This window comes from Noviherbaspirillum pedocola (assembly GCF_016632335.1).
GTDB classification, from domain to species: Bacteria; Pseudomonadota; Gammaproteobacteria; order Burkholderiales; family Burkholderiaceae_D; genus Noviherbaspirillum_A; species Noviherbaspirillum_A pedocola.
In genome coordinates this window covers 1,086,449-1,132,685 of sequence record NZ_JAEPBG010000001.1, presented here as the reverse complement: position 1 = coordinate 1,132,685, position 46,237 = coordinate 1,086,449, and the positions used below count along the sequence as shown (strand labels likewise).

The window sequence follows — 46,237 nt, the reverse complement described above, 5'->3', positions numbered from 1 at the left end:
CGATTTCATCGCGGCTGCTGGAGCGGATGTCGGCGGACAGATCGCCGGCGGCCACGCGCTCGGCGGCCGCGACGGCATCGGTGAGCGGGCGGGTGATGCTGCGGGCGATCAGCAGCGAGCACAGCGCCCCAAGCGCCAGCACGAGCACGGCGAACACACCCTGCAGCATCAGGCCGCGTTGCGCCGCTTCCGCAATCTGCTTCGACAGCGCATCGATCGCGCTGCGTTGAAACGTCAGCAAATCCTTCATGCTGTCTTCATAACGTTTCGCCTGCGGCGTGAACTCCTGCTCCAGAACGCGCAGGGCTGCTTCCTGATTACCGGCGGCCTTTTCCTTGACTGCCACCTCGCGCAAGGCGATGTATTTCTTCCGGTTCGCGCTCAGCTTGTCATACAGGGCCTTTTCCGCATCGCTCTCCAGCAACGGTTCAATCTGCTTCTGGATGTCCGAAATGGCTTTCGTGGTGTAGACGATATCGTCGGCGAAGAAATTGGTAAGCGACGCATCCGAGCTGCGCGCAATCGCCATCGTGCGGCGGATCGTCGAACTGGTCAGGCGCGCCCAATCGGAAGCAAGCCTTTCCTTCGCCAGCGGCCTTTCCATCATCAGCCGGGCATCCTCGGCCATGGCATGCAACTGCCACATGCCGAAACCGGCGGAAACGACGGAAAGCAGAAGAATCAGTGCAAAGCTGGCCGCGAGTCGGTTGCCAATACGCAGCTTGGTCAGGGCATTCATGGTACGGGATGTCTCCTTGGAAGAATTGTTATGAACCCGGGAATGGCAGGATGGAATTGTCTTATGGAAATTATGTGCTTACGCTAACACAATTATATTGATTTCGAGCAATTCAACCGTTTTTCGCGCATGTTTTAAATGTCCGGGCATGGCAAGCTGCCATGCCCGGAATGCATTCAGGCCAGGCGGAAGCTGGAAACGAGGCGGGCCAGCGCGGCGGCTTGTTCCTGCAGGCTGCCGGCGGCAGCGGCAGCTTGTTCGACCAGCGCGGCATTCTGCTGCGTGACCGCGTCCATCTGCGTGACCGCGCCATTGACCTGCTCGATGCCTGCGCTCTGCTCGCTGCTGGCCGCGGTGATCTCGGCCATGATGTCCGTCACCCGGCGCACGCTCTGCACCACTTCCTCAATCGTCGCGCCCGCCTGGTTCACCAGCTGGCTGCCGGTATCGACCTTGGCCACCGAGTCACTGATCAATGCCTTGATCTCATGCGCGGCCGACGCCGAGCGTTGCGCCAGGCTGCGCACTTCGGACGCCACCACCGCAAAGCCGCGACCCTGCTCGCCGGCGCGGGCGGCTTCGACCGCGGCGTTCAGCGCCAGGATATTGGTCTGGAAGGCGATGCCATCGATGGTGCCGATGATGTCGGCGATGCGGCGCGAGGCGGCATCGATATCGTTCATCGTGGCCACTACCTGCGACACCACCGCACCGCCGCGTTCGGCGACTTCCGAGGCGGCCAGGGCCAGACCATTGGCCTGGCGGGCATTGTCGGCGTTCTGCCTGACGGTGGAGGTCAGTTCTTCCATCGAGGAAGCGGTTTCTTCCAGCGACGAGGCTTGCTGCTCGGTGCGGGCGGACAGGTCCATGTTGCCGGTAGCGATCTCGGTGGAGCCGGCGGCAATGGCTTCGGCGCCGTCGCGCACCTGGGCGACGGTGCTGCGCAGGTTGGCGCTCATGGCGCCGAGGGCGGTGAGCAGGGCGCCGATTTCATCGCGGCTGCTGGAGCGGATGTCGGCGGACAGATCGCCGGCGGCCACGCGCTCGGCGGCCGCGACGGCATCGGTGAGCGGGCGGGTGATGCTGCGGGCGATCAGCAGCGAGCACAGCGCGCCCAGCGCCAGCACGAGCACGGCGAACACGCCCTGCAGCATCAGGCCGCGTTGCGCCGCTTCCGCAATCTGCTTAGACAGTGCATCGATCGCACCGCGCTCATAGCCAACCAATTCCTTCATGCCGTCCTCGTACTGTTTCGACAAGGGCAGATATTCCTGTTCCAGGATGCGCAGCGATTCGGCTGCATGACCTTCCTTTTTCGCCTTCACTGTCGCATCACGTGCCACGGTGTATTTCTTGCGTGCCTCGCTGACCCGGGTGAACAGCGCTTTTTCGGCGTCGCTTTCCAGCAGCGCTTCGAAGGCTTTCTGGATTTCGGTCGAGCTTTTCGCCGTGTAGGCAATGTCTTCCGCGAAGAAAGCCGGCAGCGAATCGTCAGTGCTTTTCGCGATCGCCGAAGTGCGGCGGATTGCCGAACTGGTATTGCGCGCCCAATCGGCCGCCATGCGCTCCTTGGCCAAGGGCTTCTCCATCATCAGGCGGGTTTTTTCCGACATCGCGCGCAATTGCCACATGCCGAAACCGGCGGAAACGAGGGAAAGCAGCAGCACGATGGCAAAGCCGGCGGCAAGCCGATTGCCGATGCGCAGGGAGGTGAGAAAGTTCATGAGGCTTCTTTTAGGTAGTGAAAACTGTCAACAATGTGTCATCGGTAACGGAGCTTTCAGGAAAACCTTTAGCGCGTATTCGCGCTGACCAGCCCCACGATGCCGGCCGCCTTGCCACCGGCGCGGCGTTTCACCGGCAGACACGGTATGCTCCGCGCCCATGATTCCTTCCCGAAGCGCGACGCGCACGCTATGCGCAAGCTGTGGCCTGCCGCCACGCAGTTGCATCTGCCCATGGGCAGTGCCTATCCGGAATCGGGTCGAGGTGCTGGTGCTGCAGCATCCGCTGGAGGTGGAAAACGCGAAGAACAGCGTGCGCCTGATGCGCTTGTGTCTGGCGAAAAGCCGCCTGGCCGTTGGTGAAGGTTTCGCACCGGAGGAACTCGAGGCGCTGTTGCGCCAGCCGGCACCGGGCACCGAATCTGGCGAGGCGCCGCAAGCGCTGTTGTTGTATCCGGAAACGCCGGGTCTGGCGCCGTCGCCGGAGCGCATCGCGCTGCCGTCGGACCCTGAGCGGCTGCGCTTGGTGGTGCTGGACGGCACCTGGCGCAAGAGCCGACGCCTGTTCGACGCCAACCCGGCGCTGGCCGCGCTGCCGCGCCTGGCGCTGGCGGATCCGCCGCCTTCGCGTTACCGCATCCGCCGGGCCAGGCGCGCCGACCAGCTTTCCACGCTGGAGGCGGTATGCCATGCGCTGGCGCTGCTGGAGGGGGACAGGGAGCGTTATGCGCCGCTGCTGGCAGCGTTCGATGCGTTCATCGCGCAGCGGCTGGCGTTTGTGCCAGGAGGGCAAGAGCGATAAAACGTGTTTGCGTGGCGGTGCGCCGGTCTTCGTAGGGTGGGCGCCAGCCCACGCGGTTATTCGATCAACGAGCCGCGTGGGCTGGCGCCCACCCTACATGGAAAATGCAGCCAGGCGTCTCAGTCGAGATTGCGTCGTGCCGGCGGCGTCCACTGATACAGCCAGGTTTCCGACAGCGCCTGGCCATCGTTTTCCAGGAACAGTCGCAGATTGATCGGTCCCTTGACCTCGTCCGGCACCTTGAGATCGAACATCGCGCGATAACCGCGGATGCTTTCCAGCGGGCGCGCCGATGTAATCTCGACGCTGCCGGCGCTGGTCGAGATCACCGGCTTCACCTTCGCATTCTTGCCCAGCAGGCCAAGGTCGCCGCCGGCGAAATCCACCGAAAAGCGCCAGGAAAAATACTTGCGCTTTTGCCCGACCACGCCGCCGATGCCGTTGCGACTGGCGACCACCGTGGCCGCGTTCGGCGTATGCGGCATCTTCGTTCCCCAGTACAGCCGGTATGCGAACAGCAATTCCTGTCCCGGCATAGGCCGCGCTTCCGGGTTCCAGAAGGCGACGATGTTGTCGAAGGTTTCATCCGCGGTCGGTATTTCCACCAGCTGCACCGAGCCCTTGCCCCAGCCGGATTTCGGCTCGACCCACAGGCTGGGACGGCGATCGTAGAACACGCCGTCATCCTGGTAATGGTCGAAATCGCGGTCGCGCTGCAGCAGGCCGAAACCGCGCGGATTCGCGTCGCCATAGGCATTGAAACGCAATTGCTCCGGGTTGGTCAGCGGCCGCCAGATCCATTCGCCGGCGCCGGACCACATCGCCAGGCCGTCGCTGTCATGGATTTCCGGCCGCCAGTCGTTGGCCATGCGCCGGTCGTTTTCGCCGGTCTGGTACATGCTGGTCGCCGGCGCGATGCCGAGGCGCTCGATTTCGGCGCGCGGATACAGCGCGCAATCGATGTCCATCACCGTGGCCGCGCCCGGTTCGATCACGAAGCGATAGGCGCCGGCAACGCTGGGCGAATCCAGCAGCGCATACACGGTGAGCCGGTTCGATTTCGCGTCCGGCCGCTCGAGCCAGAATTCACGGAACACCGGGAATTCCTCGGGCCGGCCCATGCCGGTATCGATTGCCAGGCCGCGCGCCGACAGGCCGTATTGCCAGTCGCCGCCGACGGCGCGGAAATAGCTCGCGCCGAGAAAGGCGGTGATGTCGCGCGTCAGGTCGGTGTGGAAGTTCACCCGGAAGCCGGCAAAGCCGAGATCCTTCGGCAGGTCGCTGCCCTTCAGGCCGCTCTTGCCATAGTTGAACATCTGCGGATCGTAGGCAATCTCGCGCGCCTGCCCGGCGACGATTTCATGCATGCGCACCGGCTGCTTGAAGAACAGTCCCAGGTGGAAGAACTTCACCTGGAAACGCAGCTTGTCGTCGGCCCACAGCGCATGCTCGTCGCGGTACTGGATTGCCTGGTACTGGTCCCAATCGAGCCCGGCCACCTTCGCCGGCAGTTTGAAATCCGGGTTTTGATAGGCTTGCGCGGCCATGGCGTGCGCACGGCCCTTGAGCCAGGCAAAGTCGAATGCTTGCGGACCGCCTAGGGTTTTCAGCGTGGCAGCAGCAGCTTCGCCTGCCGCGTATGCCGATGGGGAGAGTTTCGTCAGCGCCAGGGCGGCGGATGCTTTCAGCAGGTCGCGTCGGTGCATGTTGCTCCTTGTAAATAATGGTGTGCTGGAAACTGTCATGGACTCTTTTCAAGGGGCATAACAGCCTCCCAGGCTGCCGCCACTATACAAGAGCTGGCATAGCGACAAGGTCAGCGAAACCTCCCGTTTCGAATTTCCTAAAGGTAACTACAAAATGTAGACTTTATGTTCGGTTATCGGTTTATGATTGGTAAAAATTTCAAATTGGAAGTACGGGAAGCAAGGCCACCTCATCGCCTTGCGGAAGCCGGCAAGAACCAGGAATGAATCACGATAGACAGGACGAGGCGGGCAGGCTTGAAGCATTGCGGTCTTTCGATGTACTGAACACCGAGCCGGAACAAGCCTTCGACGACATCACGCGCTTTGCGGCCAGCGTGTGCGATGCGCCCATGGCGGTCATCACGCTGGTGGATGAAACCCGGCAGTGGTTCAAATCCGCCGTCGGCCTCAATGTGCGGCAGACGGCGCGCTCGATTGCCTTTTGCAATCGCACGATCCAGCAGGAAATGCCGATGATCGTCGCCGACGCGGCCGCCGATCCGAAATTCCACGACAACCCGCTGGTGACCGGCGATCCGCATCTGCGTTTCTATGCCGGTTTTCCGCTGCGCTCCCGCGAAGGCTACGGCCTGGGCGCGCTCGCGGTGCTGGACCGGGTGCCGCGCACGCTGGATGCGCGCCAGATGCAGACCATGCAGATACTCGCCGGCCAGGTCATGGCGCTGCTCGAACTGCGCCGCCAGCGCCGCGACCTGGGCCAGCTGCTCGAAGAGCGCGACCGGATGAACGACGTGCTGCGCAATCAGGCGCACAGTCTGCAGGATGCGCAGCGCATCGCCGGCATGGGCGGCTGGGAACTCGATGCCGGCTCGCGCAAGCTGCGCTGTTCGGAAGAGCTGTACAGCCTGCTCGATTTGCCGCCGCGCGCCGCCGAGGATTTGCCGAGCCTGTTACGCCTGGTGCCGCCCAGCGACCGCCGCCGCGTCGCCGCCGCGATCGATTGCGCGCTGCAGGGAGCCGCGCTCGACATCGAACATCGCATCCGCCTGCCCGACGGCTCGCAGCGCAGCGTGCGCCAGCGCGCGGAAATGCGCGTGCGCGACGGCGGCCACCGGGTGCTGGTCGGCACGATGCAGGACATCACCGAACAGCACGCCTCCCAAGGCACACTGCGCCTGCTGCACGACTGCATCTCGCGCATCAAGGACGCGATCATGATTACCGAGGCGAGCGAATTGGCCGAGCCCGGTCCGCGCATCCTGTTCGTCAACGAAGCCTTCGAGCGCATCACCGGCTATGCCGCCGCCGAAGTCATCGGCCGCTCGCCGCGCATGCTGCAGGGCCCGAAAACCGACAGGCAGCAGTTGCGGCGCATCGGCGAAGCGCTGGACCACTGCGAGCCGGTCACGGCCGAGCTGCTCAACTATGCCCGCGACGGTTCGACCTTCTGGGTGGAGTGCACGATTTCACCGGTGACCGACCAAAGCGGCGCGATCAGCTATTTCGTCGCGGTGCAGCGCGACATCACCGAGCGCAAGCGCGCCGAGGCCGAGATCGAGCGCCTGGCGTTCTATGACTCGCTGACAGCTCTGCCGAACCGACGTCTGCTGATGGACCGGCTGCAGCAATCGCTGGAAGCGGCGCGCCGCAGCGGCATGGTCGGCGCGCTGATCTTCCTCGATGTCGACAATTTCAAGACCCTGAACGACACCCTTGGGCACGACAAGGGCGATCTGCTGCTGCAGCAGATCGCGCGGCGCATCGAATCCTGCGTGCGCCGCTGCAATACCGTGGCGCGGCTGGGCGGCGACGAATTCGTGATCCTGCTCGAAGACCTCGGCCGCGATGCCGAGACCGGGGCCGCGCATGCCGAGGTGGTGATTGAAAAAATCCTGGAAGCCTTCCGCGCCGATTTCGTCCTGGGCGCCGATCGTTACCACTGCACGCCGAGCATGGGCGTGGCCCTGTTCGACCGCGAACATGGCGATGTCGACGACCTGTTCAAGCGCGCCGACCTGGCGATGTACCAGGCCAAGGCCGCCGGCCGCAACACCGCCTGCTTCTTCGATCCGGCGATGCAATCGGCCATCAATGCGCGCGTGGCGCTGGAGCGCGAGATCCGCGAAGCGCTCGCCCGCGGCGAATTCCTGCTGTACTACCAGCCGCAGACCGATAGCGCCGGCAATACCATCGGCATGGAAGCGCTGGTGCGCTGGCGCCATCCGCAGCGCGGCCTGGTCAGTCCGGATTACTTCATCCGGCTGGCCGAGGAAACCGGCCTGATTTTGCCGCTCGGATTGTGGGTGCTGGAATCGGCCTGCCGCCAGCTCAGGGAATGGGGAGGACAGCGCGGTGGCGGCAACTGGCCGGTGTCGGTCAATGTCAGCGCCAGCCAGTTCCGTCACCCGCAATTCGTCGAACTGGTGCTGAAGGTGGTGCGCGACAGCGGCATCGATCCGCGGCGCCTGAAGCTGGAGCTGACCGAGAGCGTGCTGGTGGAAAACCCCGAGGAAACCATCGCCAAGATGGCGCGGCTGCGCGAAGCCGGCGTCGGCTTTTCGCTGGACGACTTCGGCACCGGCTACTCTTCGCTGTCGTATCTGAAGCGCCTGCCGCTGGACCAGATCAAGATCGACCGCAGCTTCGTGCGCGACGTGCTGACCGATCCGAACGACGCCGCGATCGCCCGCACCATCCTCGCGCTGGGCCAGATTCTTGGCCTGCAGGTGGTGGCCGAGGGCGTGGAAAGCGGCGCGCAGCGCGATTTCCTGGAATCACTCGGCTGCCACGCCTACCAGGGTTATTTCTTCAGCCATCCGATGCCGCCGGAGCGGATGTAGTGCGGGCGCTTTGCCCCATGTTGCGCGGCGTTGCCTGGCTGGCGGCGGTTTGCCTGGCGGGCTGCGCCGGCGGCGTGGCGCGCACGGACGAGGTCGCGCCGGCCAAGCCGAACGCAGCCGAGGCGACGCGGCTGGTGCTGCTGGTGGGCACCGGCCTGGATGCCAAGACGCTGGCTGCGGCGCGCGCCGCAGCCGGGCGGGAAGGGCGGACGCTGGCCATCGACAGCATGCCGGCGCGGACCGCCATCGCGCCCGAGGCTGACCGCGCCGCGATGTTCCTCCCGCTGATGAGCGCAGTGCCGCATGCCGGCGCGGTCGCCGCTATGGAATGCGGCGCAGGAGCGTCCGTGCCGCCAAACTTCGTCGCGCGCGCGCGCTCGCGCGGCCTGGCCGCTGGCATCATCACCACCGCGCGCCTTACCGGAGCGGTCCTGGCATCGACCTATGCGCCTGCCTGTGCGACGGACGACGAAAATGCACTCGCCGCGATGCTCGTGCCCGGCGGCCCCGGCTACAACCCGGCGCTGGGCCCCGAAGGACTGGACCTGGCGCTCGGCGGCGGCCGGTTGTTCTTCCTGCCGTCGGCGCTGGGCGGCAAGCGCGAGGACGGCCGCAGGCTGCTCGACGAGTTGGCAACGCGCGACTTCCGCATCATTGAAAACATCGCCGGATTCCGCGCGCTGGATGCGGCTTTGCCGCGGCGGGTATTCGGACTCTTCGCCTGGGACAGCGTAAGCGACGAAGCTGACCGCGACGCCTCCGCCGAGCCCAGCCTGGCGCAGATGACCGTGAAGGCAATGGCGCTGCTGGCGCGCAATGCGCGCGGCTTCTTCCTGCTGGTCGAGAGCGGGCAAATCGGCGCGCTGCGGCGCGAAGGGGATGGATTTCGCGCAGCGGTGGAGGCCATCGCGCTGGACGACGCGCTGCGCGGCGCTCGCGCAGCCGCCGAGAGCGACGATCCCGGACTGACGCATACCCTGATCCTGCTGGTCGGCGACGACTTTGCCGCCGCGCTCGGTGCAGGCGCTGACGCGCTTGCCAACGCGCGCGGCTGGGACGCTGTGCATCGTGTCATCGACGGGGAGATGGGACGGTCGGATGCGCCGGCTGCAAAGAACGCGCGCTGATGCGGTTTGTCATTGCGTAGGTTGGGCTGGCAAGCCCAACATCGAGCGCCTGCGGTCCGCTGGCATGTTGGACTTGTCAGTCCAGCCTGCGAGCGAGCCAACATCCGGCGTCCGCAAACCACGAGCATATTGGGCTTCCTTCGTCAGCCCAACCTACGCCTTACTCCCATCCAACTCAAATCTTTCCCTGATTTTTCAACCTGCTCAGCGTTTCTGGCGACAAATTCAGATACGACGCCAATTCCTTCTTCGGCAGCCGCTCGAACAGATCCGTGTGCTTGCGCACAAAGCGGTGCACCCGACCGGGCGCGTTCAGCAGGTGCAGCGTGATCGTGTGCGCCATGATCTCGCTCATCAATTGCATCACCTCGAATTCGAAGGCCTGCTTTACCTGCGAATGGCTTTCGATGTACTTCACCCACTGCGGCAGCTGCAGCTTGGCCACGCGCGACTTCGTCACCGACACGATGCTGTAGGGCGTGGGCGTTTTCAGGCGCCAGGCGGCGTAACTCGTTTCGATATCGCGCTCGGCGGCAAAGCGCAGAATCATTTCCTTGGCCGTCGGGCTGGTCACCACGCGCTTCAAAATGCCGTCCAGCACGAAATACTGCTCCATTTCGTGGATGCCCTGGTGCAGCAGCACGTCGCCCTTGTTGCAGTCAACGATGGTCAGGTAAGGTTCCAGCGCCGCAAGCTCGCTGTCCCGCAGCACTTTCAATACGGTGTTTTGCTTCAGCTGGACCCGGATGATGTTCTTCTCGGGATGTCCCGCAACAGATGTCATGTCTTTTGTATCGTTATAAGTTTGAAACCGAGCATGCTGCGAAAATTGACCCCGGTCAATGAGCAAAACCTGTGCCGGTCGCTATGATGATTTCAAGCCAAGGCAGGTGGTCAGGCAGGTGTAGGGCGCAAGATGGCAGGCACGACGGCGTGAATGATACGACTTTACTGTCAGATCAACATAGTGGTTCAGCGCGTTGGTGCGGAATGCGAACTGCCTCAAGCATCGTTCCGAAAGTCATTACGGATATACAATTCCCGCAAGGCGACAGGTTGCGCCAGGCCGCATCGTCGGCGGAATGCGCCGGAATCGAGCACAGGGCACGCAGGGGCCAATAGCAAAGATAACCATAATCTGCAGGAGACATTGATGACGAAAGCCCTCGAAGGGGTCCGGATCCTGGACTTCACCCATGTGCAGTCCGGCCCGACCTGCACCCAGCTGCTGGCCTGGTTCGGCGCGGACGTGATCAAGGTGGAAAAGACCGGCGAAGGCGATGCCACGCGCGGCCAGCTGCGCGACATCCAGGACGCCGACAGCCTGTACTTCACCATGCTCAACCACAACAAGCGCTCGATCACGCTCGACACCAAGAAGCCGTCCGGCAAGCAGGTGCTCGAGACCCTGATCAAGGAGTGCGACGTGATGGTCGAGAACTTCGCGCCCGGCGCGCTCGACCGCATGGGCTTTACCTGGGAGCGCATCCAGGAACTGAATCCGAAGATGATCGTTGCCTCGGTCAAGGGTTTCGGCCCGGGCCCGTACGAGGATTGCAAGGTGTACGAGAACGTCGCGCAGTGCACCGGCGGCGCAGCCTCGACCACCGGCTTCGATGACGGCCCGCCGATGGTCACCGGCGCGCAGATCGGCGACAGCGGCACCGGCCTGCACCTGGCATTGGGCATCGTCACCGCGCTGTACCAGCGCGAAAAGACCGGCCGCGGCCAGAAGGTATTGGCGGCGATGCAGGATGCGGTGCTGAACCTGTGCCGCGTGAAGTTGCGCGACCAGCAGCGCCTGGAACGCACCGGCGTGATGGAAGAGTATCCGCAGTTCTCGGACGGCAAAGCCTTCGGCGAAGCGGTGCCGCGCGCGGGTAATGCCTCGGGCGGCGGCCAGCCGGGCTGGGTGCTCAGGTGCAAGGGCTGGGAAACCGACCCGAACGCGTACATCTACTTCATCGCCCAGGCGCCGGTATGGGGCGCGATCTGCAAGGTGATCGGCCGCGAAGAGTGGATCACCGACCCGGATTACGCCACGCCGCGCGCGCGACTGCCGCGCCTGAAGTCCATCTTCGCGACGATCGAGGAATGGACCATGACCAAGACCAAGTTCGAGGCGATGGACATCCTGAACGAGTTCGACATTCCGTGCGGCCCGATCCTGTCGATGAAGGAAATCGCCGAAGAGCCGTCGCTGCGCGAGACCGGCACCATCGTCGAGGTCGATCATCCGGTGCGCGGCAAGTACCTGACGGTGGGCAATCCGATCAAGCTGTCCGACAGCCCGACGGATGTGACCCGCTCGCCGCTGTTGGGCGAGCACACCGATGAAGTGCTGGCGCAGCTCGGCTATTCGGCTGAGGCCATCGCCGCGCTGCGCGAAGAGCGCGTGATCTGAATCCGGCCCGGGCCGCCGGCATGTGCCAGCGGTCCGGCCAACTCGCTGGCATGCTGGCGGCCCTGATGGCCGTGGCCGCTGCAGCGAATCAACCCCAGAGCTTTTCCAGGAAATACGATGAACCAGATGATTATTCCGATCGCAGTGCAAGGCGCCACCAAGCAGCGCAAGCGCGAGGCGCCGAAGGGTCGCCAGGTCGATCCCGCGGCGCAGGAAGAAGTGCGCGCACTGCTTGGCGACATGCCGCGCCGGCGCGATCTGCTGATCGAATGCCTGCACCTGATCCAGGATCAATATCACTGCCTGTCCACCCGCCACCTGGTGGCGCTCGCGCACGAGCTGCGCATGGCGCAGGCCGAGGTCTACGAAGTGGCGAGCTTCTACCATCACTTCGACGTGGTGCGCGAAGGCCAGGAAGCGCCGCCGGCATTGACCGTGCGCGTCTGCGAAAGCCTGTCCTGCGAAATGGCCGGCGCGCACGACCTGCTGCACAAGCTGCCCGAAATCCTCGGCACCGACGTGCGCGTGATTCCCGCGCCCTGCGTCGGCCGCTGCGAGCAGGCGCCGGTGGTGGTGGTCGGCCAGAAGCCGATTCCGCATGCGCAATGCGAAACCGTGCAGCAGGCCGTGGAAAAAGGCGAGATTCGCGACGTCCCTCAAGGCTGGCTCGACCATGCCGGCTATCTCGACAATGGCGGCTATGGCCTGCTGCAGCGCTGCGTGTCCGGCGAAGTCGATGTCGAATCGGTGCTGAAGACGATGGAAAACTCGGGCCTGCGCGGCCTGGGCGGCGCGGGTTTCCCGGCCGGCCGCAAGTGGCGCATCGTGAGGAACGAGAAGGGCCCGCGCCTCATGGCGATCAACATCGACGAAGGCGAGCCGGGCACCTTCAAGGACCGCACCTATCTCGAGACCGATCCGCACCGCTTCCTCGAAGGCATGCTGATCGCCGCCTGGGCCGTCGGCATCGAAGACATCTACATCTACCTGCGCGATGAATACCACGGCTGCCGCGAGATCCTGACCCGCGAACTGGCCGCGCTGCAGGCGAATGCGCCGATCGCCAACATGCCGAAGATCGAGCTGCGCCGCGGCGCGGGCGCGTATATCTGCGGCGAAGAGTCGGCGATGATCGAGTCCATCGAAGGCAAGCGCGGCATGCCGCGCCTGCGTCCGCCGTACGTGGCGCAGGTGGGCCTGTTCAACCGCCCGACGCTGGAGCACAACTTCGAAACCCTGTACTGGGTGCGCGACATCCTGGAGAAGGGCGCCGACTGGTTCACCTCGCATGGCCGCAACGGCCGCAAGGGTCTGCGCTCCTATTCGGTGTCCGGCCGCGTGAAGAACCCCGGCGTGAAGCTGGCCCCGGCCGGCGTGACCATCCAGGAACTGATCGATGAATTCTGCGGCGGCATGCAGGATGGCCACAGCTTCTATGCCTACCTGCCCGGCGGCGCCTCAGGCGGCATCCTGCCGGCGACGATGAACAACATCCCGCTGGACTTCGATACGCTGCAACCCCACGGCTGCTTCATCGGCTCGGCCGCGGTGATGGTGCTGTCCGACCAGGACACGGCCGTGGACGCCGCGCGCAACACGATGCGCTTCTTCGCCGATGAATCCTGCGGCCAGTGCACGCCGTGCCGCGTCGGCACCGCGAAAGCGCTGACCCTGATCGAAAAACCCGAATGGGATCTGCCGCTGCTGGCCGACCTGTCGCAAGTGATGCGCGACGCATCGATCTGCGGCCTGGGCCAGGCCGCGCCGAACCCGGTGGACTGCGTGGTCCGCTACTTCCCCCATGAATTGACCGGTACGACCAAATGAATGCCATTACCCGTAATGAAATCGCGCAGCTCGACGCGCCGACGGTCGAGTTCACGCTGAACGGCCATCCCGTCGTTGCCCGCGCCACCGAAACCATCATCGAAGTGGCCGACCGCGAAGGCGTCTCGATTCCGCGCCTGTGCTACAAGGAAGGCCTGGACTGCGCCGGCAACTGCCGCGCCTGCGTCGTCGAAATCAATGGCGAGCGCACGCTGTCGCCGTCCTGCTGCCGCTTCCCGACCCCGGGCATGACCGTCACCACCGACAGCGAGCGCGCACAGCATGCGCAGCGCATGGTGCTGGAACTGCTGCAGTCCGACATGCCGGAAGCCGAGTACACCCGCCACAATGAAGTCGACCAGTGGGCCGAGGAACTCGCAGTGGGCAAGCCGCGCTTCGAGCCGCGCGCACGCGTCGCTCCCGACCTGTCGCATCCGGCGATTGCCGTCAATCTCGACGCCTGCATCCAGTGCACCCGCTGCGTGCGCGCCTGCCGCGACGAGCAGATGAATGACGTCATCGGCCTGGCCCTGCGCGGCAATGCCGAGAAGATCGTCTTCGACATGGACGACCCGATGGGCAATTCCACCTGCGTGTCCTGCGGCGAATGCGTGCAGGCCTGCCCGACCGGCGCGCTGATGCCGGCGCGCGAGGTCGCGCTGACCGTGCCGGACAAGCAGGTCGACTCGGTCTGCCCGTACTGCGGCGTCGGCTGCCAGATGACTTACAACGTCAAGGACAACAAGATCCTGTTCGTCGAAGGTCGCGACGGCCCGGCCAACCATGGCCGCCTGTGCGTCAAGGGCCGCTACGGCTTCGACTATGCGCACCATCCGCATCGCCTCACCGTGCCGCTGATCCGCCGCGCCGACGCGCCCAAGTCCGGCGACTTCACGATGGACCCGACCCGCGTCATGGACGTCTTCCGCGAAGCGACCTGGGAAGAAGCGCTGGAATACGCCGGCGGCAAGCTGGCCGAGATCCGCGACAACTTCGGCAAGAAAGCGCTGGCCGGCTTCGGCTCGGCCAAGGGCAGCAACGAGGAAGCCTATCTGTTCCAGAAGCTGGTGCGCGTGGGCTTCGGCAGCAACAACGTCGACCATTGCACGCGCCTGTGCCATGCATCCTCCGTGGTGGCGCTGCTGGAAGGCATCGGCTCCGGCGCGGTATCGAACCCGGTGATGGACGTGACCAAGGCCGAAGTCGTGATCGTGATCGGCGCGAACCCGACCGTGAACCACCCGGTTGCCGCGACCTGGATCAAGAACGCCGTGGCCAACGGCACCAAGCTGATCGTGATGGATCCGCGTCGTTCCGACCTGGCGCGCCATGCGCACCGCTTCATGCAGTTCAAGCCCGACACCGACGTGGCCATGCTGAACGCGATGATGCACGTCATCGTCGAAGAAGGCCTGGTCGACAAGGACTTCATCGAGAGCCGCACCATCGGCTTTGATGAGCTGCGCGCCAACGTCGCCGAATACACGCCGGAAAAGATGGCGCCGATCTGCGGCATCGACGCGGAAACGCTGCGCTATGTCGCTCGCCTGTACGCGACCTCGAAGGGCTCGATGATCCTGTGGGGCATGGGCGTATCGCAGCACGTGCACGGCACCGACAATGCGCGCTGCCTGATCGCGCTGTCGCTGATGACGGGCCAGATCGGCCGTCCCGGCACCGGCCTGCATCCGCTGCGCGGCCAGAACAATGTGCAGGGCGCGTCCGACGCCGGCCTGATCCCGATGATGTATCCGGACTATCAGCACGTGTCGGACGAGAAGGCGCGCGCCGGCTTCGAGAAGCACTGGAAGCTCGCGCCCGGCACGCTGGATGCCAACCCGGGCCTGACCGTGGTCGAGATCATGGACGCCATCGATGCTGGCACCGTCCGCGGCATGTACATCATGGGCGAGAACCCGGCGATGTCCGATCCGGACGCCAACCACGCCCGCGCCGCGCTGGCCTCGCTCGACCACCTGGTGGTGCAGGACATCTTCCTGACCGAGACGGCGTACCTGGCCGACGTGATCCTGCCGGCCACCGCCTTCGCGGAAAAGACCGGCACCTTCACCAACACCGACCGTCTGGTGCAGATGGGCCGCCAGGCCATCGATCCGCCGGGCCAGGCCAAGCCGGACCTGTGGATCATCCAGGAAATCGCGCGCCGCATGGGCCTGGACTGGCAGTACAAGCATGTGTCGGAAGTGTTCGACGAGATGCGCCATGCGATGCCGAGCATTGCCGGCATCACCTGGGACCGTCTTGAGCGCGACAACGCGGTGATGTACCCGTGCCGCAAGGAAGGCGATCCAGGCGAAGCCGTGGTGTTCGTCGAAGACTTCCCGCGTGAATCCGGCCGCGCCCGCTTCGTGCCGGCCGACGTGATCCCGGCGGCCGAGCGTCCCGACACCGAGTATCCGATGGTGCTGATCACGGGCCGTCAGCTCGAGCACTGGCACACCGGCAGCATGACCCGGCGCGCCTCGATGCTGGACGCGCTCGAGCCGGATCCGGTGGCGCTGGTGCATCCGCTGGACCTGGACGAACTCGGCGGCAAGCCGGGCGACGTGATCACGATCGAGTCGCGTCGCGGCCGTATCACGCTGTATGCACGCGCCGATGCCGGCTCGCCGCGCGGCGCGATCTTCGTGCCCTTCTGCTACTACGAAGCGGCGATCAACCGGCTGACCAATGCGGCGCTGGACCCGTTCGCGAAGATCCCGGAGTTCAAGTATTGCGCCATCAAGGTCAGCGTCGGCGGCGAAGCGCCGGTGCAGACCAGCTACGGCGGCGGCCAGATCCTGGGCGCGGTCGCGGGCGAGCAGGGCGTGGCATTGAAGGAAGCCGCGCTGGCGAAGTAAGACCGTAGGGTGGGCGCAGCCCACGCGGACCGTGCTCCGTTGACGCACACCGCGTGGGTTGCACCCACCCTACAAACCCCGGCGTCGCGCACCCGCGTGGCGCCGTGCCCATCCAAGAGAAAAAGGAGACGATGCCCGCATCCTTCTCGGGCATCCCCATCATGACCACGATCGTCTACACCCATGCAGCCTGCATGGATCACCGCCCGGGCGCTGGCCATCCCGAAGCTCCGGCCCGTCTCACCGCAGTGCTGGACGCGCTGCAAACCCCCGAATTCTCCGCATTGCAATGGCGCGACGCGCCGCGCGGCACGCGCGAGCAGGTCGCCCTGGTGCATCGCCCCGACTTCGTCGACCTGATCATCGACAACGCGCCTACCCAGGGCTATGTCGTGCTCGACGGCGGCGACACCGTGATGTCGCCCGGCTCGCTGGAAGCGGTGATGCGCTGCGTCGGCGCAGCCTGCGCCGGCGTCGACGACGTGATGTCCGGCGCGGCCGACAATGTGTTCTGCGCCACGCGTCCCTGCGGCCATCATGCCGAGCCGAGCCGCGCGATGGGCTTTTGCGTGTTCAACCAGGCGGCGATTGCCGCGGTCCATGCGCAGGAAAAGCATGGCCTGTCGCGCGTGGCGGTGGTGGACTTCGACGTCCATCACGGCAACGGCACCCAAGCCGCTTTCTTTGACAAGCCCGGTCTGTTCTACGCATCGAGCCATCAGTCGCCGTTTTATCCCGGCACCGGCAGCCGCTCGGAGACCGGCGTGGCGCACAACATCGTCAATGTGCCGCTGGCGCGCGGCGCGGATTCCTCCGACTTCCGCGCCGGCAACGAGTCCGACATCCTGCCGGCATTGAAGGCCTTCAACCCCGAGCTGCTGATCATCTCGGCCGGCTTCGATGCGCATCATCTCGATCCGCTGGCCGGACTGAATCTCACCGACGACGACTTCGCCTGGATTACCGAAGAGCTGATGAAGATTGCCGATGCCTGCTGCGGCGGCAAGGTGGTATCCATCCTCGAAGGCGGTTACAGCCTCGAAGGCCTGGCCTCGGGCACGGCCGCGCATTTGCGCGTGATGATGGGCGCGAAATAAGAACACCGGGGCGACCCGGCTCGACAATATTCCAAGGAGACGAACATGGCAGCTTGTCCGAAATGCGGCGGCACCGGCGTGTTGCAGTGCCATCGCTGCAAGGGCACCGGCAAGGTGGAAGAGAGCAATAACGAAGCGCTGATCAATCCCGGCCTCGGCGTGGAGCAGCACCCGGTGCGCTGTCCGTCGTGTCATGGCGTGGGTACCGAAGCCTGCTCGCGCTGCGATGGGTCGGGGGAGGTGCATGTATGAGCGGCACTCCCACCCCTGTCAACATGGTGTGAGCTCTTCACCGGGACTTGGCGGCGCGGCGGCGCTTGATGGCCGACAGCGCGCCATGTGCATCCTTGACCTGCCCCGCAACGACATCCGCGAGGCCGCGGCAGGCGTCTTCCAGTAGAAGCAGGTGACTAGCCTCGTGCTCCTCGTCATCGAGATTGCGTAAGCGCGCTTGTTCCGTTCGCCACCGCCCGATCGATCGGGCAAGTTGCGCCGCGTTTGCAGGAGATTGGAGCAGGTACATCGTTTCGATCAGGCTGTTGTAATGATCGAGTGACATGATCACCGCGTCCGCAGCGTCAGGGCGGGAGATGACGGTGACATCGCCATCCCTGGACACGCGGTCAATGACATCATTCAGCTTGTTGCAGGCTTCGGAGAGATTGACGACATGCATGGCGAGCTCCACGTCGAGAAAATAGCGCGAAAGGGACTTGTCACAATAAGCTGCGCAAGTCTAGTTTCGTCATCCCCCAGGGGCAAGCCCAGGCCTATGACTTCAGCCCGGCTTCCAACTCATTGACCCGCCGCTTCAACTCACGCTCCTCGGCCCAGCGCTGCGTCTCATCGCGCACGACGGCCACGATTGCCGACACCTTCCCATCAGCTGCATGCAGCATCGCGACAGTAAAGGCAATCGACAGCGTGCGCCCGTCCTTGTGCAAGGCCGGCACCCGCAGCAGATCATTGCCATAGCGCGTCTGACCGGTTTCCATGGTCTTGTGATAGCCATCCCAGTGCCGCTGGCGTTGCCGCTCGGGGATGATGATGTCGAGCGACTTGCCCATTGCATCCGCTTCGGTAAAGCCAAAGATGCGAGTCGCGGCGGCATTCCAGTAGATGATGTCGCCGGCGGCGCTGGCCACCACCACGCCTTCGCCTATGCCGTCGACGAGTTGCTTGAAATCGAGATTGCTTTCCATGACTGCGTGCCTCAAGGGATAGCGTGAAAAGAAAAAGCGCCCGGACCTTTGCAGGTGCCGGGCGCCGTTGTAGCGGGCGGCGAATTCAGCTCATGCCGCCCTGATCCATCCAACCGTCTTAGACGGCCTTGCCTTCGTGCATTGCCTGGATTTGCTGCGCGGTGTAGCCCAGCTCTTCCAGCACTTCGTCGGTGTGCTGACCCAGCAGCGGCGACGCGGTGACTTCCGGCTTCAGTTCCGAGAACTTGATCGGGCTGCCGATCGTGTAGTAGGAACCGCGGACCGGATGCTGCACTTCCACGATCGAACCGGACTTGCGCAGGGACTCGTCGCGCAGCAGTTCCGCCATCGACAGCACCGGAGCGCAAGGAATGTCGAACTTGCGGAAGATGTTGACGGCTTCGTACTTGGTCTTGTCCTTGATGAAGTCTTCGATGGTGGCGAAGATTTCATTGATGTGCGGCTGGCGAGCTTGCGGTGTGGTGTAGGCCGGATCGGTTTTCCACTCGGGTTTGCCCAGCGCGTCGCAGATCGGTGCCCAGGCATGACCCTGGACGGTGAAGTAGATGTACGCGTTCGGATCGGTTTCCCAGCCCTTGCACTTCAGGATCCAGCCCGGCTGGCCGCCGCCGCCGGCGTTGCCGCCGCGCGGAACAACCTTGTCCTTGAAGGCATCCATTTCGTGCGGATACTGCGGATACTCTTCCAGGTAGCCAACGCGCTCGAGACGCTGCTGGTCGCGCATCTTCACACGGCACAGGTTCAGCACGGCGTCCTGCATCGAAACCGCAACCTTCTGGCCACGGCCGGTCTGCATGCGACCGATATAGGCGGTCAGGATGCCGATAGCCAGGTGCATACCGGTGTTGGAGTCGCCCAGCGCAGCTGCCGAGATGGTCGGCTCGCTGTTCTCGCCTTTCCACCAGCCGGTGGTCGAGGCAGCGCCGCCGGCGCACTGTGCCACGTTCTCGTAGACCTTCAGGTCTTCGTAGTGGTGGCCTTCCGAGAAGCCCTTGACGGACGCCAGGATCATCTTCGGGTTCAGTTCCTGGATGCGCTCCCAGGTGAAGCCCATGCGGTCCAGCGCGCCCGGGCCAAAGTTCTCGACCATCACGTCGGAAGCCTTGATCAGCTTCTCCAGCACTTCCTTGCCTTCCTGGGTCTTGGTGTCCAGGGTCAGCGAGCGCTTGTTGGAGTTCAGCATCGTGAAGTACAGCGCGTCCGCGTCAGGGATGTCGCGCAGCTGCGAACGGGTCACGTCGCCAGCGCCGGGACGCTCGACCTTGATCACGTCAGCGCCGAACCAGGCCAGCATCTGGGTACAGGCCGGGCCGGCTTGCACGTGGGTGAAGTCGATGATCTTCACGCCTTGCAGAGGTTTATTCATGGATATCTCCTTGTTTGTCTCAGTCGTATCGGATGATTTCAGCTGCTTACTTCTTGCTTGCTGCACTCTTCGGATTCAGGTGGGTAATGCGGCCGCTCTCGGTGCCGGCGTTCTCGTCGATGATGACGTTGATCAGCGTCGGCTTGCCCGAGGTAATGCCTTCAGCCAGGGCCTTGGACAGTTCTTCCGGGGTGTTTGCAGTCACGCCAACGCCGCCGAAAGCTTCCATCAGCATGTCGTAGCGCGAGCCCTTGACGAACACGGTCGGTGCCGGATCGGCGCCGCCGGTCGGGTTCACGTCGCAGCCCTTGTACACGCCGTTGTTGTTGAAGATCACAACGGTCACCGGCAGGTTGTAGCGGCAGATGGTCTCGACTTCCATGCCCGAGAAGCCGAAGGCCGAGTCGCCTTCCAGCGCCACGACAGGCTTGCCGCTTTCCACGGCAGCGGCAATCGCGTAGCCCATGCCGATGCCCATCACGCCCCAGGTGCCCGAGTCGAGGCGCTTGCGCGGCTCGTACATGTCGATCACGGAGCGGGCCAGGTCCAGCGTGTTCGCGCCTTCGTTGACCAGGTACACGTCCGGACGGGTCTTCAGCACATCGCGCATGGCGGACAGCGCGGTCATGAAGTTCATCGGCGACGATTTCGCGGTCAGGTTCTTCGCCATCTTCGCGACGTTGGCGTCGCGCTTCTCGGCGATGGAACCGGTCCATGCAGTGTCAGGCTTGTTGAAGCCGTTCTTCTCGATCTCTTTCAACAGCGCGGAGATGGTCGAACCGATGTCGCCGGCCAGCGGCGCGTCGATCGGCACGTTCGAATCCATTTCCTGCGCGGAGATGTCGATCTGCACGAACTTCTTCTGTGCCCAGTCCTTGTGGTCCTTGCCACCCCAGGTCGGGCCCTTGCCATGCGACAGCAGCCAGTTCAGGCGCGCGCCGATCAGCATCACGCAATCGGCTTCCTTCAGCGCGTAGGAACGCGCAGCGATCGCGGCTTGCGGATGGTTGTCAGGCAGCAGGCCCTTGGCCATGGACATGGCGAGGTAAGGGATGCCGGTCTTCTCGACGAAGGCGCGGATGTCGGCATCGGCTTGGGCGTAAGCGGCGCCCTTGCCCAGCATGATGACCGGGCGCTTGGCGTTCTTGAGCACGTCGAGTGCGCGGGCGATCGCGTCCGGAGCCGGGATCTGTGCAGGAGCCGGGTCGACGACCTTCACGATCGAACGCTGCGCGGCGGCCGCTTCCATGGTCTGACCCAGCAGCTTGGCCGGCACGTCGAGGTAGACGCCGCCCGGACGGCCCGAGACAGCCGCGCGGATTGCGCGCGCCATGGCGATGCCGATGTCTTCGATGTGGTTGATACGGTAAGCAGCCTTCACATAAGGCTTGGCGGCGTTGAGCTGGTCCAGCTCTTCGTAGTCGCCCTGCTGCAGGTCAACGATCTCGCGCTCGGAAGAGCCGGAGATCATGATCATCGGGAAGCAGTTGACGGTGGCGTTGGCCAGTGCGACCAGGCCGTTCAAAAAGCCAGGTGCGGACACGGTCATCGCGATGCCGGGCTTCTTGGTCAGGTAGCCGGCGATGGCGGCGGCGTTCACAGCGTTGGCTTCATGACGGAAGCCGATGAAGCGCAGACCTTCGGCTTGCGCCATGCGCGCCAGGTCGGTGATGGGAATGCCGACCAGACCATAGATGGTCTCAACGTCATTCGCCTTGAGCGCGTCGATAAGAACGTGGAAGCCGTCGGTCAGCTCCGCTTCTTGGGCCGCATCCTTGACGAGGAGCGACGGCTCCTGTTCCGTAAGGGCGGATTGATCTTTTGCCAGTACTGAGGACATGCTGTCTCCTGAAGATTCGTTCTGGAAGTCGTAACGGTTGGCCGGATCGGCCTAGTCTCTGTGCTGCGCGATGTTGGAACGGCACTGCAGCAAGGTGCGGCCATCATAGCGAGGCGGGTTTGTCTGTCTCATTGACCGGGGTCAAGATTCACAAAGTGAGAGCTTTCTCCCACGATGCGAAAAAAGCCTTGTTGAACAAGGGAATGAAACGGCGCGGCGTGCGCAGGCGGCGCGTTGACGGTGCAAGGCATAGAGTGGATCTCGACGCGCTAAGTTCAGCGATGCAGCCGCCGCTTAATTATCGCCAAGCCGTCGCCGCGCCAAGCGATGAAAGCGGCCGTCGGGCGCCACGCCGGTATATTTCTCGATCAGTCCCGCGCCTTCGGTCAACAGGAAGTTGCGAAAGGCCAGCGCCACCGGCGGCAGGCGCTTGTGCCTGCGATGCACGATGTACCAGTCCAGCATTACCGGGAAGTCTTCGACATCAAGTATGGCCAGCGTGCCGGCCTTGAGCTCCGAGCTGATCGTGTGCGCCGACAGGAAGCTGATGCCCATGCCCGCCATCACCGCCTGCTTGATGGTCTCGATGCTCTTGATCTCGAGCGTGATGTTGAGGTCGGGCAGATGCTCGCCGAAGCCATCTTCCATCGAATGCCAGGTGTCCGATCCCTTTTCGCGCACCACGAACGGTTGCTTGCGTATGACTTCCATCGGGATGTTCTTCTGCGCCACCAGCGGATGCTCGGGCGGCGCGACGATCACATACGGATGCGGCGCGAAGGATTCATTAAGCGTGTCGAGGTCCGTGGGCGGGCGCACCATGATCGCGAGATCGGCCTGGTTTTCCGCAAGCTTGGCCAGGAGTTCCTCGCGGTTATGGACCATGAAGTTCAGCGACACGCCGGCATGGCGCCGCATGAATTCGACCAACAGGCGCGGGAAGAAATAGTCGCCCGCGCTGATCACCGCGACATTGAGCTTGCCGCCGGTGATGCCCTTGTACTGCATCAGCGCGGCTTCGGCTTCCTGGAATTGCTGGATGATCGCGCGGCTGTAATGCAAGAGCTCCGCGCCTCCGGGCGTGAGATAGATCTTCTTGCCGAGCTGCTCGAACAAGGGAATGCCGACATGTCCCTCGAGCGCCTTGACCTGTGTGGACACCGCGGGCTGCGTCAGATGCAGCTCTTCCGCGGCACGGGAAAAGCTCAGGTTTCTGGCGACGGCTTCAAAGACTTTCAACTGCCGCATCGTGGCGTTTTTCATGCTGTGCTCCGGCAATGCATCATGGATTGGTTATGGTTCGGCTAAATAACTTTAACTATCCCTAAAGGATCGATCAACCTACGATGCATTCCACGGGCAGACGACAAGGCGGCAAACGAGGGAACAGCAGTGCTTCCCCCGCCGACGAGTCTGCGCCACCAACCATCCAAGGAGATAGCCATGTCCATCACTTCGCTTGACCATGATGTCGCCTTCGACAATGTCGACGCGCATCGCCATGCGTATAACGCCGCCTTCTACGAGCTGGGCCTCAAGTGGCACTGGGACAGCGAGTTCTATCGCTGCGTGTCCTGCAAGGACGGCGAGAAGCAACTGATCCGCTCCTACCTCGAAACGCATCAGCCGCATCTGCTCAAGGCTTATGACGCCGACTTCCTGGCCGATATGATCCAGCAGACCAAGACACGTTGTTTCGAGAACCTGGTCGCCAACGGCAGCCGCCACAGCGCCAGCATCAACTGGGCCGAGTTGCAGTCGCGTGAAGTCGGTATCTGAAAATGATTCGACGCTTGTCCGATGTCTGAGATCGGACGCGCAAGAATCGCGCGCCATGCTAATAAATTTTGGTTTTTGAAAACTTAACCGCGGTCAAGGAGTTAGAAAAATCGTTCTTCGAAAATCGGTTCAGGTTGCGGTTATTCTGAACACGGGTTTGAATGGCATTCCCGGCAACCCCAGTAATGGCAGACGAGGCCGCGCAAGACGGCTGGTAAAACAATTAGCCAAGGAGACGGCCAACGTGGTTCATCCGATCCAGGTTGCGATTCAACAGCATCCCGCTGACCGCATGTCGGCCGCTGATGCGCCTTACCCGGCGCTACGCGTGCAGACACGATGCACCAGCCATTCACCGATGGCGCGCATCCATGCCTCTCCCTCTTTTCCGTTACGCGGCACGCCCATGCATGCCGCAGTCAGGGCCGATTGCTTTCTGGTTGGCTGAAGACAGGTTTTTCGCGCTGGCAGGCAAGGGCGCAAACGGGCAGAGGGACAGGCATTCCGGTTGGCACAGCCGGATGGGAATGAACGGAAACGGCGGCATTTTCTTGGCACGACAGTGAACTTACCTATATCTATGGAGACAGGAAATGAGCAATGTGCAAGCCCTGACGCCTGACAGGCCAGCTTCTTACCGCTGGATGCAGCTGGTTCTCGGCATCGTCGCAATGGCGATGATCGCGAACCTGCAGTATGGCTGGACCCTTTTCGTTAACCCGATTTCGGACAAGTACGGATGGAGCCGCGCCTCGATTCAAGTGGCGTTCACCATTTTCGTTCTGACTGAAACCTGGCTCGTGCCGATCGAAGGCTATTTCGTCGATAAATTCGGCCCGCGCCCCGTCGTTCTCGTCGGCGGCATTCTCTGCGGCCTCGGCTGGCTGATGAATTCCTATGCCAGCACGCTGACGATGCTGTACTTCGCGGCGGCCGTCAGCGGCATAGGCGCCGGCGCCGTGTATGGCACCTGCGTCGGCAATGCGCTGAAGTGGTTCCCCGATCGACGCGGTCTGGCGGCGGGCCTGACGGCTGCCGGCTTTGGCGCCGGCTCGGCGGTGACCATCGTGCCGATCTCGAAGATGATCGCTTCCGCTGGTTACGAGGCTGCGTTCTTCTACTTCGGCATCGGCCAGGGCATCATCGTGTTCCTGATCGCATTGGCACTGTCCCGTCCTCCGGCGCAGAAGGCTGGCCAGGTTGCGAAGGTGCAGCAGAGCCGTCGTGAGTACAAGCCGAGCGAAGTGCTGAAGAAGCCGGTGTTCTGGGTGATGTACGCGATGTTCGTGATGGTTGCGGCCGGCGGTCTGATGGCCACCGCGCAGCTCGGCCCGATCGCCAAGGACTTCAAGATCGACGGTGTGCCGGTCAACATCATGGGCCTGGTGCTTCCGGCGCTGACCTTCGCTCTGGCGATCGACCGCGTGCTCAACGGCCTGACCCGCCCGTTCTTCGGCTGGGTGTCTGACCAGATCGGCCGTGAATCGACGATGCTCATCGCCTTCGCCGCAGAATCCGTCGGCATCCTGTGCCTGTACAAGTTCGGCCATAACCCGATCGCCTTCGTGATCCTGACCGGCCTGGTGTTCTTTGCCTGGGGCGAGATCTACAGCCTGTTCCCGTCCACCTGCGCCGACACCTTCGGTTCGAAGTACGCCGCAGCGAACGCCGGCATGCTGTACACCGCGAAAGGCACGGCTTCGCTCCTGGTGCCGCTGTCGAGCATCCTGACGACCGCGACCGGCAGCTGGGAAGCGGTGTTCATCCTGGCGTCGATCATGAATGCGATCGCCGCGCTGATGGCATGGTTCGTGCTGCGTCCGATGCGTCGCAACCAGATGAATGAAAGCGTCGCCACCGTGCAGCATCTGAATCCGGAAGACGCGAAGCTGGCTTCGAAGATGTAAGCAGTAAAGGAACAAGGCAGCAAGGCATGCTGCAAAGGGCCACAAGCCCTGCGCAGCATGCGACAGAAATGAACAGAGTGGATCCGTGCTGGCCGATGGTGCCGGTTGCGGCAGGCTGTCGACCAGCACGAATCCATTCCATAACCCTATGCGGCAACGCCCGGCCAAAAGGCCGAAGCCGAGTCGTACCGATATAAAGAGACGAAAATGATTGAACGCTGGCTTCGGTTCCAACACCAGGGCAAGACCCGCTTCGGCACCCTCGAAGGCGAGAAGATCCGCATCTTCGAAGGCGACATGTTCATCGATCCGCAACCGACCGACATGACCGCCATGCTTTCCGAAGTGAAGCTGCTCTCGCCCCACGTTCCGGGCAAGGTGCTCGCGCTGTGGAACAACTTCCATGCGCTGGCCAGAAAGCTCGAACTCGATCCGCCGGCCGAGCCGCTGTATCTGATGAAGCCGCAGAACGCGTATCACAACCCGAATGAAGTCATCCGTAAGCCCCTGTGCGACGGCAAGGTGGTGTACGAAGGCGAGCTGGCCATCGTCATCGGCAAGAAGACCACGAACGTCACTGAGGATCAGGCACTCGATCACGTCTTCGGCTATACCTGCGCCAACGATGTGACGGTCGCCGACATCATCAAGCGCGACCCGACCTTCCCGCAATGGGTGCGCGCCAAGGGCTTCGATACCTTCCTGCCTTTCGGCCCCGTGATCGCAACCGGACTCGATCCGGCCATGCTGGTGGTGCGCACCATCCTCAACGGCGAGGTGCGACAGGATTACCCGATCAATGACATGGTCTTCCCGGTGCAGCGGCTCGTGAGCCTGATCTCCCGGGACATGACCCTCTATCCGGGCGACATGATTCTATGCGGCACGTCGGTTGGCGTCGGCTCGATGAAGCCGGGCAGCACCGTTGAAGTGGAAATCGACGGTATCGGCACGCTCGTGAACGGTTTCGAGTAAATCAAAGGTAGGTACCATCATGAAAGTTGCAATCATAGGAGCAGGAGCGATCGGCGGTTACGTCGGCGTGAAGTTGGCCCTTGCCGGTGAAGATGTCACCTTCATCGTCCGCGGCCAGAACCTGATGGCGATCCGCAATGCCGGCATGAAGCTGATCATGCATGACGGCACCGAGCACGTGGCGTCCAACGTCAAGGCTACCGACAGCTACGATGATGCCGGCGTGCAGGACATCATCGTACTGGCGCTGAAGGCGCATCAGGTGGATTCGGTCGCCGACCAGATCGGCAAGCTGATCGGCCCCGAGACTGTCGTGGTCACGATGCAGAACGGCATCCCGTACTGGTATTTCCACAAGCACGGCGGCGAATTCGAAGGCCGCCAGGTGGAGTCGGTCGATCCGACCGGCCTGCTCGCGCAAAAGATTCCGCCGTCGCAAGTGCTTGGTTGCGTTGTGTATCCGGCTTCCGAGCTGATCGCGCCGGGCGTGGTGCGGCATATCGAAGGCGACCGTTTCCCGATCGGCGAACTCGACGGCAGCATCAGCGAGCGTGCCACCCGCGTCTCGGAATGCTTCACCAATGCCGGCTTCAAGGCGCCGGTGCTGGACAATATCCGCTGCGAGATCTGGCTCAAGCTGTGGGGCAACCTGACCTTCAACCCGATCAGCGCGCTCACGCATTCGACCCTGGTCGACATCTGCCAGTACCCGCTGTCGCGCGAGCTGGCGGCGAAGATGATGGCCGAAGCGCAGGAAGTCGCCACCAAGCTCGGCATTACCTTCCGCGTGTCGCTGGACAAGCGCATCGCGGGCGCGGAGAAGGTCGGCAAGCACAAGACCTCGATGCTGCAGGACGTGGAAGCCGGACGCGGACCCGAGATCGATGCGCTGGTGGGCTCGGTGGTTGAGCTTGGTCGCCTGACCAATACGCCGACGCCGCATATCGATGCGACCTATGCGCTGGTCAAGCTGCTGGAGAAGACCATGGCCGAGGAGCGCGGACAGATCCGGCTGCAGAAGGCCGCATAAGCGCAGCCCCATGAAAAAGGCCAGCGCGGCTTGGCGGCGCTGGCCTTTTTTTCGGCCCGAGAATGCTGCAGTGCGGTCGCAATCCGAATCGCGACCGCACTGCAGGCGGCGAACTTACATGCCCCAGAAGTAGGAACCGTCGGCCTGGCCGGCGCGGTCCTTCGCGGCAAGCTCTTCGCGCAGATCGGTCGCGAACAGCGCGGCGATGAGGGCGGTAAGGGAGAAGGCGGGTTTGCGGGTATAGCCGAGGGTCGAGGTGTTGCTGCTCATGGCGCGCTCCTGAAGTTGAATTTCTTGTTGGATGCAGAATAAGCGCGTTGCCATCAGCGATCCAATCGCGATTTCGGATACCTCATATCAAAGGCTTTGATACTGCGCCGCGCGATGGCGGTGCCGGCGCGGGGGATATGGCATGCGCATACGCGGCCTTGCTGCAGAGAGAGGAGGAATAGAAAAATCCGCCCCCGCGACTTCCGTGAAAATTGACCGTAGTCATGTGAAAGTGAAATGCCAAAAGGGATACTGAATCCATCATTCGTGAAGGAAGGAGACATCCCATGCATGCATTCATTCATGGCCGCACGGTTGAGACGGAAAGCCGGATCTACCGCTTCTCCAGCGAGTCGCGTGCCCAGGAATTCCTGCGGCGCGCCTATCGGGAAGGCGAGATCTCGGCAAGCGACAAGGTCGCGCCGTTGAGCAAGGAAGAGAAGCGACATCCGTCGGTTCACACTTTCCTGCCGACGCATTGAGCGTCTTGCATCGCGTCGCGTTGGGTTGGGTCCTCGCGCGACGCGATGTCTTCCGGAACGAACAGGGTAAGCCCGAAAACGGATGCACGGCAGCAGCGGTCGAGGCGACCCGCTCCGGCAGCATCCAGGGCCGCGATGGACATCGCGATGGCATTGAGGAGACAACATCGGCGCAGACGGCATCCGCTACGCTGCGCTGCCAGGAATACCGCGCCACGGGCGCACAACGGATGAGCAGGGAGCGCCGGATCGACGATTGCGATGCCGGGCTCGTGCACATCATCATGGTGCCGGCCAGCATCGGCACGTCGATCGCGTGAACCCGGCTCGACCACCGCATGGGACATCGCGACACGTAGCGCATCTCCGGCAGACGCCACGAGCTTTTGCGGACCCGAATGCGCTTGCGATGCCAGCCCCGCCGCTGCAGCTGCGATCGCATACGATCGCGCCCGCGCACGACAGATTTTTTTATTGAACTGCTGACCTTTTATTACAGGAAAAAATCATGAGGATAGGCATACCGGCCGAAACCAGGCTGGGAGAGACACGGGTAGCCGCAACACCCGAAACGGTCAAGAAGCTAGTGTCGGCCAAGCACGAGGTCATCGTGCAATCCGGCGCCGGCGTGGCGTCTTCGATCACCGACGAGGCTTATGCCGCCGTCGGCGCCCGCATAGTCAGCGCCGCTGAAGCATTGGGCGCAGAGCTCGTGCTCAAGGTGCGCGCACCCAACCCCGAAGAGCTGCCGCAGATGCAACGCGGCGCCGTGCTGGTCGGCATGCTCAATCCCTTCGATGCCGAAAACATCGCCACCATGGCCTCCGCCGGCATCACCGCCTTCGCCCTCGAAGCCGCCCCGCGCATCACCCGTGCGCAAAGCCTGGACGTGCTCTCCTCGCAAGCCAACATCGCCGGCTACAAGGCCGTCCTCCTCGCGGCCAACACGTATGGCCGCTTCATGCCCATGCTCATGACCGCCGCCGGCACCGTCAAGGCAGCACGCGTGCTGATCATGGGCGTCGGCGTGGCCGGCCTGCAGGCCATCGCCACCGCCAAGCGCCTGGGCGCGGTCATCGAAGCCTCCGACGTGCGTCCGCCGGTCAAGGAACAGGTCGAGTCGCTCGGCGCCAAGTTCATCGACGTGCCGTATGAAACCGATGAGGAACGCGAAATCGCCCAGGGCACCGGCGGCTATGCCCGGCCGATGCCGGCCGCATGGATGGCGCGCCAGGCAGCGCTGGTGCACGAGCGCGCCAAGCAGGCCGACATCGTCATCACCACGGCATTGATCCCGGGCCGCAAGGCGCCCGTGCTGATCAATGAAGAGACCGTCAAGGCCATGAAGCCCGGCTCGGTCATCGTCGACATGGCGGTCGAGCAGGGCGGCAACTGCCCGCTGTCCGAGCTCGGCAAGACCGTCACCAAGTACGGCGTGCACCTCATCGGCCTGCCGAACCTGGCCACGCTGGTGCCGGCCGACGCCTCGGCCCTGTATGCACGCAACGTGCTGGACTTCCTGAAGCTCGTCATCGACAAGGAAGCCCAGCTCGTCATCGACCGCAACGACGAAATCATCGCCGCGACCCTGATGTGCCAGGGCGGCGAGATCGTGCGCAAGAACGGATAAAGGAGACGCATCATGGAAGTCAGTCATACCATCATCAACCTCATCATCTTCGTGCTGGCCATCTACGTCGGCTACCACGTGGTCTGGACCGTCACCCCGGCGCTGCATACGCCGCTGATGGCCGTCACCAATGCGATCTCCGCCATCATCATCGTCGGCGCCATGCTGGCCGCCGGTCTGACCGAAGGCACGCTGGGCCGTGTCATGGGCGTCTTGGCCGTGGCGCTGGCTGCGGTCAATGTCTTCGGCGGCTTCCTGGTCACGCAGCGCATGCTCGAGATGTTCCGCAAGAAAGAGCCGAAGGTAGCCAAGCCGGCGGAAGCCGGCAAGCTGGCAGGCGAAGGAGCGAAATAATGAATCTGGCATTCGTATCGATGAACCTGGTGACGATGCTGTACCTGATCGCATCGGTGTGCTTCATCCAGGCGCTGAAGGGCCTGTCGCATCCATCGACGGCGCGGCGCGGCAATACCTTCGGCATGAGCGGCATGACCATTGCCGTGCTGACCACGATCCTCTTGATCGTCAAGCTGCAGGCCGAGATGAACAGCAGCGGCATGGGCCTGGGCCTGGTGGTGCTGGGCGTGGTGGTAGGCGGCGCGATCGGCGCGACGCTGGCCAAGCGCGTGGAAATGACGAAGATGCCGGAACTGGTGGCGGCGATGCACTCGCTCATCGGTCTGGCGGCGGTATGCATCGCGGTGGCCGCGGTGTCCGAGCCGTGGGCCTTCAGCATTGCCGCGCATGGCACGCCGATTCCGACCGGCAACCGCATCGAGCTGTTCATCGGCACCTTCGTGGGCGCGATCACCTTCTCCGGTTCCGTGATTGCCTTCGGCAAGCTGGCCGGCAAGTACAAGTTCCGCCTGTTCCAGGGCGCGCCGGTGGTGTTCAAGGGCCAGCACTTCGTGAACCTGGCGCTGGCGGTATTGATGATCGGCTTTGGCATCATCTTCGTGCTCACGCAAGCCTGGCTGCCGTTCGTGCTGATGACGGTGATCGCGTTCGTGCTGGGCGTGCTGATCATCATCCCGATCGGCGGCGCGGACATGCCGGTGGTGGTGTCGATGCTGAACTCGTATTCCGGCTGGGCGGCGGCGGGCATTGGCTTCTCGCTGAACAACTCGATGCTGATCATTGCCGGCTCGCTGGTGGGATCCAGCGGCGCGATCCTGTCGTACATCATGTGCAAGGCGATGAACCGCTCGTTCTTCAACGTGATTCTGGGCGGCTTCGGTGGCGACGCGGCAGCGGGTGCGGCAGCGGGCGGCGCGCAGGCGCAGCGCAATGTGAAGTCGGGCTCGGCTGATGACGCGGCCTTCCTGATGACGAATGCGGAGACGGTGATCATCGTGCCGGGCTACGGTCTGGCGGTGGCGCGGGCGCAGCATGCGCTGAAGGAGCTGACCGAGAAGCTGACCCATGCGGGCGTGACGGTGAAGTATGCGATCCACCCGGTGGCGGGCCGCATGCCGGGGCACATGAACGTGCTGCTGGCCGAAGCCGAAGTGCCGTATGACCAGGTGTTCGAGATGGAAGACATCAACAGCGAGTTCGGCCAGGCCGACGTGGTGCTGGTCTTGGGCGCGAACGATGTGGTGAACCCGGCGGCGAAGGATCCGAAGTCGCCGATCGCGGGCATGCCGATCCTGGAAGCGTACAAGGCCAAGACGGTGATCGTGAACAAGCGCTCGATGGCATCGGGCTACGCGGGCCTGGACAACGAGCTGTTCTACATGGACAAGACCATGATGGTCTTCGGTGATGCGAAGAAGGTCATCGAGGATATGGTCAAGGCCGTGGAGTAAGTTTCGCGCAAGCTTAGGTACAATTCGAGTCCCTTGTAGGGTGGGCGCAGCCCACGCAGTCCGGTAGCTCAACGGAATGCGTGGGCTGCGCCCACCCTACAATGCCTTTGCGCCACCCCAATCCGCTCAACAGACGCAAGCGCAAGATGCATGCATTGCGCCAGCAACACAGGAGTCAACCATGGCTGTACCCAGCAACGAGGAAATGGAAGCCGAGCGCCGCAAGCTGCGCGAAGATGCACTGCGTTTCCATGAGTTCCCCACCCCCGGCAAGATCAGCGTCACCCCGACCAAGCAGGTCACCAACCAGCGCGACCTGTCGCTGGCCTACTCTCCCGGCGTGGCCTCGGCCTGCGAGGAAATCGTCGCCGATCCCGCCAACGCTTTCCGCTACACCGCCCGCGGCAACCTCGTGGCCGTCATCTCCAACGGCACCGCCGTGCTCGGCCTGGGCAACATCGGCCCGCTCGCTTCCAAGCCGGTCATGGAAGGCAAGGGCGTGCTGTTCAAGAAGTTCGCCGGCATCGACGTCTTCGACATCGAAGTCAACGAAACCGACCCCGACAAGCTGTGCGACATCATCGCCGCGCTCGAACCGACCTTCGGCGGCGTGAACCTCGAAGACATCAAGGCGCCGGAATGCTTCACCATCGAACGCAAGCTGCGCGAGCGCATGAAGATCCCGGTCTTCCATGACGATCAGCATGGCACCGCCATCATCGTCGCCGCTGCGCTGCTCAACGGCCTGAAGGTCGTCGGCAAGGATCTGCGTGAATGCAAGATGGTCGTCTCCGGCGCCGGCGCAGCCGCGCTGGCCTGCCTGGAGCTGATGCTGGATCTGGGCTTCCCGAAAGAAAACATCTGGGTTACCGACCTGGCCGGCGTGGTCTACACGGGCCGCAAGGAATTGATGGACCCGGACAAGGAACGCTTCGCGCAGGACACGCCGGCACGCACGCTGGCTGAAGTCATCGGCGGCGCCGACATCTTCCTCGGCCTGTCCGCCGGCGGCGTATTGAAGCAGGACATGCTCAGGCAAATGGCCCCACGCCCGCTGATCCTGGCGCTGGCCAACCCGACGCCCGAGATCCTGCCGGAAGAGGCGCGCGCCGTGCGCGACGACGTCGTGATCGCCACCGGCCGTTCGGACTATCCGAACCAGGTCAACAATGTGCTGTGCTTTCCGTACATCTTCCGCGGCGCGCTGGATTGCGGCGCGACCACGATCACGCGCGAGATGGAAATCGCTGCGGTGCATGCGATCGCCGGCCTGGCGCAGGAAGAGCAATCCGACATCGTGGCCACGACCTATGGCATCACCAACCTGTCCTTCGGCCCGGAATATCTGATTCCGAAGCCCTTTGATCCGCGCCTCATGGAGCGCATCGCGGTGGCGGTAGCCAAGGCTGCCGAAGCCGGTGGCGTGGCGTCGCGGCCGATCACGGACTGGCAGGCGTATGTCGATCGGCTGCAGCAATTCGTGTACCGCAGCGGCACCTTCATGAGGCCGGTGTTCGCGGTGGCGAAGAAGGCGCCGATGGACAAGAAGCGCATCGTGTATGCCGAGGGCGAGGAAGAGCGTGTCTTGCGCGCGGTGCAGGTAGTGGTGGACGAAGGCTTGGCGCGGCCGATCCTGGTGGGTCGTCCGGCGATTTTGGCGCAGCGCATCGAGCGTTTCGGCCTGCGCCTGAAGCCGGGCACGGACTTCGAAGTCATCAATCCGGAATACGACGCGCGTTATCGCGACTACTGGCAGACCTACTTCGGCATGACGGCGAGGAAAGGCATCAGCGAGCAGTACGCGAAGCTGGAGATGCGTCGCCGGCACACGCTGATTGGCTCGATGATGGTGCACAAGGGCGATGCCGACGGCATGATCTGCGGCACCTATGGCACGACCGATGTGCACCTGAAGTATGTGGACCAGGTGCTGGGCCGTCGTGAAGGCGTGAACGTCTATGCCACGATGACGGGCCTGATCCTGCAGGACCGCAACGTGGTGCTGGTCGACACGCATGTGAACGAGAATCCGAGCGCGGCGCAACTGGCCGAGATCACGATGCTGGCCGCGGAAGAGATGCGTCGCTTCGGGCTCGAGCCGCATGTAGCGCTGCTGTCGCATTCGAACTTCGGCACGTCCAACAACGAGTCGGCGCGGAAGATGCGCGACACGCTGGCGCTCCTGCGCGAGATGGCGCCGGACCTGGAAGTCGATGGCGAGATGCATGGCGACCTGGCGCTGAACTGCGCGCAGCTCAAGCGGGCCATGCCGAATGCTGCGCTGAAGACCGATGCGAATCTGCTGGTGTTCCCGAACATCGAGTCGGCCAATATCTCGTACAACCTGCTGAAGACGGCGGTTGGCGGCGGTATCGCGATCGGCCCGGTGCTGCTGGGTTGCGCGAAGGCGGTGCATATCCTGACGCCGTCGGCCACGGTGCGCCGCATCGTCAACATGACGTCGCTGTGCGTGGTGGACGCGGTGTATCAGCGTTGAGCGTGTAATTCGTAATGCATAGGGTGGGCGCAGCCCACGCGGTCTGCGGTTGAGTAACCGGGGCGCGTGGGCTGCGCCCACCCTACGATTCTGCTTGTCAATCTCCCGCCAGCTTCAATCCCGCAATCCCCGCGATGATGAAGCCCACGCTCACCAGCTTGCCGGCGTTCGCCGCCTCGCCGAACAGCACGATGCCAAGCACAACGGTGCCCACCGCGCCAATGCCCACCCAGATCGCATAGGACGTCCCCACCGGCAGCGAGCGCATCGCCACGCCGAGCAGCGCGACGCTGACCAGCATCGCGGCCACGGTGCCGACACTGGGCCAGAAACGGGTGAATCCTTCGGTGTATTTCAGGCCGATGGCCCAGCCGACCTCGCACAGGCCGGCAATGACGAGCACTATCCAGTTCATGATGGAAAAAGAAAAAGCGCGATGCGCGCACCATATTGGAGCGCGTTCTGCGCTGTGCCGCGTTGACCGCAACGAAGCCCCGACGCCGCCGTGGCCACCAAACGGAAAAACGCTCAGCTTCTGAGCCAGTATCCCGGCTCGGCAAAGGTCTGCTTGAGCATGTCAATGAAGAGACGCACGCGCGCCGGCAAATGCCTTTGCCGCGGGTACACCGCCATGATGTCGTAATCGGGCAGCGCGAATTCATCCAGCACCGTCACCAGCTTGCCTTCGGCAAGCTGCGACTGGATTTCCCAGGTCGAGCGCCAGGCCAGGCCCAGGCCTTCGCTGGCCCAGCTGTGCAGCAGTTCGCCGTCGTTGCAATCGAGATTGCCATGCACCCGCACCGCGACCTGCTTGCCCTCCTTCTGGAAGTACCAGCCGCGCTGCTGGCCGCCCTGCAGATTGAAGGCCAGGCAGTTGTGCTTGGCCAGATCATCAAGCGTGGTCGGCGTGCCATGCCGCTCGAGATACTCGGGCGTGGCGCAAACCACGCGGCGGTTGCTGGCGAGCTTGATCGCGACAAAATTCGGATCGATGCTGCCGCCGATGCGAATGCCGATGTCATAGCCTTCGCGCACCAGGTCCACCACCTGGTCGGTGAGATTGAATGAAATTCTGACTTCCGGATTGGCCTTGACGAAGCCGGGCGCATGCGGCGCAACATGCTTGCGGCCGAAGGCGGCCGGGGCCGAGACCACGAGGTGGCCGGTGGCGCGATACCTGCCTTCGGAAATCATTTGCTCGGCGCGTGCAAGGTCGCCGACGAGCCGCACGCATTGATCGAGATAGGCAGTGCCTTCCTCGGTCAGCGTCAGATGCCGCGTGGTCCGGTGCATCAGCTTCACGCCGAGCCGCTTTTCCAGCGCATCGATGCGCCGGCCCAGCATCGCCGGGGTGATGTCCATCGCCAGCGCCGCGCGCGCCAGCGAGCCCTTCTCGGCGACATCGATGAAGGTTTCAATTTGTTTGAGCTTGTCCATGAACGGGTGGTCTCCTCGCGAGCCTGTGCGCCGTGTCGGCGCCGCTGTGCATTCGTTGTTGACATTCTGCATGTTCGAAAGCGCAGGCGGTGCGGATTTTTCCATACCGTGAGTATCGAGTAAAGCGATGTTTTGTCGTCTTATCGCGGCCCGCCTTTGCCGATACCATGCACCTCATTCCATACCCACCATCTCGTATCACTCAAATCGGAGACAGCATCATGGCTAAGATGACCGCGGCGCAAGCTGCAGCGTATGTACTGGAGAAAGAAGGCATCACCCAGGCTTTCGGCGTGCCCGGCGCGGCGATCAACCCGTTCTATGCTGCAATGAAGAAGCAGGGTTCCATCAAGCATCACCTGGCGCGACACGTCGAAGGCGCTTCGCACATGGCCGAGGGCTACACCCGCGCCAACGCCGGCAATATCGGTGTGTGTATCGGCACTTCCGGCCCGGCCGGCACCGACATGATCACCGGTCTGTATTCCGCGCAAGCCGATTCGATACCTATTCTCTGCATTACCGGCCAGGCGCCGCGCGCCCGCCTGCACAAGGAAGATTTCCAGGCTGTTGATATCGAATCGATCGCCAAGCCGGTCACCAAGTGGGCCGTCACCGTGCGTGAACCGGCGCTGGTGCCGCGCGTTTTTCAGCAGGCTTTCCACATCATGCGTTCCGGCCGTCCGGGCCCTGTCCTGATCGATCTGCCGTTCGACGTGCAGGTCGCCGAGATCGAATTCGATCCGGACACCTATGAGCCGCTCGAAGCCTACAAGCCGAAGGCGACCCGCAAGCAGATCGAGAAAGCGCTGACCATGCTCAACGAAGCCGAGCGTCCGCTGATCACCGCCGGCGGCGGCATCATCAATGCGAATGCGCAGGACCTGCTGGTCGAGTTCGCCGAACTCACGGGGGTGCCGGTGATCCCGACGCTGATGGCCTGGGGCACGATTCCTGATGACCACCGCCTGATGGCCGGCATGGTGGGTCTGCAGACCAGCCATCGCTACGGCAATGCGACGATGCTCGAGTCCGACTTCGTGCTGGGCATCGGCAACCGCTGGGCCAACCGCCATACCGGTTCGGTCGAAGTCTTCACCAAGGGCCGCAAATTCGTGCACGTCGACATCGAGCCGACCCAGATCGGCCGCGTATTCGGCCCGGATTTCGGCATCGTGTCCGACGCCGGCGCCGCGCTGAAGCTGTTCATCGAAGTGGCGAAGGAATGGAAGGCCGCCGGCAAGCTCAAGGACCGCAACGCCTGGGTCGAGCAATGCCAGCAGCGCAAACGCACGATGCAGCGCAAGACCCACTTCGAACAGGCGCCCATCAAACCGCAGCGCGTGTATGAAGAGATGAACCGCGTTTTTGATCGCGACACCTGCTACGTCAGCACCATCGGCCTGTCGCAGATCGCCGCCGCGCAATTCCTGCACGTCTACAAGGCGCGCAACTGGATCAACTGCGGCCAGGCCGGTCCGCTGGGCTGGACCATTCCTGCAGCGCTGGGCGTGTGCGCCGCCGATCCGGCGCGCAAGGTCGTGGCGATCTCGGGCGACTATGACTTCCAGTTCATGATTGAGGAGCTCGCAGTCGGCGCGCAATTCAAGTTGCCATACATCCATGTGGTGGTGAACAATTCGTACCTCGGACTGATCCGCCAGGCGCAGCGCAATTTCGACATGGACTACTGCGTGCAGCTGTCCTTTGAAAACATCAATGCGCCGGAACTCAACGGCTATGGCGTGGACCATGTGGCCGTGGTCGAAGGCCTGGGCTGCAAGGCGCTGCGCGTGACCCAGCCGGACGACATCGCGCCGGCTTTCGTCAGGGCCAAGGAGCTGATGGATCAGTACAAGGTGCCGGTGGTGGTGGAGATCATCCTGGAGCGTGTGACCAACATCGCGATGGGAACCGAGATCAACAACGTCAATGAGTTCGAAGAGCTCGCCACCGAGCGTGCGCATGCGCCGACTTCCGCGGTGCTGCTGGACTGAGCAACAAGAGAAACCTAGAGACAACCATGACGAAACTTGCAGCAAACCTGACCATGCTCTTCACCGAGCATGGTTTTATGGACCGCTTCGAAGCCGCCGCCAAGGCCGGCTTCAAGGGCGTGGAGTTCCTGTTCCCATATGCCTTCGAAGCGCAGCAGATCGCAGAAAAGCTCGAGCAGTATGGATTGCAGCTGGTGCTGCACAACCTGCCCGCGGGCAATTGGGAAGCCGGCGAGCGCGGCATTGCCTGCCATCCGGACCGCATCAATGAATTCCGCGAAGGCGTGGACCGCGCGATCGCGTATGCGACCGCATTGAAGGTCAAGCAGGTCAACTGCCTGGTCGGCATCGCGCCGACCGGCGTGGCGCGCGACACCGCGCAACTCACCCTGGTGGAAAACCTGCGCTTTGCGGCGGACAAGCTCAAGGCCGTGGGCATCCGCCTGCTGATCGAGCCGATCAATACCTTCGACATCCCGGGCTTCTTCGTCTCGCGCACCGCGCAGGGCGCGGACATCATCCGCCAGACCGGCTCGGACAATGTCTTCCTGCAATACGACATCTATCACATGCAGCGCATGGAAGGCGAACTGCTCAACACCATCAAGGCGAACCTGCCGCTGATTGCGCATGTGCAGCTGGCCGACAACCCGGGCCGCTTCGAGCCGGGCACCGGCGAGATCAATTACCGCAATGTGCTGTCGCAGCTCGATGCGATGGGCTATGACGGCTGGGTCGGCTGCGAATACAAGCCGAAGACCAATACCGTCGACGGCCTGGGCTGGATCGCGGCGCACGGGCTGGCTTGAGCCGGCGCATCAACGAACATCATTGAAGGAGAGTTACGTGGCAAATATCGGTTTCATCGGACTGGGCATCATGGGCGCGCCCATGGCATTGAATCTGCAGAACGGCGGACACAAGCTGTACCTGCATGACCGCAGGAATCCGCCGGGCGACCTGATCGAGGGCGGCGCCACCGTCTGCACCTCGGGCGCGGAAGTGGCCAAGCGCGCCGATATCATCATCGTGATGGTGCCGGACACGCCGCATGTGGAGGCGGTGCTGTTCGACAAGGGCGGCGTCGCTGAAGGCCTGTCGCCGGGCAAGATCGTCGTCGACATGAGCTCGATCTCGCCGATCGAGACCAAGCGCTTCGCCGACAAGATCAAGTCGCAGGGCGCGGAATACCTCGATGCGCCGGTATCCGGCGGTGAAGTCGGCGCGAAGGCCGCTTCGCTCACCATCATGGTCGGCGGCTCGCAGGAAGCCTTTGACAAGGTGCTGCCGCTGTTCCAGTTGATGGGCAAGAACATCACCCTGGTCGGCGGCAATGGCGACGGCCAGACCACCAAGGTCGCGAACCAGATCATCGTCGCGCTCAACATCCAGGCCGTGGCCGAAGCGCTGCTGTTTGCATCGAAAGCCGGCGCCGATCCGGCCAAGGTACGCCAGGCGCTGATGGGCGGCTTCGCTTCCTCGCGCATCCTGGAAGTGCACGGCGAGCGCATGGTCAAGCGCACCTTCAACCCGGGCTTCCGCATCGAGCTGCACCAGAAGGATTTGAACCTGGCGCTGCAGGGCGCCAAGACGCTGGGTGTGTCGCTGCCCAACACCGCGGCCGCGCAGGAGTTGATGAATTCCTGCGCCGCGCACGGCATGAGCGGGCTGGACCATTCGGCGCTGTGCCGCGCGATCGAGATGATGTCGAACCACGAGATCGCCAAGGGTTAGAGCGTATTCGGCCTGCCTAGCCTCACGATGCCGGCCGGATTGCCGCCGGCACTGCGTTGCGCCTCCTCGCCGTACTTCCGGTACGGCTCGTCGCCGCGCCTTGTTCCGACGGCAATCCGCCTCGGCCTCGTTGAGTCCAGTCAGGCCGAACACGCTCTAGAGCCCTCGTGTAGACTCGACATCCCGCAGCAAGACGCCGGGCCGCGCAGTGGATCTGCCGGCCCGGCATCGTTTCCGACATTCCATAGGTAATCCCATGAGCCTCGATCCCCGCCGTTTCCTCCTTGACCTGTATCAGGCCGCGCTTGGCGCCGTCAGCGCGGAAAAATGCCTGCCCGCCTTCCTGCCCGCGCCGCCAAAGGGCCGCACGCTGGTGATCGGCGCCGGCAAGGGCGCGGCGGCCATGGCCAAGGCGGTGGAGGATCACTGGCCCGGCGAATTGTCGGGTCTGGTGGTGACGCGTTATCACCATGGCGCGGATTGCAAGCGCATCGAGGTCGTCGAAGCTTCACACCCGGTGCCCGACGCCGCCGGCCAGCGCGCTGCACAGCGCATGCTGGACATGGTGCAGGGCATGACTGAAGACGACCTGGTGCTGTGCCTGATTTCCGGAGGCGGCTCGGCGCTTCTGGCTGCGCCTGCCGAAGGCGTGAGCCTTTCCGAGAAGCAGGCGATCAACAAGGCGCTGCTGAAAAGCGGCGCCAACATCGGCGAAATGAATTGCGTGCGCAAGCACCTGTCGGCGATCAAGGGCGGCCGCCTGGCGCTGGCCTGCGCGCCGGCGCGCGTGGTGACGCTGCTGATCTCGGACGTGCCGGGCGACGATCCAGGCGTGATCGCCAGCGGCCCGACGCTGCCGGATCCGACGACCTGCGCCGATGCGCTGGCAGTGCTGAAGAAATACGCGATTGAGGTGCCGCCGCATGTGCGCGCCTTGCTCGAGTCCGGCGCGGTAGAGACGCCCAAGCCCGGCGACGAGCGTTTCGCGCGCAACAGCCACCATGTGATGGCGACCGCGCAGATGGCACTGGAAGCCGCCGCTGAAGCAGCCAGAAAGGCCGGCATCACACCCTACATCCTGTCCGATGATATGGAAGGCGAAGCCCGCGACATCGGCATGGCGCATGCGGCGCTGGCGCGCCAGGTCGCGCGACGCGGCCAGCCTTTCGCCAAGCCCTGCGTGATTCTGTCCGGCGGCGAGACCACGGTGACCGTGCGCGGCAATGGCCGGGGAGGGCGCAATGCCGAGTTCCTGCTGAGTCTGGCGATTGCCCTGAACGGCGAGCCCGGCGTGCATGCGATCGCCTGCGACACCGATGGCATCGATGGCTCCGAAGACAATGCCGGCGCCTTGCTTGCGCCGGATTCGGTCGAACGCGCCGCCCAACAGGGCATGCGGGCGAAGTCCATGCTGGAAAACAATGACGGCTATGGCTTCTTCTCGGCGCTCGGCGACCTGGTGGTGAGCGGGCCGACGCGCACCAATGTCAATGACTTCCGGGCGGTGCTGGTGCTCTGAGTCATCTTCCCGCCAACGGCAAAGCCCACGCACTGGCGACAGGCGTGGGCTTTGTCTTGTCCCGCGTCGCCAGATTGCCGGGGACTCCAGTAACAAGGTGGCTACGGCGAATGCAGCCAGTATGCCGGCAGCGCCACCAGTTCCCGTGCAATCGAGTAGACATCTCGTGCCTCGGCATAGCGCGCATGCGCGCTGTGAACCCCGGTAATACCTTCACGCCGCAGCGCGTACCGGCTGCGGCTGATATGGAAGTATTGGGTAATGACGAGCGCGCTCCTATAGCCATGGCTGCGCATGATTGCTGCTGCATTACGCGCGGTGTCCGCTGCGGTATCGCCATGTTCATCGAGGATGAGCGAGGCGCGCGGCACCTTGCCGTGCATAGAAAGATAGTCAGCCATCCGCGCGGCTTCACTGAAGCCTTCCGTTCCGAAGCCTCCGCTGACGATGATGTGCCGGAACATGCCTCGCTGATACAGCTCAGCCGCGCGATCAAGCCGCGCGCGCAGGCGCGCCGAGGATTGGCCATCCGGCAGGACCTTCGAGCCGAGAACGATGCCGATATCACTGACCCCGATGTCATCGCGCATACCGTCGGCAAGAATTGCCGCAACGCTGCCGAGCAGCAGTACGCAGGAAAGAATGGTTGTCAGCGAGATGATTCTGGTGGCTGCATACATGGCAGATATGGGAGGTCGCATAGCGTCGAAGCCTTTGGAGATGGCTTGCTCCTGATGAATCGAATGAGTGGGATGGGCGCCGATCCCAGCAGATAACAGCGGCCGGCGCGTGAGTGCCAGCGCATCCACGGCTGTTCCATAAGAACCGGCGTACCGGCTACGCGATGCAGCGCTTCGGCGGCTAGGCGGCATCTTTGTCCTGCATGCATGGAACCATTGATTCGATTATCGATACAAAGCGCGGTTCAGCACATTTGGTTATCGAACAATGTATCCACGTATCCCGGGAGCGCTCAGCCCCTTTTCCCCAGTACCGCCGTCACAGCCGCGCCGCGATGTGTCGGGCCGTAACACCATTCCTCCCCTCCATGACCAGAATGGCCGCACCAACGGCAGCGTTACAAGCGCGATTACGCACGTCTTCCCTGGCAATGACAAAAGCAGGCGAACGCCCGGCAGATCAGCGTCTTCAGCGAAGCGTCCAAGCGTGCGTGAAAAGCCGGCGCCGGCCATCACGATCCTGTCGACGGGAATCAACCCGACCCTGTACCAGGAGGTCAAGCAATCCGTGAAGGGTAGTGGCATCTGTGTCGACTATGTGGCGCCAAGTCCGCATGCGGGCATCCTGAAGCGCATCGACAAGATCCACGCGTACAAGCGCATGGCACCGATCGTGATACTCGATGGACACGGCCGCATGCACAATGCACGGCACATGATGGAAGAAGAGCGGGGCAAAGATCCCGAGACGGGTGATGACCTCGTCACGGAAATTCCAACGGAGGATATCTTGCACCGGATTCGCTATGGCGCTCAGCCTGCCGGCCAGCCGCAATGGCATGGCCTGGTGATTGTGCAAACCTGCGAAGCCAGCGGACTGCAAGACGTTTTCAAGCGGATCGGAATCCCGGTGCTTTGGTACGGCGAGGGCGACGCACTCGAAGAAGTGATCTCCAATCGCGCCACGCAGGAAGTCATCGAACGCTATGGCCAATCCCTGCTATTCCGCGGTGGTTTCTCTCCATATCCGGAGACCGTCTTCAAATGGGCCAGCCGGGTTAGTGGAGACAGGGTTGAACTGGTGCGCTGCGGCAGGGAGAGCCTGGTCAGCCGCACCGTCATGCCCGAAGACCTTGGAGAAGATGCGAGCAGCGAAAAGATTGCCCATGCCTTCGGGCTGCGCATCCAGATGGGCAGTCGCGAGGAGGTGGGCCGTTTCCTGGACAGATGGCCGGACTTGCTGGGCCAGAATCTGCTCTTGGAAGACGATGCGATTTCCCTCGCTTGTGAGCGACGCGATGACCAGGCCATGCTGCATTTCCTGGTTCAGCGAGGCGCGCTGGAGGCAGTCGGTCTGAGCCGGTTCGTTTCCTACCTGCTGGATGAGCCGCTCGCACGGCCGCATATCACCAACGCGCTTCACGTAGAGCTCGTCGCCCGGGTATATGCCGTTGCCGGCGCGAACCCGGCGCCTTCGCAAGCACGTATTGCGGAAGCCGTTCTGGATACGGCGCCGGACATGCTGCTGGAACTGATGTATTCGATCGCTCCGGCTGCGCAGCTCGAATGCCATGCCATCTGGCGCGGCATGCGCGGATTCGCTACCTCATCTCCGGCCGGCGTCTATGAAGGACTCTTCACATGGATGGCCCAAGCCTGTGCGAAGGACATTGGTGCCGACGTCACGGAGATGGAGCGCTGGCTGGGCTTGTCCTGTAGGCAAATCGACCAGCTGAAGCTGAGCAGGACTGTGTCGTCCGACGCGCTGGAGCGCACGATTGCCAGCGCGCTTCTCCACGGCAGTGACGCGCTGGCCTGGCTGCTGTCCAGCCCCATTCGCGCCATGAACGATCTGACAAGCCGGTACACGCCACGACAATGGAAGGAATGCCGTGAGCACGCGGACTGGGTTCTTCGCGGATTCTGCGCGCCTCATGGATGGCCCGCCGCGGTATGCAATCCACAAGCCGAACAAGGCGGCACGCTTCGGGGACTGCCGGATCAAGGCCACGATATGCGTCATTGATATCGAGTATCACGACTCACGATTGGTAAAGACGGCGGCTCGCCCCTACCATACGTTCATCAAATCATCGCAATCTTCAGGAGCCGTTCATGAACACCGCCGTCGCCACCACTTCCTACACCTCGATCTACACCATTTCGCCGAAAGCACGTCCGACCTTTGCCGCGCTGATCGCCAAGCTGTTCATGGCTGACTTCCGCGCTTCCATCGTCAGCGACAACGAAGGCGCGCCTTATCACTACGGCATGTAATCGCGAGCCTTGGCCATCGCCGAGGCTTTGCTGAAAGCGCTTTCGCAGCGCACAGGCAAGCAATCACAATGCGCGGCTCGACCGCGCATTTTATTTTTTGCAAGGCCCCGGGCAGGCATGCGACGCTGATATCGGGTATCACCATTTACGATTGGAAACTCCGGCGATGCGCCCATACCATACGAGCATCGGATTCATCAATCTCATCTGGAGCTTTACCATGACCACCGCTAACGCCGCTGTCGCCGCAGTCGCAACCACTGCCTTTTATGCATCGATCTCCGCCGTCGCCCACAAGGCGGTTCCCTACCTGGCTGCCGTGGCCGAAAAGCTGTTCATGGTCTCGCTGCGCGAAGCCGTGCCCGGCGACAATGCCGCTGCTCGCTACAACTATGGCCTGTAATGCCATCACGGCAATGACTCAGGCTGCAATGCCATGAGACAGTCTTCCGAAATGCGCGGCCTGGCCGCGCATTTTCCTTTTGCGGGCCGCATCGAGGCGATCTTCCTGCGGCCAGCGCGGCGCGCGGCGGTCGAGTCGGTGCAAAGCGTCGAAGCAGTGCCCGGCCGCGGCCTGCTCGGCGACCGGTTTGCCGAGCGCATGCGCGAGAACGAATCGCAGCGCAAGCGCGAAATTTCCTTGATACAGGCCGAACATCTGCCGGTCATCGCCGCCTTGTGCGGCCGTGAACGCATCGCGCCGGAGCAATTGCGGCGCAACCTGCTGGTATCGGGAATCAACCTGCTTGCGATGCGCTCGCTGTTTGCCGATACGCCGCTGATCTGGCGCATCGGTGACGAGGTGCGCATACAGATCACCGGCCCTTGCGACCCGTGCTCACGCATGGAAGAAGAGCTCGGTCCCGGCGGCTATAACGCCATGCGCGGCCATGGCGGCATGACCGCGCGGCTGCTGCAGGGCGGCGTCATCCGGGTTGGCGATGGGGTGGTGCTGGACGCGAGCGACATCCGCTGACGTCACGCTTCACGAGCGCGTGCCCACGATCACGCTTGACGCCTTGAACAAGGCCAGCGCCGGCGTGCCGACGGCCAGTCCCAATGCCTGCAGGCTCTCCATCGTGACGATGGCGGCGATGCTGCCGCCGCCGATATCCAGGTCCACTTCGGCATTCACTGCGCCCGGCCTGACGGCGCTGACGGTGCCGCGCAACTGATTGCGCGAGGACAGCTTCACATCGCCGACATCGGTGGCGATCAGCACCGACGATGCCTTGATCAACGCGAATGCCGGCTTGCCCACCGCGAGGCCGAGTGACTGCGTGCTGGTACGGGTGATGGTGGCGACGATGCGCACGCCAGGGCCGACTTCGATTTCCACTTCATCATTCACCGCTCCGGGCGTCAACACGGTAACGATGCCTGCAAGCTGGTTGCGTGCGCTGGTCTTCATGGCAAATTTCTCCTAGTGGCTGGAAGGGGAGGGGCGGCATGACGCCGGAAAGCGCAATCATAGGCCGGCCTTGGTGCACCCGCGCTGCGCAAGGGCAAAAGCCTGAAGCGCGCTTTGCTGTCCGGCCATGGCGAAACGGGTAACATGGAGCCCGGCCATTTCCCCCATCACTTTCCCGCATCATCGATGAATCCATCCGCATCCTCCGACGCGTCTGCGTGCGTCGCCAGACTGTTGAACCGTTATTCCATGGGCATCAAGCACCTGGTCGAACCGGGGCCGAGCGAAGTGCAGCTGCGCACCATCATCGAAGCGGCGTTGCGCGCGCCGGACCATGGCGAACTCGTGCCCTTCCGCTTTTGCGTCATCGGCGGCGCAGCGCGCGCGCGGCTGGCGGACCTGTTTGAAGCCTCCGCGGTCCGGCGCGGCAAGAGCGCGGAAAGCTGCGCGCTGGAACGCGAGCGGGCGCTGCGCGCGCCGCTGCTGATCGCCATCATTGCCCGCATCGACCTGTATCACCCGATGGTGCCGGCGCACGAGCAATGGGCCTGCGTGGGCGGCGCGGTGACCAACATCCTCAATGCGATCCACATGCTGGGCTTCGCCGGCAAGATGCTCTCCGGCGAGAAGGTGCGCGATGCAGAGATCGTCGGCGCCTTCTGCCAGCCCGGCGAGACCCTGACCGGGTGGATCTCGGTGGGAACCGCGGCCAAGCAGCCGGGCGAGCGCCGCGCCAAGCCGGTGGACGACGTGCTGTCCTTCTTCTGATTCGCGGAGCCGCATGCCATGAGACTACGGATACGCCCGCGCTTCTTCGTCGAACGGGACGGGCGCGATGCCTACGCGCTGGAGCGGCCGCTGGCGCTGCTGCGCGCGATCGAGCAGTGCGGCAACCTGCGCGCGGCCTGCGCCGAGATACCGATGTCCTACCGCAGCGCCTGGGATCTGCTGACCGAGGTGGAAGCCATACTCGGCGGCGCGGTCGTGGAAATGACCCGTGGCAAGGGCTCGGTATTGACCGAGTTGGGCAAGCGCCTGATCTGGGCCGAGCGGCTCACGCATGCGCGCTTCGATCCGCTGCTCGATTCGATGGCCATGGAGATCGATTCCGAGATCCAGAACGCGGTGCACAAGGCGCGCAGCCCGCTGAAGATCTATGCCAGCCACGGCTTCGCGGTGGCGGCGATGAATGCGCATTTCGAGCAGGTCGGCGCGCCCGTCGAGCTGAGTTATCGCGGCAGCGTC

43 protein-coding genes (1 of these 43 only partly in view) are annotated in these 46,237 nt (G+C 63.2%); 29 read left to right on the top strand and 14 right to left on the bottom strand.

What is annotated here, in order from left to right; all coding sequences use genetic code 11:
* A partial coding sequence (locus tag JJB74_RS05145; protein ID WP_200590783.1) for an MCP four helix bundle domain-containing protein occupies nucleotides 1–739 on the bottom strand: 739 nt, incomplete at its 3' end.
* Nucleotides 740–915: 176 nt separating this feature from the next.
* Nucleotides 916–2,463, bottom strand: a complete 1,548-nt coding sequence (locus tag JJB74_RS05140) for a methyl-accepting chemotaxis protein (RefSeq protein ID WP_200590693.1) — start codon at nucleotides 2,461–2,463, stop codon at nucleotides 916–918.
* Between the two features lie 160 nt (nucleotides 2,464–2,623).
* Between JJB74_RS05140 and JJB74_RS05135 the strand changes: the two genes are divergently transcribed.
* Nucleotides 2,624–3,265 (top strand): tRNA-uridine aminocarboxypropyltransferase, encoded by a 642-nt coding sequence (locus JJB74_RS05135; RefSeq protein WP_200590692.1) that lies wholly within the window; start codon nucleotides 2,624–2,626, stop codon nucleotides 3,263–3,265.
* Between the two features lie 119 nt (nucleotides 3,266–3,384).
* Here JJB74_RS05135 and JJB74_RS05130 read toward each other — a convergent pair whose 3' ends face one another.
* A complete protein-coding gene (locus tag JJB74_RS05130; protein ID WP_200590691.1) occupies nucleotides 3,385–4,971 on the bottom strand; it encodes a glucan biosynthesis protein in 1,587 nt (528 codons plus the stop codon).
* A 263-nt stretch (nucleotides 4,972–5,234) separates the two neighbouring features.
* On the opposite strand from JJB74_RS05130, the gene JJB74_RS05125 reads away from it, so the two are divergent.
* Both JJB74_RS05125 and JJB74_RS05120 read left to right on the top strand, forming a co-directional pair.
* Nucleotides 5,235–7,814, top strand: a complete 2,580-nt coding sequence (locus JJB74_RS05125; protein ID WP_200590690.1) for an EAL domain-containing protein — start codon at nucleotides 5,235–5,237, stop codon at nucleotides 7,812–7,814.
* Between the two features lie 17 nt (nucleotides 7,815–7,831).
* Complete coding sequence (locus JJB74_RS05120) at nucleotides 7,832–8,941, top strand: alkaline phosphatase (RefSeq protein ID WP_200590689.1); 1,110 nt, start codon at nucleotides 7,832–7,834, stop codon at nucleotides 8,939–8,941.
* 175 nt (nucleotides 8,942–9,116) lie between these two features.
* Here the strand turns inward: JJB74_RS05120 and JJB74_RS05115 are convergent, their stop codons facing one another.
* Entirely contained in the window at nucleotides 9,117–9,725 is a 609-nt protein-coding gene (locus JJB74_RS05115) for a Crp/Fnr family transcriptional regulator (RefSeq protein ID WP_200590688.1), read from the bottom strand.
* 369 nt (nucleotides 9,726–10,094) lie between these two features.
* Between JJB74_RS05115 and frc (JJB74_RS05110) the strand changes: the two genes are divergently transcribed.
* The 5 genes from frc (JJB74_RS05110) (at nucleotide 10,095) to JJB74_RS05090 (ending at nucleotide 17,382) form a co-directional block, all read left to right on the top strand.
* Nucleotides 10,095–11,345, top strand: a complete 1,251-nt coding sequence (gene frc, locus JJB74_RS05110; RefSeq protein ID WP_200590687.1) for a formyl-CoA transferase — start codon at nucleotides 10,095–10,097, stop codon at nucleotides 11,343–11,345.
* Between the two features lie 117 nt (nucleotides 11,346–11,462).
* Nucleotides 11,463–13,172, top strand: a complete 1,710-nt coding sequence (locus tag JJB74_RS05105) for an NAD(P)H-dependent oxidoreductase subunit E (RefSeq protein WP_200590686.1) — start codon at nucleotides 11,463–11,465, stop codon at nucleotides 13,170–13,172.
* Nucleotides 13,169–16,033, top strand: coding sequence for a formate dehydrogenase subunit alpha (fdhF, locus tag JJB74_RS05100; RefSeq protein ID WP_200590685.1), 2,865 nt, complete (start codon nucleotides 13,169–13,171; stop codon nucleotides 16,031–16,033). Before JJB74_RS05105 ends, fdhF begins: the two co-directional genes overlap by 4 nt.
* Before the next feature lie 131 nt (nucleotides 16,034–16,164).
* Entirely contained in the window at nucleotides 16,165–17,130 is a 966-nt protein-coding gene (locus tag JJB74_RS05095) for a histone deacetylase family protein (RefSeq protein ID WP_234483760.1), read from the top strand.
* A gap of 45 nt (nucleotides 17,131–17,175) precedes the next feature.
* On the top strand, nucleotides 17,176–17,382 hold the full coding sequence (locus tag JJB74_RS05090; RefSeq protein WP_200590684.1) for a hypothetical protein: 207 nt from the start codon (nucleotides 17,176–17,178) through the stop codon (nucleotides 17,380–17,382).
* 37 nt (nucleotides 17,383–17,419) lie between these two features.
* Here JJB74_RS05090 and JJB74_RS33880 read toward each other — a convergent pair whose 3' ends face one another.
* The 5 genes from JJB74_RS33880 to JJB74_RS05065 form a co-directional block, all read right to left on the bottom strand.
* A complete protein-coding gene (locus JJB74_RS33880) occupies nucleotides 17,420–17,806 on the bottom strand; it encodes a type II toxin-antitoxin system Phd/YefM family antitoxin (RefSeq protein WP_200590683.1) in 387 nt (128 codons plus the stop codon).
* A 94-nt stretch (nucleotides 17,807–17,900) separates the two neighbouring features.
* Nucleotides 17,901–18,332 carry a PAS domain-containing protein gene (locus tag JJB74_RS05080; protein ID WP_200590682.1) on the bottom strand — a complete coding sequence of 144 codons (432 nt, stop codon included), beginning with the start codon at nucleotides 18,330–18,332 and terminating at the stop codon, nucleotides 17,901–17,903.
* A 118-nt stretch (nucleotides 18,333–18,450) separates the two neighbouring features.
* Complete coding sequence (gene frc / locus JJB74_RS05075; protein ID WP_234483758.1) at nucleotides 18,451–19,719, bottom strand: formyl-CoA transferase; 1,269 nt, start codon at nucleotides 19,717–19,719, stop codon at nucleotides 18,451–18,453.
* A 46-nt stretch (nucleotides 19,720–19,765) separates the two neighbouring features.
* The gene (oxc, locus tag JJB74_RS05070) at nucleotides 19,766–21,559 is read right to left on the bottom strand and encodes an oxalyl-CoA decarboxylase (protein ID WP_200590681.1); all 1,794 of its coding nucleotides are present in this window, start codon (nucleotides 21,557–21,559) and stop codon (nucleotides 19,766–19,768) included.
* Between the two features lie 294 nt (nucleotides 21,560–21,853).
* Nucleotides 21,854–22,822, bottom strand: a complete 969-nt coding sequence (locus tag JJB74_RS05065) for a LysR family transcriptional regulator (protein WP_200590680.1) — start codon at nucleotides 22,820–22,822, stop codon at nucleotides 21,854–21,856.
* Between the two features lie 180 nt (nucleotides 22,823–23,002).
* On the opposite strand from JJB74_RS05065, the gene JJB74_RS05060 reads away from it, so the two are divergent.
* From JJB74_RS05060 to JJB74_RS05040, 5 genes are all read left to right on the top strand, one after another.
* Nucleotides 23,003–23,338 carry an HAD family hydrolase gene (locus tag JJB74_RS05060; protein WP_200590679.1) on the top strand — a complete coding sequence of 112 codons (336 nt, stop codon included), beginning with the start codon at nucleotides 23,003–23,005 and terminating at the stop codon, nucleotides 23,336–23,338.
* A 157-nt stretch (nucleotides 23,339–23,495) separates the two neighbouring features.
* Nucleotides 23,496–23,786, top strand: coding sequence for a hypothetical protein (locus JJB74_RS05055; RefSeq protein WP_200590678.1), 291 nt, complete (start codon nucleotides 23,496–23,498; stop codon nucleotides 23,784–23,786).
* Between the two features lie 145 nt (nucleotides 23,787–23,931).
* Nucleotides 23,932–25,245, top strand: a complete 1,314-nt coding sequence (gene oxlT / locus JJB74_RS05050; protein WP_200590677.1) for an oxalate/formate MFS antiporter — start codon at nucleotides 23,932–23,934, stop codon at nucleotides 25,243–25,245.
* Nucleotides 25,246–25,452: 207 nt separating this feature from the next.
* Entirely contained in the window at nucleotides 25,453–26,220 is a 768-nt protein-coding gene (locus JJB74_RS05045) for a fumarylacetoacetate hydrolase family protein (protein ID WP_200590676.1), read from the top strand.
* Between the two features lie 19 nt (nucleotides 26,221–26,239).
* On the top strand, nucleotides 26,240–27,250 hold the full coding sequence (locus JJB74_RS05040) for a 2-dehydropantoate 2-reductase (RefSeq protein WP_200590675.1): 1,011 nt from the start codon (nucleotides 26,240–26,242) through the stop codon (nucleotides 27,248–27,250).
* A 114-nt stretch (nucleotides 27,251–27,364) separates the two neighbouring features.
* Here JJB74_RS05040 and JJB74_RS05035 read toward each other — a convergent pair whose 3' ends face one another.
* Entirely contained in the window at nucleotides 27,365–27,520 is a 156-nt protein-coding gene (locus JJB74_RS05035) for a hypothetical protein (protein WP_200590674.1), read from the bottom strand.
* A gap of 287 nt (nucleotides 27,521–27,807) precedes the next feature.
* Between JJB74_RS05035 and JJB74_RS05030 the strand changes: the two genes are divergently transcribed.
* The 6 genes from JJB74_RS05030 to JJB74_RS05005 all read left to right on the top strand — a co-directional run bounded on the left by JJB74_RS05030 (nucleotide 27,808) and on the right by JJB74_RS05005 (nucleotide 33,937).
* On the top strand, nucleotides 27,808–28,002 hold the full coding sequence (locus JJB74_RS05030) for a hypothetical protein (RefSeq protein ID WP_200590673.1): 195 nt from the start codon (nucleotides 27,808–27,810) through the stop codon (nucleotides 28,000–28,002).
* A gap of 5 nt (nucleotides 28,003–28,007) precedes the next feature.
* Nucleotides 28,008–28,322, top strand: a complete 315-nt coding sequence (locus JJB74_RS05025) for a hypothetical protein (RefSeq protein ID WP_200590672.1) — start codon at nucleotides 28,008–28,010, stop codon at nucleotides 28,320–28,322.
* A gap of 188 nt (nucleotides 28,323–28,510) precedes the next feature.
* Nucleotides 28,511–29,632 carry a Re/Si-specific NAD(P)(+) transhydrogenase subunit alpha gene (locus JJB74_RS05020; RefSeq protein WP_200590671.1) on the top strand — a complete coding sequence of 374 codons (1,122 nt, stop codon included), beginning with the start codon at nucleotides 28,511–28,513 and terminating at the stop codon, nucleotides 29,630–29,632.
* Nucleotides 29,633–29,644: 12 nt separating this feature from the next.
* Complete coding sequence (locus tag JJB74_RS05015; RefSeq protein ID WP_200590450.1) at nucleotides 29,645–29,986, top strand: NAD(P) transhydrogenase subunit alpha; 342 nt, start codon at nucleotides 29,645–29,647, stop codon at nucleotides 29,984–29,986.
* Nucleotides 29,986–31,440, top strand: coding sequence for an NAD(P)(+) transhydrogenase (Re/Si-specific) subunit beta (locus tag JJB74_RS05010; RefSeq protein WP_200590670.1), 1,455 nt, complete (start codon nucleotides 29,986–29,988; stop codon nucleotides 31,438–31,440). Before JJB74_RS05015 ends, JJB74_RS05010 begins: the two co-directional genes overlap by 1 nt.
* A 181-nt stretch (nucleotides 31,441–31,621) precedes the next feature.
* Entirely contained in the window at nucleotides 31,622–33,937 is a 2,316-nt protein-coding gene (locus JJB74_RS05005; protein ID WP_200590669.1) for an NADP-dependent malic enzyme, read from the top strand.
* A 97-nt stretch (nucleotides 33,938–34,034) separates the two neighbouring features.
* Here the strand turns inward: JJB74_RS05005 and sugE are convergent, their stop codons facing one another.
* Both sugE and JJB74_RS04995 read right to left on the bottom strand, forming a co-directional pair.
* Complete coding sequence (sugE, locus tag JJB74_RS05000; RefSeq protein WP_200590668.1) at nucleotides 34,035–34,352, bottom strand: quaternary ammonium compound efflux SMR transporter SugE; 318 nt, start codon at nucleotides 34,350–34,352, stop codon at nucleotides 34,035–34,037.
* Nucleotides 34,353–34,465: 113 nt separating this feature from the next.
* Nucleotides 34,466–35,374 carry a LysR family transcriptional regulator gene (locus JJB74_RS04995; RefSeq protein WP_200590667.1) on the bottom strand — a complete coding sequence of 303 codons (909 nt, stop codon included), beginning with the start codon at nucleotides 35,372–35,374 and terminating at the stop codon, nucleotides 34,466–34,468.
* Between the two features lie 221 nt (nucleotides 35,375–35,595).
* Here JJB74_RS04995 and gcl point away from each other — a divergent pair, with 221 nt between their 5' ends.
* From gcl to JJB74_RS04975, 4 genes are all read left to right on the top strand, one after another.
* A complete protein-coding gene (gcl, locus tag JJB74_RS04990) occupies nucleotides 35,596–37,371 on the top strand; it encodes a glyoxylate carboligase (protein WP_200590666.1) in 1,776 nt (591 codons plus the stop codon).
* Between the two features lie 26 nt (nucleotides 37,372–37,397).
* Nucleotides 37,398–38,180 (top strand): hydroxypyruvate isomerase, encoded by a 783-nt coding sequence (gene hyi, locus JJB74_RS04985; RefSeq protein ID WP_200590665.1) that lies wholly within the window; start codon nucleotides 37,398–37,400, stop codon nucleotides 38,178–38,180.
* Between the two features lie 37 nt (nucleotides 38,181–38,217).
* Nucleotides 38,218–39,105 carry a 2-hydroxy-3-oxopropionate reductase gene (locus tag JJB74_RS04980; protein ID WP_325170086.1) on the top strand — a complete coding sequence of 296 codons (888 nt, stop codon included), beginning with the start codon at nucleotides 38,218–38,220 and terminating at the stop codon, nucleotides 39,103–39,105.
* A gap of 256 nt (nucleotides 39,106–39,361) precedes the next feature.
* Nucleotides 39,362–40,624, top strand: coding sequence for a glycerate kinase type-2 family protein (locus JJB74_RS04975; protein WP_200590663.1), 1,263 nt, complete (start codon nucleotides 39,362–39,364; stop codon nucleotides 40,622–40,624).
* A gap of 101 nt (nucleotides 40,625–40,725) precedes the next feature.
* Here the strand turns inward: JJB74_RS04975 and JJB74_RS04970 are convergent, their stop codons facing one another.
* Nucleotides 40,726–41,433: a YdcF family protein gene (locus JJB74_RS04970; RefSeq protein ID WP_325170085.1), complete on the bottom strand. Its 708-nt coding sequence runs from the start codon at nucleotides 41,431–41,433 to the stop codon at nucleotides 40,726–40,728.
* Between the two features lie 586 nt (nucleotides 41,434–42,019).
* On the opposite strand from JJB74_RS04970, the gene JJB74_RS04965 reads away from it, so the two are divergent.
* From JJB74_RS04965 to JJB74_RS04950, 4 genes are all read left to right on the top strand, one after another.
* Nucleotides 42,020–43,330 carry a hypothetical protein gene (locus JJB74_RS04965; protein ID WP_200590662.1) on the top strand — a complete coding sequence of 437 codons (1,311 nt, stop codon included), beginning with the start codon at nucleotides 42,020–42,022 and terminating at the stop codon, nucleotides 43,328–43,330.
* An 89-nt stretch (nucleotides 43,331–43,419) separates the two neighbouring features.
* Nucleotides 43,420–43,581: a hypothetical protein gene (locus tag JJB74_RS04960; RefSeq protein ID WP_200590661.1), complete on the top strand. Its 162-nt coding sequence runs from the start codon at nucleotides 43,420–43,422 to the stop codon at nucleotides 43,579–43,581.
* A gap of 220 nt (nucleotides 43,582–43,801) precedes the next feature.
* The gene (locus JJB74_RS04955; protein WP_200590660.1) at nucleotides 43,802–43,984 is read left to right on the top strand and encodes a hypothetical protein; all 183 of its coding nucleotides are present in this window, start codon (nucleotides 43,802–43,804) and stop codon (nucleotides 43,982–43,984) included.
* A 33-nt stretch (nucleotides 43,985–44,017) separates the two neighbouring features.
* Nucleotides 44,018–44,557 (top strand): MOSC domain-containing protein, encoded by a 540-nt coding sequence (locus JJB74_RS04950; RefSeq protein ID WP_200590659.1) that lies wholly within the window; start codon nucleotides 44,018–44,020, stop codon nucleotides 44,555–44,557.
* 9 nt (nucleotides 44,558–44,566) lie between these two features.
* Here the strand turns inward: JJB74_RS04950 and JJB74_RS04945 are convergent, their stop codons facing one another.
* Nucleotides 44,567–44,992, bottom strand: a complete 426-nt coding sequence (locus JJB74_RS04945) for a TOBE domain-containing protein (protein ID WP_200590658.1) — start codon at nucleotides 44,990–44,992, stop codon at nucleotides 44,567–44,569.
* A gap of 186 nt (nucleotides 44,993–45,178) precedes the next feature.
* Here JJB74_RS04945 and JJB74_RS04940 point away from each other — a divergent pair, with 186 nt between their 5' ends.
* Both JJB74_RS04940 and JJB74_RS04935 read left to right on the top strand, forming a co-directional pair.
* The gene (locus tag JJB74_RS04940; protein ID WP_200590657.1) at nucleotides 45,179–45,760 is read left to right on the top strand and encodes a nitroreductase family protein; all 582 of its coding nucleotides are present in this window, start codon (nucleotides 45,179–45,181) and stop codon (nucleotides 45,758–45,760) included.
* A gap of 18 nt (nucleotides 45,761–45,778) precedes the next feature.
* Nucleotides 45,779–46,237, top strand: partial view of a substrate-binding domain-containing protein gene (locus JJB74_RS04935; RefSeq protein WP_200590656.1) — the beginning only. It continues 624 nt past the right edge of the window; 459 of the gene's 1,083 nt are visible here — the first part of the coding sequence; the start codon lies at nucleotides 45,779–45,781; its stop codon lies beyond the right edge, outside the window.

Coding starts and splice junctions, on each gene's coding strand:
- JJB74_RS05115 (WP_200590688.1), bottom strand. CDS start 9,725: ATGACATCTGTTGCGGGACATCCCGAGAAGAACATCATCCGGGTCCAG.
- hyi (WP_200590665.1), top strand. CDS start 37,398: ATGACGAAACTTGCAGCAAACCTGACCATGCTCTTCACCGAGCATGGT.
- JJB74_RS05035 (WP_200590674.1), bottom strand. CDS start 27,520: ATGAGCAGCAACACCTCGACCCTCGGCTATACCCGCAAACCCGCCTTC.
- JJB74_RS05030 (WP_200590673.1), top strand. CDS start 27,808: ATGCATGCATTCATTCATGGCCGCACGGTTGAGACGGAAAGCCGGATC.
- JJB74_RS05125 (WP_200590690.1), top strand. CDS start 5,235: ATGAATCACGATAGACAGGACGAGGCGGGCAGGCTTGAAGCATTGCGG.
- JJB74_RS05010 (WP_200590670.1), top strand. CDS start 29,986: ATGAATCTGGCATTCGTATCGATGAACCTGGTGACGATGCTGTACCTG.
- JJB74_RS05135 (WP_200590692.1), top strand. CDS start 2,624: ATGATTCCTTCCCGAAGCGCGACGCGCACGCTATGCGCAAGCTGTGGC.
- JJB74_RS05020 (WP_200590671.1), top strand. CDS start 28,511: ATGAGGATAGGCATACCGGCCGAAACCAGGCTGGGAGAGACACGGGTA.
- JJB74_RS05090 (WP_200590684.1), top strand. CDS start 17,176: ATGGCAGCTTGTCCGAAATGCGGCGGCACCGGCGTGTTGCAGTGCCAT.
- oxlT (WP_200590677.1), top strand. CDS start 23,932: ATGAGCAATGTGCAAGCCCTGACGCCTGACAGGCCAGCTTCTTACCGC.
- JJB74_RS04975 (WP_200590663.1), top strand. CDS start 39,362: ATGAGCCTCGATCCCCGCCGTTTCCTCCTTGACCTGTATCAGGCCGCG.
- JJB74_RS04950 (WP_200590659.1), top strand. CDS start 44,018: ATGAGACAGTCTTCCGAAATGCGCGGCCTGGCCGCGCATTTTCCTTTT.
- JJB74_RS05130 (WP_200590691.1), bottom strand. CDS start 4,971: ATGCACCGACGCGACCTGCTGAAAGCATCCGCCGCCCTGGCGCTGACG.
- JJB74_RS05005 (WP_200590669.1), top strand. CDS start 31,622: ATGGCTGTACCCAGCAACGAGGAAATGGAAGCCGAGCGCCGCAAGCTG.
- frc (WP_234483758.1), bottom strand. CDS start 19,719: ATGAATAAACCTCTGCAAGGCGTGAAGATCATCGACTTCACCCACGTG.
- JJB74_RS05015 (WP_200590450.1), top strand. CDS start 29,645: ATGGAAGTCAGTCATACCATCATCAACCTCATCATCTTCGTGCTGGCC.
- JJB74_RS04995 (WP_200590667.1), bottom strand. CDS start 35,374: ATGGACAAGCTCAAACAAATTGAAACCTTCATCGATGTCGCCGAGAAG.
- JJB74_RS04955 (WP_200590660.1), top strand. CDS start 43,802: ATGACCACCGCTAACGCCGCTGTCGCCGCAGTCGCAACCACTGCCTTT.
- sugE (WP_200590668.1), bottom strand. CDS start 34,352: ATGAACTGGATAGTGCTCGTCATTGCCGGCCTGTGCGAGGTCGGCTGG.
- gcl (WP_200590666.1), top strand. CDS start 35,596: ATGGCTAAGATGACCGCGGCGCAAGCTGCAGCGTATGTACTGGAGAAA.
- frc (WP_200590687.1), top strand. CDS start 10,095: ATGACGAAAGCCCTCGAAGGGGTCCGGATCCTGGACTTCACCCATGTG.
- JJB74_RS04940 (WP_200590657.1), top strand. CDS start 45,179: ATGAATCCATCCGCATCCTCCGACGCGTCTGCGTGCGTCGCCAGACTG.
- JJB74_RS04965 (WP_200590662.1), top strand. CDS start 42,020: ATGATGGAAGAAGAGCGGGGCAAAGATCCCGAGACGGGTGATGACCTC.
- JJB74_RS04945 (WP_200590658.1), bottom strand. CDS start 44,992: ATGAAGACCAGCGCACGCAACCAGCTTGCAGGCATCGTTACCGTGTTG.
- JJB74_RS05060 (WP_200590679.1), top strand. CDS start 23,003: ATGTCCATCACTTCGCTTGACCATGATGTCGCCTTCGACAATGTCGAC.
- JJB74_RS05045 (WP_200590676.1), top strand. CDS start 25,453: ATGATTGAACGCTGGCTTCGGTTCCAACACCAGGGCAAGACCCGCTTC.
- JJB74_RS05095 (WP_234483760.1), top strand. CDS start 16,165: ATGCCCGCATCCTTCTCGGGCATCCCCATCATGACCACGATCGTCTAC.
- oxc (WP_200590681.1), bottom strand. CDS start 21,559: ATGTCCTCAGTACTGGCAAAAGATCAATCCGCCCTTACGGAACAGGAG.
- JJB74_RS05105 (WP_200590686.1), top strand. CDS start 11,463: ATGAACCAGATGATTATTCCGATCGCAGTGCAAGGCGCCACCAAGCAG.
- JJB74_RS05080 (WP_200590682.1), bottom strand. CDS start 18,332: ATGGAAAGCAATCTCGATTTCAAGCAACTCGTCGACGGCATAGGCGAA.
- fdhF (WP_200590685.1), top strand. CDS start 13,169: ATGAATGCCATTACCCGTAATGAAATCGCGCAGCTCGACGCGCCGACG.
- JJB74_RS05065 (WP_200590680.1), bottom strand. CDS start 22,822: ATGAAAAACGCCACGATGCGGCAGTTGAAAGTCTTTGAAGCCGTCGCC.
- JJB74_RS05120 (WP_200590689.1), top strand. CDS start 7,832: ATGTTGCGCGGCGTTGCCTGGCTGGCGGCGGTTTGCCTGGCGGGCTGC.
- JJB74_RS04960 (WP_200590661.1), top strand. CDS start 43,420: ATGAACACCGCCGTCGCCACCACTTCCTACACCTCGATCTACACCATT.
- JJB74_RS05140 (WP_200590693.1), bottom strand. CDS start 2,463: ATGAACTTTCTCACCTCCCTGCGCATCGGCAATCGGCTTGCCGCCGGC.
- JJB74_RS05040 (WP_200590675.1), top strand. CDS start 26,240: ATGAAAGTTGCAATCATAGGAGCAGGAGCGATCGGCGGTTACGTCGGC.
- JJB74_RS33880 (WP_200590683.1), bottom strand. CDS start 17,806: ATGCATGTCGTCAATCTCTCCGAAGCCTGCAACAAGCTGAATGATGTC.